The organism is Clostridioides sp. GD02377 (assembly GCF_045899875.1).
Lineage (GTDB): Bacteria > Bacillota > Clostridia > Peptostreptococcales > Peptostreptococcaceae > Clostridioides > Clostridioides difficile_A.
In genome coordinates this window covers 1-57,671 of the sequence record NZ_JBJODA010000021.1, presented here as the reverse complement: position 1 = coordinate 57,671, position 57,671 = coordinate 1, and the positions used below count along the sequence as shown (strand labels likewise).

The window sequence follows — 57,671 nt, the reverse complement described above, 5'->3', positions numbered from 1 at the left end:
CTAGACCAATCAAAGCCCCAATCTTAGAATCTTTTTTAGCCAATACATCTATAGCTGCTCCAGATGCTGCCCCAGTACGAATCTGAGTTACATAAGTTCCATCTAAAGCTGCACTCACTTCTCCAGTTTCACCATCTAATAGTAATACTGTTGCTGGAATTACTGGTTTACCTTTTTGAGCATTTTTAGGAAATACAGATACAATTTTTATTCCCCCACATCCCAGTTCTTCTACATATCCTGGCATAAATAACATACTAGCATCTTGGCTTGGAACTGGTATATTGGTTCTCAAAGGATTTACACTTTTTCCTTCACAATAAATTCTAAAAGCTTCCTTATCAGCCTCAATTGCATCTCTCATTGTAAATACTTTTTTTATGTCGTCTTTTTTTAAAAGTAGCATTTTTATACCCCCAATTTTAATAAATCTCTATGCTAGATATTATAGCATAACATTTAATTTAAATTTCTATTTCAAATTAAATAAATCTACATATTCTGGTTTTAACATATAGCTTATTAATTTTTTGTTTATTGAAAATTCTGGTATTCCTGCTGCATATGGAGTTATATCATATAAATCAAAATACATAACTAAATTCTCATCCTGCAAATAAAAATTTTGATTCTCTTTTATACCTTTAAAATTGTATATTCCGATATTTTCTTTGTCCTTTTTTTCCAGCTCAGTTATTTGTCTTTTAATTTCTTCATCTATAACTTCCTTGTATTTAGTGTTATCTTTAAATAAGTCCATTAGTTCTAAAAATTTTCCCGTTCTCATATCCACGTTGTATGCTATATCTTGATAAAATCCATGTGCACCGCCACTATAAGTATAATATCTTACTTTTATACTAAGAGCAGAGTCAATATTCTTTTTAAGTTCAAAATCTACATTTGCAACAAACTTATTTTCTTCATCAGGATTATCCTTAAGATATTGCTTTGCTTCTGTGTATGATTTATTATAAAATTCAAAGATATCATTTTTTATTTTATCATTTGTAGACCTTTCAACAATCTTATTTGAATTTGTTATTATAGGCATATTTATAGTACTTTCTAGATATTCATCATTTTTCACTATTGTTTTACTTCCTATTGTACTTACTGATAAAGTTTGTTTGCTACTTGTAGTATCCTTTGGTAATGATTGATTATTCATAACACTTACTGCTTCTTTATTTCTATCTAAATTAATCGAAGCATCTTTCCCTAAATTATTATATATATGGTCATGTTTAATTGCTAAAACAGCTATTATAGTCAAGGTTAAAACAAATACATATCTTAAAACTTTAGCTTTCATATCGCCTTTAAAAAATTTCATATTATCATTTTCCTCCTAAATATAAATCTCTCTTATTATATTTGGAGTTTCTAGGGTTTTTTATCCATATAATTTAATAAAAGATTAATTTTTTATTTACAAAAAATCAATCTTTTCGTTTTTAAATATTAAGATGTCTAATCAAACAGTTTGAAATTTCAGCAAGTGGCAATTGTAATACAACAGAACCCCTATCAAAAGCCACCATTGGCATTCCATATACTATGCAAGAGTTTTCATCTTGTCCAATAGTAAATGAACCCTTTTCTCTCATTTTTAAAAGTCCATTTGCACCATCAGAACCCATGCCTGTAAGTATTATGCCTATTGAATTTTTACCTGCTACTTCTGCAACTGAATCAAATAAAACGTCTACTGATGGACAATGACCACTTACTTTTTCACCTTTTTTACAAGTTACATAATACCCATCTTTATTCACATGTAATTTCATCTGATAGCCCCCAGGTGCGATTAACACATTTCCTCGTTCTACTCTATCATTATTTTTAGCTTCTCTTACATTCATAACACACTGCTTGTCAAGCCGTTGTGCATACATATCAGTAAATATAGCCGGCATATGTTGAACTACAACAACTCCTGGTGTCGATTTTGGCAAGTCTTTTATAATTTCAAGTATCGCCTCTGTGCCACCTACAGATGCACCTATAGCAATTACCATATTATTAAAATGTTCCACATTACCGCCTCCACAAAGTCATATATCAGAAATACTCTTTTATTTTTTATAGACAGCAGGTCTTACGTATTTATATTTGGTATTGCTTCTGTTAATTATCTCTGCATGACCTACAAATAAAAAGCTATCTTTTTTAGTTACACTATAAAATTTATTTATGAGTTCTTCTCTAGTTTTTAAATCGAAATAAATCATAACATTTCTACAAAAAATCAAATCAAAATATTGATATGAGAAATCGTTCATTAGATTAAAGGACTTAAAAGTTACGCTTTTTCTAATCTTATCACAAATTTTAAATGTACCATCTTTATTATCTATAAAATACTTCTTCTTCCACAAATCAGGAACATTATTAACATTTAATTCTGTATATGTAGCTCTCTTAGCTTTTTCAAGTGAATTCATTGAAATATCAGTAGCTATAATCTTAATATTCCACAATTTTTTATTATGTCCAAAATAATCATCTAAAGTCATAGCTATTGAATACGCTTCTTCTCCACTAGAACAACCTGCACTCCATATATTTAAGTTTCTTAATTTATTGTTTTCTTCCCAAAAAGGAAGTATATTATCATGTATAAACTCAAAATGTTGAGGTTCTCTCATAAAAAATGTATGATTGGTACTCAATCTATTTATTAAGTTTATAGCCTCATTTCCTGTCTTATCTTTAAATAATATATTCATATACTGACTAAAAGAACTAAGTTTTTTCTCTATCATTGTATTATATAACCGACCTTCAATTAGTGCTCTTTTTTTGCTTAAATCAATACCATATTCTTTTTTTATATGGTTTACAAGAATTATAAATTCTTCATCTGTGAGCTTTATCATGCAAAAAATTCCTCCTGCTAATTTATCAAAACTGACTACATGTTGTTAATCAAAAACTTTCGAATATCTAAAATTAGTATAGAATTATCTCCAACTTTTGCAATTTCCTTTATATCTTTATTCGTATTTATGTTGTTAGAATCAGTTGTCTCTAATAGATTTATCTTTTCTATAGGGATAACATCGACAACTTTATCTACAATAATTCCAACTTGATACTCATCAACCTTTGTAATTATTATACATGTTCTCTCATTATAATCAGTCTCAGGAAGATTGTATTTTATATGCATATTAATAACAGGTATTATCCTTCCACGTAAATTAATAACTCCGATTATATACTCTGGAAGACATGGTACACATGTTATTGATTGAAATCTTATAGTCTCAATCACATTTTCTAATTCTATTCCATAAATAACATCATTAACATAAAATGTTAATACTTGTTTAATAATTTCATCTTTAGACATACTTTTAAATCCCCTAATATATTTCCATAATGTTATCTGCATCTATAATCAAGCTTATACTTCCATCTCCAAGTATTGTACATCCTGATAATCCATTGCTTTTCATATTGAATCTATTAAAATAAACTGGAAATGGCTTTACGACAACCTGTTGATTTCCTATTATTTCATCAACGAAAATGCATGCCGCTTTCTGCTCATTTTCAATAATTATCATATTCCCATGCATTAAGTTAGTTACATCTGTCTGAATATTATATACTTTATGCAACCTTATAATAGGAATACATGCTCCATATATCATAATTAGTTCTCTTATATTACCTTCTGTAACTATTTGGTTTAAATCTGTAAGTTTAAATGTTCTCCTTATTGATGATATTGGTAAAGTAAACAGTGAATCTCCAACTTTAAACTCCATACCTTCTACTATAGAAAGAGTCAGTGGTATTTTCATAGTAAATGTTGTTCCTTCATCTTGTTTGCTTTTTACTTCAATTGAACCTCCAACCTTTTCAATACTTTTTCGGACAATATCCATGCCTACTCCCCTACCAGAAAACTCAGTTATGGATTCTTTTGTAGAAAATCCTGGAGTCATAATCAAAGAATTGACCTCGTCATCAGTATATTCATTACTTGAATGTTTAAGTATACCTTGCTCCTTGGCTTTTGCTAAAATCTTGTCTTTCATAAGACCTCTACCATCATCTGCAATACTTATTACAGCTTCTCCACCTAAGTTTTCAGCAGATAGAACTATCTTTCCCACTTCTTCTTTGCCTTTTGCTATACGCTCTTCAATAGGTTCTATTGCATGGTCCATAGCATTTCTTATAAGGTGCATAAATGGCTCTGCTAAATTATCGATTACATTTTTATCTACTTCTGTTTCTGCACCTATGGTTATTAGCTCTACATTTTTATCTAATTTTTTATTCATATCTCGTACAATTCTATGCATCTTTTGAAATACACCAGAAATTTGAATCATACGCATCGACATTACTATATCCTGTAATTCATCTGTAAGCTTATGCAATTGTCTTGTTGCTTTATTGAAATTGTCTATATCAACACCTGTAGAATTTACACTATTTACAACCATTGATTCCATAATTACAATTTCTCCAACTATATTTTGAAGTAAATCTAATTTTTCTAAATTTACACTCATAATATTCTGTTTATTTATTGGCAAATGCTCATTTTCATCATTTAGATTATATTTTTCTGTATCTATCTTTTCTTTTAAAATACTTTCTTGTAGCTCATCTTCTGTTGTATAAGTATTTTGATATTCTATACCTATTTCCTGATTGTCTTTTAATTTATTTTCTATTTCATCATTATCTTGCGTTCTTTTTACTTCTACATCTTCTTCACTAATATTTATATATTCTTTTACATAGAGATTATCTTGTATAGTTCTATAAACTATACTCTTGTCATCTTTAGCAATAAACTGTATATAAAACCCATCCTTTTTAATATATTCTGCTGCTTCTGTATTTGTTTCCACATCTTTAGGATAAAATTTTATAAATTCACAGTAGTCTCTAAGTTCAAATATAAGCATAAAAGCTCTTACATTTTCCATCATACAATCTTGCTCAAAGATTATTTTTACTATATCAGAATTTTCTTTGTATGAAAAAACTGAATCTATTATTTCTTTATCATCTGTGCTTTCTAAGCTTGTGTTATTTTTTGATTCCATAGAAGTTGATAACTCCAAAGTACCTACATAATCTTTGATTATTTCTATAAAGTTAGAGTAATCAGAAGATATGCAATCTCCTGACTGCAACTTACCTATGTCACATCTTATAAAATCCAAAGCTTGAAAAACCAAGTCAAATAAAAAGTCATTATCTAAAACTTCTATCTTTTCTTCACGTATGACATAAAATAAATCTTCTACACTATGTGCTAAAGCAGCTATGTTGTCTAATCCCATCATAGAAGCTGAACCCTTTATTGTATGCATTATTCTAAATGTTTCATTGATATTGCTATAACTAAACACTTTTTCTTTTTCTATTTGAATCATAATTTCATCTAACTGTTCAAGTAATAGACTTGTCTCAAATATAAACATATCTAACATTGGTCTCATACTCGGCTCAATATAATTCATATTTATCACCTACGGCCTACAAATAATTTTCTATTTTACGTTATAATTTTACACTATCTATAACATCTTATAATTTAAATCCATGATGATTCTTTTATCTCATTTTCCTTTAGATGAAATTTTTCTACTAATTCTTTTAAAATTTGTGCTTGAGCTGACATCTCTTCTGAGGCTGCTGCACTTTCCTCTGCTGTTGCTGAGTTCATTTGGACTACTATAGAAATTTGCTCTATTCCAGATAAAATCTGTGTAATTGCTATTTCTTGGCTATGTACAGATGAAGAAATTCCATTAATATAATCAGTAGTTTTTTCTACACCATTCACCACTAAATCCAAAGCCTTTGCAGTCTCTTTGGCAATTTTAACACCATTTTCTACTGTCTTAATGGCCTCTTCTATAAGAATTGCAGTATTTTGAGCTGCTTTTGCACTTTTACCAGCTAAAGACCTAACCTCATCTGCTACAACTGCGAATCCTCTACCATATTGACCTGCTCTTGCTGCTTCAACAGCTGCATTTAATGCAAGAATATTAGTTTGAAAAGCTATCTCATCTATTGTTTTGATTATTTTTGATATTTCACTGGATTTTTCACTTATTTCACCCATTGAAGTCATCATATCATCCATACATCTGCTTCCAAAACTAACTTGTTGTGCTGATTGGTCAGACACTTCACATGCAAGACTAGCACTATCTGCACACTTCTTAATTCCATCTGATATTTCATTAATTGTAGAAGCTAATTCTTCCACTGAACTGGCTTGTTCTGTAGCCCCTTGTGAAAGAGCTTGAGCACCTGCTGCTACTTGTTCTGATGCACTTGCAACTTGTTCTGCCGATAAATTTATTTCAGAAAAATCACTATTAAAAGAGTTTATTATACTTTCTAATGATGTTTTGATTGATTCAAAATCTCCTATAAATTCTTGGTCTATCTCTACTCTTAAATCTCCTTTTGCAATACTAGTTAATGTACTATCTATAAGGTCTATATAATTTAAAAGCATACTTTGCATCTTTTTAACAGAACCAACCAACATCCCTATTTCAGATTTACTTTCTTCAACATCTATACTTGTTCTTAGGTCTCCAGATGCAATTCTTGAAAAGTGTTTTTCTACTTTATTAATAGGAATTACTATTTTTAATTTTATTACTGTATATTCTATTATTGTCAGTATTATTAGTAGAGAAAGTATAAATATTGTTCTCAATATTAGGCTTTGTAATTCTTTTTTAACTTCTATAATTTCAGCATTTGAACGATTAGCTATATTCTCTTGAAATTCATTTATTAAAGAATCCATTCTTTCTTGAGAGTTTATATATTCACTGCCAAAAATTATACTCTGTGCCAAGCTCTTATCATTATTTTCAACTGCTTTTATAGCACTTTGTTCTGTTGGCACCAAAGAATCAGATATTTCTTTTGCTTCTAAGATTTTATTTGATTCACTTTTTGTAAGACCAATTCTTTCTAATTTATTTAAAGCTGACTCTCTTGTTTTTCCATACAACTCTTTTTCATAAGTATCTTTATCCTTTTTATCGCCTGTAAAGACATATCTTCTTAATACATCACTTACTTCTCTTGTCGTATCTTTTATATACTGGCTTTGAGTTCTCAAATTATTCATATCATTAATGCTTTTTTCCACTTTCTCAAATGCTTTATAAGATGAAATTGAAGAAAAAATCCCTGCTAGAACAGCCATTACTATAATAATCAGCAATACAATTGCTAATTTAGAAAGCTTTACTTCTCTTTTCATACCTCTACTCCTTTATAAAGTAAGTTTATTAAGATATTAATTTATATCCTTTTTAATCCTTTCATTGTACTCACTACACTACAATCTTTTCCTAAGTTTTTGCCCTCATACATCGCTTTATCTGCTAAGGATATGTTTTCTTCTAATGATATATTTGAGTTTACTTCTACTACTCCTAATGTAATAGTACATCTTATTTTGTTTTCTTTATAGTTAAATTCAAAGTCTTTTATTTCTTTGCGAATTCTTTCTGAAAGAATTTTAGCACCTTCCATTGAAGTATTTGTAAGCATTATCAAAAACTCTTCTCCACCCCATCTTGATACAGTATCAACCTGTCTACAATTCTTTTTTATTATACTTGATATTACTGTCAATACAAAATCACCTGCTTCGTGACCATAAGTATCATTAATAACTTTGAAATCATCAATATCGCCTAGAATAAGAGATATTGTAGCCTCATTATACTTATTAATTCTTCTTTGTTCCATAAGTTGATTAATTATATGTCTTCTATTATAAAGACCTGTAAGATAATCTCTTACAACGAGTCTATTCAATTTTTCAAGAGAAGACTCCAGCTCATTATTTATCTTTTTTAATTTATCTTGAGATTTCTTTACTTCAAGGTGAGCCATAATACGAGCTTTTAATTCTGTCATACTAAAAGGCTTCACCATATAATCTATTGCACCTACACCAAATCCCTTTACTATATCCGTATCTGCATTTTTTGAAGTTATAAATATTATAGGTATATCTGCTGTGCGAAAATTAGATTTTACTTCCTTACAAAAATCAAATCCAGAGTTGTCTGGTAAAATTATATCAAGTAAAATAATATCTGGTATATATTCTTCAATAAACTCTTTTGCTTCTATTGCATTAAATGCTTTTTTCACCTTAAAATTATCTTTTGTAAGTGTTTTATCTATTAAATCACACATTAGGACACTATCATCAACGACTAAAATTGTTCCTTGTTGCTTATTTTCCATATACGAACCTCTCTTAAACATAATATATTAAAATTCTAGTAATTTAAAATTCTTATACTTAATAATTATACCACTACATCCCCAAATGTTCCCATTACAATCTCTTTATAATAACATTCTAATTATATCCCTGTGCTACATGATAGTGCAATTATATTTATTAACTACTTCATCTATTAAAATTTCTTCTTTATCTGTCAAAAGTTTCTCTAAATCTAGTAAGGTAATTATTTTACTCTCTATTTCTCCAATACCACTTACAAAATAATCTGAATACTCAAAAGTAACTCTTGGTGGTGGAGAAATTTGACTTTCTTCTAAGCTTATTATCTCATCAACTTTATCAACTATAAATCCTACTGATAAATCCTTTACTTCGACTACTATTATATACATGCAGTTAGCAACTATTAAATCATTTTTTTTAAGTCTCAAACGCATATCTATTATTGGAATAATTTTACCTCTTAAATTTATTATACCTTTAGAATATGTTGGGAGTTCTGGAATAAATATAATTTCTTGATTTCCAACAATTTCTACGACCTTTTCAATCTCAACACCGAAGTCTTGTTCATCTACTTTAAATTTTAGATATTTAATTCCCTCATCAGCTAGCCTATAATCTAAATATGGGTCATCTGGAAATCTCATTTAATTCCTCCCCTCTAAAATCTACTCTCTATAAAATCTACATTATATTTTCTTTTTACCTTTATTTATTGAATCTACAATCAATTCGCCTGTTTCAGTGCAAAAACGTATTGTTCGTCCATAATTCATACCTGTGTCTTCTGCTACTATTGGAATATGTAATCCTAAGAGTGTTTTTTTTACTGCTTCAACATTTCTATGCCCTATGCTTGCAATCGACGAATTGCTGTTTCCTAAAAACATTTGAGCTCCACCAGCTATTTTTGCTTTTATATACATTCTATTTGCACCTATATGTTCCATAGATTTAATAAGCTCATTTATTCCTGTGTCTGCAAATTTGTATTTATTTTCAATGTTAATAGCATCTTTACTATATGGCAACATAACATGTAACATTCCACCAATTCCTGCTATTTTATCTATCAGACATACTCCTACACAAGAACCAAGTGCATATGTAACCAAAACATTTGGTTTATAGGCTATCTTCATATCTGCAATGTTTACTACTATCTCCCTATTCATACTTTTAATCCCAATCTCACCAATATTTCTTTAAGTGAACTCATTTCTGGAATCATCAATATGTGACTAGTAAAATAATTATCACTCATTTTGAACTTATTTTCTATAAATAAAATTTGGTCACCAACATCTGAAAATCTTATCATAGGTACATTTAGGACAGCTCCAACCATATCAATACACATATCTGGAACTGAAATACTTATGGTCATATCTAACATAGAGGCCATAGCATTTACATATGAACTTGCCATAATATTTCCTATTTCTTTAATTGCTGAAATTTCAATACCTTCAATCTCATCTAAAACCGACTCTTCTTTATTAAAAAGAGAATTTAACATAAGTTGGGTGATTGATTCATCCAACAAAAACATAAACATTCCATTAATATCGCCTTTCATATCTAGTAAAATACATACTACTTTATTTTCTGGACCGCCAAGCAAATTTGTTGCTTCATTATATTCAAGTATATTTACCATTGGTATTAATACTTCTATCTTACTATTTATCATGGATGCAAGTGCAGTGATTGCATTCCCAGAGCCTATATTACCAATTTCTCTAAGAGCATCTATATGAGCATCATCAAGTTCTAAATAATTTATAATATAAACCCCTCCCTTTAATTATTTCATTTATGTACCTTTCACTATATCAGTGTGTATTTACATTTTTACTTTAAAGCATTTTGCACAACTTTGATTAATGTATCTGTTTTAAAGGGCTTCACTATAAAGTCTAACGCTCCTAGTTTTATAGCTTCTACAATCATATTTTCTTGTCCTATTGCAGAACACATCACCACCTTAGCATTTGAATCTAACTTTTTTACTTCTTTCAACACCTCTAAACCATCTTTTTTTGGCATTGTAATGTCAAGTAACATCAAATCAGGCTTTTCATCTTTAAATATATTACAAGCTTCTTCTCCATCATTTGCTTCTACTAAATTTCCATAGCCACTTTTACTCAGAGCTTCTTTAATCATCATTCTCATAAAAATAGCATCATCTACTATCAAAATTTTATTTTCCATAAAACTAACTCCTCCATATGTGCAACAATAAATGCTTTTATTTCAAATATTGTCTATACTATCTGACTATTTTTCGCTACATAATAAATACATTTCATTGATAAATAAAAGTAATTATTTATGCCATATTATATTCAACTATATTAACACAATTTGTCAATTAAAAAACTTATATATATATTGTAATATATGTTTGGCATTTTGACGAGTTAATAAAAATATAATTGTACAAAACATAAAAAGTTGTCAGAAGTAATCAAATAAAGATAGAATAACCTTATGTTTTTTTATATTCATATAAAATTTTTTTTTCAGATTTATTAAAATTATTTTTGTAGATTTATTTTTATAATCTTCCAAAGTTGTAATCTATAAAAAACGAAAAACGCTTCTCATGCTACTTAAAATATTAAATTACAGGTTTATTTGCTTCTTTACTATATAATTTCTAACTTGCTTAACATCCAAGAAATGGTTATTTAATTACTTAATTGTATTTCTATATATGTATTATCGATAAAATTGGGTTTAGCTTTATACATTATTTTTCTATAATTTTTTTAATTGTATATTCATAAATTCAAAAATGTTATTATAGTCTGTACTTACAATTTTCCTAACATCATTAGCAACGATTCAAATCAATACTGATATTTTTAAGTACTAAAAAAGCAGTAAATCTTTTATAGATTTACTGCTTATAGTTATTAACAATAAAACTGACTGTAATAAACACATTGATTCTTCAATATATTTATTACAATCAGAAACTTTCAATAAAATATCATGCAAACATCCTAATTTACTCCATGTATCTTTATTCATATAAAGGCACTGATTATTAGAACATTTCGTCTCCACTCTTAAAACCAAAAGCTGGATGGAAATCGAATTTCACTGCACCCACAGCAACGTTTGGTCCAACAACTTTTTTAATTCTGTAAATACCCTCGTTACCAAAACCAGCACATAGTTCAATAGCTGTACATCCCTTTTCTACCATTTCTTTGGCTACAACTTCTGCTTCATCATAATTTTCCACACCAATAACATTCATATTTATTGTATCAGATGGAATAACTGCTCTTTGTTTCTCAGCATTAAGACCTTTAGCAACATAAATAAATGCACATTCAAACATAGGAAAATCCCCCTTTATAGTTCATGTATGAAAACTATAAAATTTTCAAACACTCTATTGTCTTGCCTCTAACATTTACCAATTTATAATACCCCTCCATCTGACATATGTCAATAAAAAATTACATATACTCAATATAATGCAAATCTAGTTTATTCCTATGTAAATATGAATTTCATGTTTATCAGAATCATAGGTATTACCTTGGTATTCTTCAAAATCACTTATATAATTTCTATCAAAATCCATTTGCCAAAATTCAGCCCAGAAATCTCCTATCGCTTTGTGAATATCTCCTACTACAATAAATTTTGCATACTTACCTGCTGGTATAACTTTACTTATAACAATTTCTTCCACAGTATTATTAGTATTTAATTCATCTAAATTGATATCTTTATCAGCATCACTATTTACTTCACAACACGCAACAAAGTTATATGGATTTGTAAAATCGCCTTGATAATCTGTATATAAGCCTATTGTCTTTTCATTCTTTTTACCTTTTATAGAATTATATATACCTTTTCCCATAAATCGCTTCCATGACTCACCTATATCTTTTACTGCTTGTCCATCTTGGTTTGTAGTTTCTTTTGATATTCCTACAACTATTTTCTCACTTATATTTACTATTTCATAATCCATACTTTATACCTCACTTTGTTTTTATTAATCTATTTTAATATTAAATTTATTTAATTAAATTATAACTTATAATATACGACACCTTTATGTCATATTTTTAATATAATTAGACTTAGTGAAATATTTTGCAATTACTGAATTTTAAATGGCTCTTTTAATCCAAGTATTATAATGAGTAAATTTTAGATAACTCTTTCAATCTAATTATTACATTATCTCTAACCTCTTTAGGTTCAAGTATTTCAACACTATCTCCAAAAGATAAAATATAACCATAAATCCACTCACCAATAGGAAATTCAGCGATTACATCATATGTATTATCTTTGTTTTTAGTGATTAAATCTTTATTAAAATCATCAAACACTCTAAAAAGCATCTTCTCTTTAAATCTCAATTTCAGGGTTACAGTATTTTCCTTAATCACCTTAGAATCATCAAAACATACATCTTCTATTATCTTTCTTGAAAACACTTCTTCTTTCACAACTAAGTTTTTTATTCTACTAATTCTAAATATCCTAAAATCGTCCTTTAATCTACAAAATCCATATAAATACCAAGTCTTACTCTTATACATAAGTTTCATAGGTTCGACAGTTCTATTTGTTTGACTTGATAGGCTATTTACATAATTAAAATTTATGGCATTACGCCTTAAAATAGCTTCTTTTATTTTTGTAAACTTGTCATCTTCATTAAAATTACTTCCCCATTCAGTAAAATCTATTTCAATCCAATTTGAAAAGTTCTGCTCTCCAAATATTGAACCAATTTTATTTACTACTGAATTTATTTCTGGATACTTTGTCGCTTGTAAGGTTTTGAGCGCCACTATCAAACTCTCTTTATCTTCATTTGATAATATGGTCTTATCTATAGAGTATTCTTCTATTAAAGATATCCCTCCCCCCTTACCTTTTGTCATATATACTGGTACTCCTGACATAGATAGAGTTTCTATATCTCTATATATAGTTCTTGTAGAAACTTCAAATCTCTCTGCCAACTCTTTGGCAGTTACCAGTTTCTTATTTAAAAGTATTACTATTATTTCTGTTAATCTATTGATTTTCATCTACTACCACCTACTAGAATCATTATTATTTAATCTAAGTTAGTTGTACTAACTTTTAATAGTTACTTTAAGTCTTATATTTATTCAAATCTTAAAATACTTTTATTCATTTTAAAATTTCAATTTACTCTTTCTTAGTTTTATATTATTTATTTTAAAGCTTTTTACCTATTATTCCTACAATATTTAAATAATTTTTTAGGAATGAATAATATTACAATATATTGAAAAATATGCAATATTTTACATTTTTTTCGTTGACAATGTTAAATTTTTGTTTTATCCTTATTTAAGGACATGTTAATGACATTTCTGAAACTTATTTAAAATGGTCTTTTTTATAATATACAGGAAAACGTATTATATCTAAGAAAACGTATTTTTTATTTTAAATAAGTAAAATACTTATTCTTTTGGGGAGGAAATCATGGAAAGTAATAAAAAACATTTTATTCAAGTATTTTTAACTTGCTTAATATTAGTAGTAATATGTGAATTTATAGGGCAAAGAACTATAGCTATTGGAAAAGCTTCTATAGTACTATTTCCTATGCTCTACGCAGTTATAATTGGACTTATAATAACACCAGATTTATTAGGGAAAAAAATTAAAGCACTTAAAAAAGTCATTGGAGAAAAAGAAATAAATATTGCTGGAGAAGTTGTTGGAATTGCACTAGTAATGCTTGGTATAAAGTATGGTACTACAGTTGGTCCAAACATTGATAAGATAATTCAAGCTGGGCCAGCATTCATAGCTCAAGAATTTGGTCATATACTTGCACCAATCGTTGCATTACCTCTTGCATTAATGTTTGGTATGAAAAGAGAAGCTGTTGGAGCTACTGCAAGTATCAGCCGTGAACCTTCTTTAGGAGTTATATCTGAGAAATATGGAATAAATTCTCCAGAAGGTAGTGGTGTACTTGGCACATATTTAATGGGTACAGTTCTTGGTACTATATACTTTAGTGTACTAGGTTCGGTCTCTATTTATAGTGGTCTTCATCCATATGCTTTGGGAATGGCTTGTGGTGTTGGTAGTGGAAGTATGATGACTGCCGCTGCTGGTTCATTATCTACTATGGTTCCACCTGAAATGGCAGATACAATACTTGCCTATGCAGCAACAAGCAATATGATGTCTAGTATAACAGGAATTATATTCTTAGTTTTTGTATCCTTACCATTTACTAATTTTATGTATAAAATTTTAGAACCTAAATTTTCTAGAAACAAAAAAACTAAAGAAATTGAAACAACAGAAGGAGAGTGCTAATAAATGTTTGCTAATTTAAATTTGAAGAAAAGTTCATTTCAATTATTGGTTATGTCTGTCATTGGAGTTATAATTCTTATAGGACAAAGAATTAGCGTGGGTACATCTATAGTTACAGCTCTTCCTGGAATGGTTATGTTAATATTAGCTGCTATGGCTGCTATGATTGTAAAAGATTTATTTCCTAAATCGATATTTCCAGCTTTTGGATTTGCAACTATAATAGGTCTTTTACTTAGTATGCCATATAGCCCAACATCTGAAGTATTCTTAACAAATACTAATAATATTAACTTTATGGCTATAACTACTCCACTACTAGCTTTTGCAGGAATTTCTGTTGGAAATAAAATAGAATCTTTAAAAGAGATGTCATGGAAAATAGTTATAATATCACTTATTGTTTTCACAACTATATTCTTTGCATGTGCGAGTATAGCTCATATAGTTTTAAGTATTCAAGGTAAAATATAGGAGGAATTTATTATGAATAAAGAACAATTAAAATCTCTAGTAATAAAAACTATAGATGAAAATAGAGAAAAAATATTAAAAATAGGTCAAGGAATATATAAAAATCCAGAGTATGGATATAAAGAATTTAAAACTACAGAAGCTGTTTCAAACTTCTTTGAACAAGAATTAAACTTATCTGTAGAAAAAAATATAGCCGTAACAGGATGTAAGGCATATGCAAATACTAATAAAAAAGGCCCTCATATATCTATACTTGGAGAATTGGATGGCATATCATGTAAAGAACATAAAGATGCTAATGAAATAGGTGCTTCTCATACTTGTGGACACAATATTCAAATAGCTGGAATGTTAGGTGCAGCTGTTGGTCTAGTAAAAAGTGGTGTTTTAGAACATCTAGATGGTAAAGTATCTTTTATGGCTACTCCAGCTGAAGAATTTATTGAGTTAGAATATAGAGAACAATTAAAAAAAGAAGGAAAGATAACTTACTTTGGTGGAAAACAAGAGTTAATAAAAAGAGGTTATTTTGATGATATAGACATATCTATGATGTTTCACTCTTCTGACTTAGGGGAAGATAAAGCTTTAGTAGGTCCTGAGAGTAATGGATTTGTTGGAAAAAAAGTTAAATTTATAGGTAAAGAATCTCATGCTGGTTCTGCTCCACATGATGGTATAAATGCTTTAAATGCAGCAATGCTTGCTATAAACAACGTAAACGCACTTAGAGAAACGTTTAAAGAATCTGAAAGAGTTAGATTCCACCCTATCATCACAAAAGGTGGAGATATAGTAAATGTTGTTCCTGCTGATGTCCATATGGAATCATATGTAAGAGCTAGAACTATAAACGGTATGATTGATGCTAATTCAAGGATAAATAAAGCCTTAATGGCTGGTGGAATGGCAGTTGGAGCTGAGGTCGAAATAACTGAAATCCCTGGCTACTTACCAATATTACGATACAAAAATCTTGATAATTTATTTAAAAATAATCTTGAAGATTTAGGTCTAGAGGGAAAAATTGTTGATGGTGGAGACTTTACAGGTTCTTTTGATTTTGGTGATGTATCTCATATAATGCCTACTCTTCATCCTATGATTGGCGGTGTAAAAGGTGCTCTTCATACAAGAGATTTTGAAATGGTTGATGAAGATTTGGCTTACATAATCTCTGCAAAAGCAATGGCACTTACAGTTGTAGACCTTCTTTTTGATAATGCTAAAGATGCTAAAAACATATTAGATGCCTTTACTCCAGTTATGACTAAAGAAGAATATCTAACATTTTTAGAAAAACACGATAAAACTTTATAAGTATATTTTTATAGTACAAAAGATGGTATATGCCTTAAAAGCTATACCATCTTTTCTTACATTTCTCTTTATTTTTAGAATACCTTATTACCAATCTTTTACTTTTCCAATAAAATACATAGCATAAATCACAACCAAAATAAAACATATTATTCTTAGTAAAATCCCTAATATTATTTAGAAAAAATATAACAAAGAGATTGACCCTCACGTATAGTGATAGTATACAGTGGTAGTTAGGGATAGAGTTAATAAGTAAATACTATTTCTTGCAAATATAATATTAGCTAGGTCTCAATTACCAGAGTATGAAAGAAGGTGAATTAAAATGATGACAGTAAAACAGGTTTCTTCGATAACTGGTATTAGTGTACGTACTCTACAGTTTTATGACGAAATTGATTTATTTAAACCCACAGAAATAACGAGCGCTGGATATAGATTATATGATGAAAAAGCATTAGAAGTTTTACAACAAATTCTATTTTTCAAAGAACTTGATTTTACATTAAAAGAAATTAAAGTAATCATGGAAAATCCTAAATTTGATATGATTACTACATTTGAGAATCAACGAGAACTAATTCAAATAAAAAGGGATAGATTAAATGCTCTATTAGAGTTACTTGATAAACTTATAAAAGGAGAAAAATGTATGGATTTTAAAGATTTTAATATGGATGAATATTTTCGTATATTAACTGAGTTCAAAGAAACTCATACTGATGGAATTATCAAGCAATTTGGAAGTGTTGAAAACTTTGATGAAATGATTTCAGAAATGAAGTCTAATGAAAACAAAATAGCTGATATGGCAACTAAACAATATGGAAGTATCGAAAAATACACAAAAGCTATGGAAAGTAATCTTCAAAATTTTATATCTAATGGCTCTACTATTGACCAAGCAGAAGTATTTAACCTTATAAAAAAAAGTGATGATATTACAAAAAAACTTACAGAGAATCTAAGTAAAGATGTTACATCTTTGGATATTCAAGAATTAGTTGGAGAACTAATTTCCTTTACTAATAAAATTAATAATGGTATTGATATGGGAGATAACTATTGGTCTATTACGTCTGAAAATTATATATCAAATCCTACATTTATTGAAATTAATGATAAGAAATATGGAGATGGGGCATCAAAATTTATTGGGCTTGCCCTAAAAGCATATCTTGAAAAGTAACAACTTTACACTATAGTTATTATTTCATCTTATAGGTTGCTAATCCTATAAAGAATTAGTGCTAGCCCTACAAAGCTCACAAAAAGTAGCATCTGTAGATAATATAAATATTTACTGGTGCTACTCACTTTAAAACTTTTAAGACTCTGTTGAAGTATAAATATAAGTATGATATATTCTTTCTAACTATACAAATTTCTATTTTAATTTAAGGTGGTGAAAAAATGTTTGAAAAAATATTTAATGCAGGAAACCTAATTGTAAATAATTGGTTATACCCTATTCAAGACGGTTTTGTCTTGATTGATACTGGATATGAAAATGGTTTTAAACATTTCAAAAAACAAATATTCAAATCCAACATAAAAATCAAAGACATTAGATACATATTTCTAACTCATGCCCATGATGACCATGCAGGTTTTATAAATCAGATTTTAGAAGAATCTCCTAATACAAAAATTGTCATGCATGATAAAGCTTTAAAAGCTCTATATAAAGGGCAAAACTCTTTTATTGGTGGATGCACAAGTCATACCGCTTTTCTCTTTTGTCAAATTATGAAACTGTTTGGAAATGGTGGACATTGTTTTCCTACACTAAAGCAAGAGTTTGAAAAAAGATGTATTCTTATCTCTGACAATAATCTAAAAGAAATTGAAAAAGAATTAAATGGAAAAATCATAGAAACACCTGGGCATACTTCTGATTCAATTTCCCTACTACTTAATAATGGTACTTTATTTTGTGGAGATTCTGCAATGAATGGCTTCCCAAGTATTCATAAAATCACCATATTTGCAGAAAATAAAATGGAATTTGCTCAATCTTGGGAAACAATTATAAATACAAAACCCAAGATGATTTATCCTGGACATGGAAAACCATTTGAATGTAGCAAATTAGAACAGAATCTGCACTATATACATAAGATAACTTTATATCCTCTACACAATTCAAATGATATCCATAGATTTTTTCCACACTTTGAATAGAATATAGTAGAATCTAACTAATTTATACGATAGCATCCTTTTCCAGCTTCCTTTGCTGAATAAAGGGCTTCGTCTGCTTTACTATACAACTCTTCAAAATTGATAATATTTTCATCACAAATAGAGCATCCTAAACTGATATGAAATACATAGTTATCCCTTGATAAATCTTCCATATCATTTAATACTTCAAATAATTTTTCAAATCGTATCCTACACTTCTCTTCATCAGTTAATTCTACAGAATAGATAGCAAACTCATCACCACCTAATCTTAATGCAATACTATCATAAAACACATTTCTTATATTATCAGCTACAGCTTTTAGATAATAGTCTCCTACTATATGACCATAAGAGTCATTAATATATTTAAAATCATCTATATCAATAAGAATAAAAGCACCATATTTTTGTTTAGACATGAGTTTTTCAATCATCTCGACTCCAGAACCTCGATTATATATACCTGTCAATAAATCAATTTCCGATTTTTCTCGATACTTAATATAGTTTTCTACACTTTCAATACGGTCATTTAAAATAAAGAAATTGATACCAACAGATAAAAAATAAAATGTAACTAAATCGACTAGGTCTGCCATAAACATATCTATATCCTTTGCTATAAAACAACAGATACCATAAACTATAGAAATTATTGTTATATAAAGAATGATTCTCCAAGGTTTATCTAATATGAATAGAGGAAGTACACATATGAATACCATGATTGTAATTGAAGGTTCTGTTTTATCTAAAAAAGTTCCCATTAAAATACCCATTATCATAACTGGTGTTAATACTCCATAAAAAATACATGTTATATATTTAGTGTGTTCTTTTAAATAAAATTTACAAAGGATATGAAGAATAAGAAAATATCCAAATATAAGAAAAAATTCTGTATTAAAAGTAACTACTTCTGATAAAGTCAATCCAAATATAAGAACCATAGTTGAAATAGTAAGCCCTACTAGTGATAGGCCATTCAAACTATGGTAATTTCTAATTCTAATTTCAGACTGATACAAATCCATCTTCTTTGCTCTAAAATTTCTTAATAGTGTCTCTAGCATCATATCCTCCTTATGCATCACCTATACTTGCTTATGAATCATTTAATACTTCTATAGTACAAATACAATACTCTTATAAATGAAATCTTCTATTTCTGATTAATTTAAAAAGTGATTTAACTACAGTATTTTTTATAGTTTAAAGGATTTTTCTAAGAATTTATAATTATAAATGGTTTATATTCCCATTAGACTTTCTATAAAAAGATGCTAATATTAACATATATTTTAGATAAACCTACAAATATCTTAATTTTAATTTAATATTCCTTTACTTATTACTCGGATATATTATATCATTTCAATATATAAAAGTCATTAAAAAGCACCACTCTAGAAAGATATACATACATCTCTAAAAATTTATATTACTAATTTACATAAATTATCGGTATAGATAATTTTTATATTATATATATATTATAAAAAACTAATAATTGATTTTTTCTTTTCGATTTTGAATCAAATCTACACTCTAAGCATTCTAAAAGCTTAACATTTTATTAGATTATTACTTTAATAACTTAATCTTCCACTAGCTTTTTCTAAAATTTTATTTTAAAATTAAATTTAAAGTGTATATGTTATTCAAATACATTAGATATAATTCGTCATTAATTTACTTAAATCATATTTAATTAACACTACTCATACAGAAAATTCAGAAAATTACATTGATATAGTTAAAAGTTTATTTTATACTTTTTTTAGGACATATTGTGGACACGTCTTAAATCGACAATCATAATTTTAATTATAAATTTGACCACAATACTTATTTTTTAATTATTAGGGAGGGATATTATGAATGATAACGTAGTTAAGAAGAAAAATTTTTTTGACAGAACATTAAACAGAATAGAAACTGTTGGTAATAAACTACCAGACCCAGTTACAATATTTTTAGGACTATGTGTACTTTTACTTATACTATCTAGTATAGTTGGCTCTATGGGTATATCAGTAGTTCATCCTGGTACAGGAGAAACCATAAAAGCTGTAAATCTATTGACTGTAGAACAGCTTCAAATTCTTCTAGGAAATATAGTTAGTAATTTTCAAGGATTTGCTCCTTTAGGACTAGTTCTAGTAACTATGATAGGTGCTGGTGTATGTGATAAAACTGGACTTATGACAGCAACAATCAAAGCATCAGTAAGCAAGATTCCTGAAACAAAAGTAACTCTTGTTGTAATGACTATAGGTATGCTTGCCAATATTGCATCAGATGCAGGTACAATACTATTTCCACCACTAGCTGCACTTGTATACCTTGGTGTTGGTAGACATCCTCTTATAGGTTTATTTTCTGGGTATGCAGCAGTCTGTCTAGGATTTGCTGCAAATATTATGATAAGTGTCAATGATATACTTGCTGCAAGTTTTACAGTTCCAGCAGCCCAAATGATTGACTCTGGATTTCAAGCTAATGCAACAATGAACTTATTCTTTATGATAGCATCAACTTTTGTTTTAATACTGTTAGCAACATGGGTAACGGAAAAGATTGTAGCGCCTAGATTTGGTAAGTATGAAGGAAATGCAGAATTAGATGTTGATGGTAGTCTTAATGATGCAGAAAAAAAAGGTCTTAAAAGGGCTGGTATAAGTATATTAATATATGCAGCAATCATAATAGCTCTTAGTGTAATTGGTAAAAAACCATTCTTAGCTGACCCAGAAACAGGAGACTTACTATCAAACAATGCTCCTCTTATGAAAGGTATGGTACCTATAATAGCATTAGCATTTTTTATACCTGGTGTTGTATATGGAAAAACTATAGGTAAGATAAAAAAGGACAAGGATGTTGTCTCTATAATGGCTGGTGCAATGAGTGATATGGGTGGATATATAATACTAGCATTTGCAGCTTCACAATTTTTACAGTTGTTTACAAATAGTAATTTAGGTTTAATACTAGCTGTAAAAGGTGGAGAATTTTTAAAATCAGCAGGAATAAATGGACCTTTATTATTGATAGGATTTATTATCTTATCTTGTTTTATAAATTTATTTATAGGTAGTGCATCTGCAAAATGGGCTATCCTTGCACCTATATTTGTACCAATGTTTATGATGGTTGGATACAATCCAGCACTTACTCAAATGGCTTATCGTATAGGTGATTGTATAACAAATCCACTTAGTCCATTATTCCCATACTTCCCTATTATATTAGCATTTACGAGAAAATATGATAAAGATGCTGGTATGGGTACTGTAATCGCTAACATGTTACCATACTCAATCTCATTCTTAATAGTATGGACTATATTATTGATATTATTTATGGTATTTAATATTCCATTAGGACCTGGAATACTACCTTCATATAGTATGTAATTTAATTAAATCTTTCTAAAAGGAGAAAAATTTATGTTAGATAAAAATAGACTTATAAATAATTTTATGGATATGGTTAAAATTGATAGTCCCTCTAATCAAGAATTAGAAATGTCTAAATGGCTTGTAAACTACTTAAAAGAAAGAAATATAGATGCCATTATAGATGATGCTGGTGAAAAATATGGTGGTAATACAGGAAATGTTATTGCCTATATAAAAGGTGAAGAAGGAAGTAGACCTCTTTGTTTATGTGCACATATGGACCAAGTTCAACCTTGTTTAGGTGTAAAGCCTGTACTAGATGGTAACATAGTTAGAAGTGATGGTACTACTACACTTGGTGCAGATGATAAGGCTGGAATAGCTGCTATACTTGAAGCATTAGAACATGTTATTACAGAAAAAATCCCACATAGAGATATTTATCTTTGTTTTACAATCTGTGAGGAAGCTGGTATGCATGGTGTTAAAAACTTTAATCCTGACAACTTACCTTGTAAAGATATGGTGATTTTAGATTCTGGTGGAGCTATTGGTTCGATAGCATATAAAGCTCCTGCTCAGCAATCTATAAAAATCTCTTTTTATGGTAAGAAAGCACATGCTGGTATAGAACCTGAAAAAGGCATAAATGCTATATTGGTAGCTTCTCATGCAATAAGTAATATGCATATAGGCAGAATAGATTCATTAACTACTTCAAACATAGGTAAGATAGAAGGTGGTGGAGCTACAAATATAGTAACTGACAAGGTTACATTGACTGCTGAAATTAGGTCTCATATACCTGAAACTTTAGAATATGAACTTAATCATATGGAGAAGTGTTGCAAAGATGCTGCATCTAAATTTAATACTACTTATACTTTTGAGCATAATATGTCTTATCCTAGTTTTGAACTTAGTAGAGATAGTCATGTATTCAAATTGAGTGAAGAAGCAATAAGACAAGTTGGTGTTGTTCCAAATCCAATGGTAATTGGTGGTGGAAGTGATGCAAATATATTAGCTAATCTTGGATACAACTGTGCTATATTGAGTCTAGGTATGTATGATGTTCACACAGTTAATGAATACGTAAATATCGATGAATTGTATGATACTGCTAAAATAGTTTATCATATGATTAAATTATAAATATTACAACAGATATCTTAAAATTATAAAACTAAAAACCTATGTATTTTCAACTTTATAAGTTATATCTTAAAAGCTTGTTTTACATAGGTTTTAGTATTTTATATAATAATTTATTGCAGTAGTTGATGCAGTTTTTTAAAATAATATTTCAGTAATATTTTTAGGTCTTCCTCCACCAATGCTAGTTTCTTTTGCACATATCCTACCTAGGTCTGCACTCACTATTTTATTTAATATACGCCTTGCACTTCTTTCACTTACATTTAAATATTCTGCTAATTCTTTTGAATCATAAATCTTACTTTGCCTATTCTCACTTATAGCAATAATTTTTGCAACTGATTCACAACTCATTCCAGTCTTTTTAGATATATCTATTACTTTTTCATCAGACAACATTAAGGAATAATTTAATTCATTTTCTGAGGCTAAAGGACCTCTTATATTTTCATCTTCATCTACTAAATATATGCCAATTTCTTTTGAATCTATAGAGCGTCTTAATGCTTTATGTGCATTATTCTCAGCTTGATATGCAGTTACTCCAGTACCAATTCCTATACTAAGAGAAAATCCCATATCTTTTATATCTCTCTTCAGTTTAAATAACTTATCGTAGTTATACTCATTATCAGCTACTCCTTTATGAACAAATACAACATAATCATTTCTTCCAAATAAAAATAGGGAGCCTTGAATACTTCTCACATAGTTTACTACAAGCTTATCCATATCTGATTTTTTTATCATATCAGAATAATAGTTGTCTATCTTCTCTTTATAATCTATTATACTCAAGATTTCAACAGCAATTTGAGAAAATCTAGCCTTACTTAGAGCATATTCACTCTTTACTTTCTCATAACTTTCTTTGATTAATTGTATAGTAGCTTGTAGACGAAATACTGGATAACCTCTTTCTTTTAATTCATTATATACTGCTCCAAAACCAGTTAACATTATATCTGTCTTATTTTCTTCAAATAATTTTATATGCCATTCTACAAGCTCAGATTCTCCTACTTCCAAAGAAAACGGATTACAAAACACACTTGTAGCTTTTATATCAAATTCTTTAAGTGCATCTTCTACAACATATCTATCTACTACATCTATACTGAATTTATCTAACTTTATATCCTCACTTTTTATTGCCCAAAATGCCTTCATTATGCTTGTACCACTTCTTGGTACAAATGAATGTGGTTTGCTTATCTCATACTTAGATTTTATAAACTCATAAACTGCGCATCCTGTAAATATAATAGCATCACATTCATCTTCACATTTAGAAATAACTTCTATTGTATCTACCACTTTTTCTCTTACATATATTTTAGTTTCTAAATCACTGTCTATCTGTTTTAAATCATCCTTTATCTTAAACCCAGAGTCTGAAGGGCCTATAATACCCACTATCATAAACTTCGCTCCTAATCCATCAATTTTATACTTTCTAAAAATTATATCCTCATTACTTTCTATTTTTATTTAATTTATTATCTCACATTCTATATTTATGGTAAAGAACTTCTATACAAACATCTATAGTATTATATAGATAATTTTTCTACAAAAGGTAATGTCTATAGGAAATTAATCCTCAATTTAAAGCATATATTATTTCATGAAAAAATATATTTTAAAATACAAAAATAACTATGTAGATTTAAGATTAGATAAATTGATTTTATATCTATTCATTATAAAATATACATAGCTATTTCTATTCTGTTTAAAATATTCATATTTATTAGAATAGCAGATAATTTTTATCTAATTAATATTATCTTAATTTCATAACTATTCATCTGCCATACGATAGCCTACTCCAACTTCAGTCAAAATATACTCTGGTTGAGCAGGGTTTTTTTCTATTTTTCTCCTTATACTTGCCATAAATACTCTAAGGGACTGGTTTTCACTTTCATAGTAATTTCCCCAGACCTTATCTATTATAAATTTATGAGTTAAAACTCTTCCTGAATACTTAGACATTAATTCAATAATCTTATATTCAATTGGAGTTAAATGTATTTCTTTATCATTAATTAAAACAGTATGAATTTCATAATCTATCTTTAGATTTTTAACTTCAAAAACCTTTGGAGTATCATTGTTTATATTGCCTTGTTGAGCCTTATTTCTAAGAGCTACACGCACTCTAGCTAGAAGCTCTGTTACACTAAAAGGTTTAGTCAAATAATCGTCAGCTCCTCCATCCAAAGCCTCAACTTTATCTCTTTCATGTTCTCTTGCTGAAACAACGATTATTTTGTTATTTTTAGCACATGCTCTAACTCGTCCTATTACCTCAATTCCATCAATATCTGGTAGCCCTAAATCTAAAATTATTAAGTCTGGGTCAAGAGAATGTATAAGTGATATGGCGGTTCCTCCATTATCAGTCTCTACACACCTATAATTTTGAGTTTCAAGAGACACTTTTATAAATTTACAAATTGGCTTATCATCTTCTACAATTAGAACTAATGGCTTTATTTCCACTCGCCTTTCGCCTCCTCTTCACATATAGGTATACTAAATCTAAATGTAGCTCCTCCAGAAGAATTATTAAAAGCTATAATTTCTCCTCCATGAGCTTCTACTATAGACTTACATATCTCTAATCCAAGACCAATCCCTCTTCTTTCAAGATTTCTAGATTTATTCTTAGTATAAAATCTATTAAATATATTATCAATATCTTCATTTGGTATTCCTTTTCCATTATCTGAAACTGCAAATAGAACTTGATTTGACTCTTTATTTACAGTTAATTCTATTTTGGAATCTTTAGGTGTATGTCTTATAGCATTATCGATTAAGTTTACTAAAACTTGTTCTATTAATAATACATCTACATGAACTACTATTATTTCTTCTGGAATATTAGTTTGTATATCCCTATTATTAGCAAACTTTTTCACTCTTAGTATGGATTCTGCTATTATTTCATCAACAACCTCTGGTCGTTTTTCAATATCCAATTTGCCTTCATCTATTCTAGTCATACTAAGTATGTTCTCAACAGAATGAGTCAGCCAACTTGTATCTTCATATATATTTTTTACTAATTCTACTCTAGTTTCTTTGTCTATCATATCATCATTTTCAAGTATTGTTGAAGATGAACCTAATATGCTTGTAAGTGGAGTTCTTAAATCATGAGAGATTGATCTAAGTAAATTGCCTCTTAATCTCTCTCTTTCTGCCTCAAGATTAGCTTTTTTATTCTTTTCAAATAAATTTTCTCTATCGATTGCCAATGCAACCTGTGTCGAAACAGCTTCTAACAATATCTTTTCATTTTCTGTAATAATATCTATTTTAAAACATGCAATACCTATAACACCAAGTACATTCGATTCTTGACCTTTTATAGGAAAATAGTATGCACTACTCTTTTTACAATATTTTGTTCCGATTCCAACTGGTTCGCCTGTCCTAAAAGCTTCTTTTATAGCTTCCTTTTCTAATACTGAATGGAATATGTTCTCACTCCCATCATTGTTACAAATATAGATACTTGGCTTACCTAAATTATTATCGCCATCTGAAATGGTTACTATAACAGTTCTATTTAACATGTTTACCAAATTAGTCCCACAAAACTCAATAATTTGATTCTTATTTTTTGCTTTAAGTAATGTTTTATTGTTCTCATAAAGCAATCTTATCATTTTTTCTCTTTTATGAGAAAGTCTCACTTCTCTTTTTATTCTAGAAGTTAGAGTACTTGTTATAATGGCTGCCATCAGCATAATACAAAATGTCATAGGATAATCTTTCCTATAAGCTAAAAAAGTATATAATGGGTGTGTAAAGAAAAAGTTAAATGATAGCACTCCTATTACTGAAGAAAGTATTCCAAAAAAATACCCATAGGTTATACTTGTAGCAAACAGCACACCTAATATGTATACCAATATAATATTAGATTCATTAAAACCTACCTTTTCAAAAACTACTGATATTCCAGTAGCAATCATCATAACCAATATAGTTTTTATGAAGTCCTTAATAATCACCTTTCTACTGAGATAATCATCTTCATCATAGTCATACTCTTTTAAGTCTTCATGATGTAGTCGTTCCTTTTTCATCTACTACAATTCCTCCTTATTGTTACTGTTTAAATTGGCTCTATTGTATATAATACAATTTTATCATAATAAATTCAATCAATACATTTAATTAGTTTATTTAAATTACTAAAAGGTGCTGTCTTAAAATGAAAGTAAATCTCTATTTCAAAACAGCACCTCTATATATTTAAATTACTAATTTTATTTTATACTTAAATCATTAGTTTATTCAACTTTATAAATTATAATATCTTAATATTTGATTTCTAGAACATTTTTATCCAACGAGCATAAATATAAAGTGGGCACATATACCTGCACATAAACCACCTATTGTATGTGAAAGTATTGCTTTACCAGCTAATGGTCTTGCTTCTAAAGCATCCATCATACCTATGTGTGTACTTAGGTATCCACTCCAACACATACCCATAGCTGTAAATACTGCTATATCATTAGGAGTTATAGCACCTGATTTTATAAATTCTGGTACTAAAGATATCGCTGCTCCAACAGCTCCTAATGCAGTTACAGGGAATGCAATTGCTTCTGGTGATGTGAATCCAAATAATGGTTCTATTATGAAGCTAATTTTATCACCAATAGCAGGTAATAATTTTATACCTTCATATGCAGCTCCTGTGTAAACAGCCTGACCTGTAGCAGGGTCTGTAGATGGTCCAAAAGTTAATAACATAACTAATGTACAAACTACTAAAACTCCTGGTATTATAGCCATACCCATTTCAACACCTAGCTTACCACCTTCAAGTATAGCATCCAATCCTCTTTGGAATACATTACCATCTCTTATTTCTCTAAACTCTTCAATTTTTGTACCTTTTTCATTTACTTGTTTTTCAGTATCGCTTTTAGGGTCATAATTATAATACTTTTTAGTAAAAGTCAACATAATTCTAACACTAATAATACTACCTATTATTGCCCCAACATTACCTATTATAGCTGGTAGTACATATTCTTTACCTTGAGCTATCATGAAAGTTGTTACAATAAGCCCCATACCAAAGGCTGTTCCTAAGTTACATAAAGCAGGTATCTGATACTTCTTAAAATATTGTGTAAATGTTTTGTCTTTAGCAAATGGTATAATAGCTGGATTATCAGATAAATATGTTGCAACTACTCCTGCTATACTAGCACCAGGTAAGCCCCATATAGGTCTCATAAGACCCTTAAATATCTTATTAACTAAAGATATTACTCCGAATTCTGAAAGCAATGCACTAAGTGCACCTGCAAGAACTGCCATCGCCATTATTAAAAATACTGTATCTAATAAAAGCGCATGTGCTGTACTCATTATTACTTTAAACATCATACCTGCACCCATGATGCTTCCTACATATCCAAATCCTACCGCCAATAGTACAATAAATACGAAGGTTTCCATACTTACTGCCTTGACTCTTCTCTTATCCGACAGCTTTTCCATCTTGAAATCTTCCCCCTTTTCAATTTAAATTAAGGTTTCTAGCATTGGTACAAATTTTTTGGTACAAACTGAACACTAAAACTTACATCTGTAATGCAAGTTGTCAGTTTTTTGAAATAAAAAAAAACTATTTCTATAGAATAAGAATATCTTTTCTAATTTAGATATTCTTATTCTATTTTATGTTATTATATTATCATCCTTTTACCTAAAAGTCAATTTTTTCTATTTTTGTGGCTTAATTTTATTTATACCCTTCTTATATTTTTCATTTTCTTTTATTTTGGTAAACATTCCATATAAATTTACTTTTCTAAATACTGTAGTTATAAATACCAGCCCCAACGCAATTGAACTTGCACAGGATAATGTACTTACACCATACTCTACTGCTTTGATATAATTATTTGTCAAAACAGAATACATAGTATTATATATTCCATAACCTGGTACTAATATTATTAGACAACATACACTTAATGTGGTCGCTGGAGTCATATAAATTCTAGCACATAACTCACAATATATTGCAAAACATACTGTAGCTATAAAGAAACATAAGTTTTCTGTCACACCCATATTCAAACAAAATTTATATGAAAACCAAGCGATACTTCCACCTATACCAGATAGTATCAAATTCTTTCCTTTCATATTAAATAGCACTCCAAAGCTTAAGGCTGTAAAAAAAGCTGCTATTACCTCTATAAACAAATGCATTTATATCCCCCCTAACTTGAAGTACAATCCAAGTACCAAAAACATTCCTACCGCTATAGATACACCTATAAAAAATACTTCTGCTAACTTTGCAAGACCAGAAATCAATTGTCCATCTAATAAATCTCTTAAAGCATTAGTCAGTGCTAGACCAGGTACTAATAACATTATCGCTCCTGCTATCAGATGGTCTATTGTCTTTATAAACCCAAGCTTCAAGATTATAATAGAACAAAGAGCTATAATAACTGCTCCGATTGCATTTACAAAGAAGTCATTTAATGATGATTTATTTAAGTACATAGTAACAAACTTAGTCAAAATCCCCACAGTAAATGCGGCTATAAACTCCTCTATATTTCCTCCAAATAGTATCGAAAACGTCGCTGCTGCAATGCCTGCAAAAAATATTGTTATTAAATCTGAATAGTAATTATCTTCACTTATCTCATCTAAAATTTTTTCACATAATTCAATATCTAAATTATTTATACTTATTGCCCTTGATAATGAGTTAACCTCATGAACCAAGTTTAGGTCTACCCTTCTTGAGCTTATTCTTTTAATTGCTGAATGTAATTTTCCATCTACAAACACAGACGCCATTACAGCTGTTGGGGTCGCAAATACATCTACATGGTCTATTCCAAAAGATTGACATATTCTAGCTATCGTTTCTTCAACTCTATAAGTTTCTCCTCCACTTTGCAACATAGCTTTACCTGCGTTTGAGGAAAAGTTTAAAATTCTATCTATATCCACAAAACATATCTCCCATTCTTTTATAGTATTATTCATATTTTATTACAAGATATTATTTATTTAAACTATTTTAAATAAACAATATCCAATATTTACATTTTATGAAAAAACTTGTTTTTTATGCTTGTCAAAACTAAATTTTAAAGTTGTTTACAGCATAAAATGGCTGAATTAATATATAACAAGCACTTTCAACCATTGATATAATCTTTTAAATTGTATAGTATTCTCTTCAATAAAACTATGTACTTTCTAATTTTTTGTTTTTTAACTTTCACGAGTTTTACTTTAATTTGATAGTTATATATTGAAATGTATTTAAAACTTATATTTATTTATATAACAACATAATATCCTAACTAAATCCATAAAAATCTATATCTAGTATAATGCAACTCTTATTTTAACACCATCCATTACACAAAACAACATATTAAAAAGTAAAATACAAAATATCCACTATAAACCTTATTTTAATACCAAATATATATTATAATATATTTAATATAACTTAAGTATAACTTAAATATAAAGAAAGGAGGCAATATATGCTAAGAAAAGATAAGGTTCTATTATCACTACATAAATTATGTGAAAATATAACTTTAAAAGACCTTCAATCAGAGAAAGCAGGATTTACTACAATAGAAGTTGCTAATAATTCATCTCTTGATAGAAGTAATACCAGTAAAGAATTAAATAACCTATTTAATGAAAAGAAAGTTATAAAGATACCTGGCAAACCCATTTTGTTTTTACATGCTGGTATTATTGAAAATTTAATTGGTCATACTTTAGACAACTCTGAGTTTTCCATAAGTAATTGTAATGAGCTACTTAAATCAAGTAAAAATGATTCAGAAGATATTTTTTCAACATTACTTGGACATGATTCTAGTCTTAAACTAGCTATAGAAAAAGCTAAATCTGCCATACTCTACCCTCCAAAAGGTCTTAACACATTACTCATAGGACCTACTGGTGTTGGAAAAAGCACATTTGCTGAAACAATGTATAAATATGCTGTAGAAAGTAAAGTCTTTTCTTCTGAAAGTAAATTTGTTGTATTTAACTGTGCTGAATATGCAGAGAATGCTAACTTACTCTTAAGTAATTTATTTGGTTATGTTAAAGGCTCTTTTACTGGTGCTAATAAGGATAAATTCGGGATAGTCGCACAGGCTGATGGAGGTATATTATTCTTAGATGAAATACATAGATTACCCCCAGAAGGTCAAGAGATGCTTTTTCTTTTGATGGACAAAGGCATATACAGACGATTAGGAGAATCCGACATCGTACATAAAGCCACTGTTTTTATTGTGTGTGCCACAACAGAAGATATACATTCTTCACTACTTGGGACTTTTTTAAGAAGAATCCCAGTTACAATTAACCTACCTGCTTTACAGGATAGGTCCTTAAAAGAAAGATTATCTCTTATTAAATACTTCTTTATTATAGAATCCAAATATACCAATGCAACTATAAGAGTTCACAAAGATGTCATTAAATCTTTACTTCTTTATGATTGTTTTGGTAATATAGGTCAACTTAAATCTGATATACAACTTATGAGTGCAAGAGCCTTTTTAAATTATAAGACTGGTCTAAAAGAAAATATAGAAATAGATTTGTCTCTTGTTCCTGATTATATATACACTGGTCTTTTAAAATTGAATGAAAATCGCAGTAATCTAAATAAATTATCAGAACTTGATTACATGCTTTTTTATGAATTTAATGGTAACAATTTGGAGGTTGAGTATACAAAAGAACTCTCTAAATACAATATAGATACACAAAACAATGGGTTTAAATATTCTACAGAGATTCCTTATCTAGAAAATGACATAAGGAGTATGTTTATAAATTACATGGAAAAATACTCTACAAAGTTACTTTCAATATCTTCAGTAACTCATTCTGATTATACAAGTAATGAAATTTTCAAGGTAATTAATCCAAAGATTTACTATGCTGTTGAACACTCTTTAAAAGAAGCTGAAAAAATATCGAGAAACAAATATACAAAACAAACTTATATTGCTCTTTCAATGCATATAAGTGCACTTATAGAAAATATAAATCAAGACACATATAACCCTAAATACAATCTATATAATGATAAAATTTTCTCAGATAAAGATTTAAATCTAGCTAAAATAGTTTTAAGTATAATCGAAAATGATTTACAAACATCACTACCTAAAGATGAAGTAAAATTTATATCTATGTTTCTAAATAGCACATACCTTGAACCAAATAATCAATCTGAAAGTATAGGTGTTATAATACTTGCTCATGGAAATTCAACAGCAAGTAGTATGTGTGATGTAGCAAATTCATTACTTGGTACAAACCACTGTAATGCAATTGATATGCCTCTTGATGTAAAGGTAAGTACTATACTTGATAAAGCTATAGAATTGGTAAAAGAATGCGATGAAGGTAAGGGAGTACTTCTTTTAACAGATATGGGTTCTCTCATAGCTTTTGGAGAACTTATTTCAGAAAAAACAAAAATTAAAACACGCTCTATTGAGATGGTATCTACTCCAATAGTTTTAGAGGCAGTAAGAAAAAGTACACTACCAGAAATGACTTTGGATGAATTGGCTAATTCTTTAAGCTCTTTAAATCCATATATTGGGCGAGCTGCAATTGATTCAACAGAAATAAATTATCCTGAGAAGTCAAGAGAGTATGCCATAATAACGACTTGTATAACGGGTTATGGTTCAGCTATGAAGATAGCAGATTTTATAAACTCTTCACTAAAAAGTATTAATAAATACAGTATTAATTTAGTTCCTCATAATATAGAGAGTTTTAAAATGTATAGGAATAAATTTAGTAACACTAAAATTTTGGCAGTTGTTGGCAGTGTAGATTTTAATGTGGCTAATACCCCATTTATTCATATAGAAGAACTCCTAAATGGGTATGGTCTAGATATGTTGAACAAAATAATAGAAGGTACATTTAATGCCAATAGCATTACTAACATAAAAGAAACAAATTTATCATATAACAGCCTAATAATAAACTTTATGTCTCAAAACTTAGAGCTTTTAGACTCTGTTAAATTATTCAATTACGTCAATTCATCATTATTTTCAATAATAGAATTGATAGATGAAGGTCTAAAAAGCAAGTTTAAGTTAGGATATATACTTCATTGTTCTTTTATGATAGAAAGATGTTTTAAAAATACAACTTTTCCATATAATAACATCACTGAGTTAATCAGCGAAAATTATGAACTGTATAATTTAATACATGAGGCCTTTAAGCCAACAGAAGCTTACTTTAATGTCTTGATACCAGATGAAGAAATTGCTTATATAATAGATATGATTAATGAGTATCTAAATAAATAAAACTTACAGCACCTACTTTGTGCATGTTAATTAATATATGAAATGGAGGATGAGATTTTGAAAGAAAAAATAAAACAGTTAACAATACTTGCATTAATTTGTATATTTATAACTCCTGGATTTGCATCTGCAGATGCTCCACCAGTACCAAACTCTTCAAGAGCTGCACTACTTATAGACCAGAAAACTAAAAGAATATTATTTGAAAAAAATAGCGATGAAAAAATGCCTCTAGCAAGTTTAAGTAAAATGATGACCTTTTTACTTGCAATAGAAGCAGTCAATAAGAATCAGGTAAAGGAAACTGATATGGTAAAGATAGACAAGTCTACAGCTTCAGTAGGTGGTTCTACTTGTAAACTTAAAGATGGTGATGAAATATCTTTAGGAGAGCTTATGCAAGGTCTTATGCTTGTATCCGGAAATGATGCTGCTATGGCTATAGCTAAACATGTTGGTAAAACTGAGAAGAATTTTGTAAATATGATGAATAAGAAAGCTGAAGAAATAGGAATGCTTGATACGTATTATTTTAATCCAAACGGACTTCCTATATATACTGACCCAGAGCATAAGGAGCCACCTATTGAAAATATATCAACAGCTCACGATATAGTTGCACTTGGAAAGTATATGTATGACCATTATGAAAGTCAAGTTACTAGAATAACTACTATGCAAGTATATAATGATACGAAGAAAGATTTTACACACTATAACACAAATCCCCTATTAGTTTCAGTACCTGGTGTTGATGGAATAAAGACAGGCTATACAGATAATGCTGGTTATTGCCTTGCATTTTCTATGATGGTACCTAAGGATGATAAAAATGAAAGAAATCATAGATTAATAGGAGTTGTTCTTGGTGATGGTAATAAGAAGAATAGAATTTCTTCTTCTGCTACTTTATTAAAGTATGGTAAAGACAATTTCCATTCTAAGAAGATAGCTCATAAGGGGGACATTATAGAGACTCCTTGTGTTGATGGTGTTGATGATTTTAAGATAACTGTTAAAGTTGATAAAGATTTGTATGGGGTTGTTTCCGATAATGAGAATATACACCCTAAGATAGTGTTTAAAAATATGAGTTATCCTATTCATAAGGGAGATATTGTTGGTGTTGCAAAGTATTACAATGATTCTGGCAAGTTTGTTGGAAGTGTTGATGTTAAAAGTGAAAGCAATATAGGATGTATTCCTTTGAAGGATAAGATTAAGATTAAGGTTGCTAAGATAAATAGAAAGCTTGAGGTTAAAAATTCTGTTTGTTTTAAGGCTTAGGTTAGATGAGATTTATGAGAGACTCCACTTTATGGTGGGGTTTTTTGTTTTATACAAAAAATTAAAATAGTGGCAACAATTGAGGATGTGAGGGAGAGTTGCCACTATTTATATAGGGTATTATATTATGTTTTTAAGCTAGTTTTACTATCTTCTATGTTTATATAATAACTCTTGTGTGTGAATTTAATAGATAATTCATATGAAAATTATGTGAAGTTTTAGTTATAATTTTTTAGTCTTATCTAAAATTAATTAAAATAAAAACTTTTTTTTAGTTAAATTAAACCTATTTTATTTTTTATTGTATCATCAATAATATCTTTTATATTAATATATCTTCTTAATTTAGTATTTTACAATAAAAAATATTACTGGAATTAAAAATTTCCAGTAATATTTAATAATCAAAAACCTATTTGTAAAAATATATCATTTAGTAATGAGATATTAAAACTATTTAACAAAATTTGCGAACTTAGCTATTAATCTCCCAATTGTTGATATAGCACTTGAACTTGAATCTTCTTCTACTTTATATGTCTTTCCATTTTCTAATCCTGTTATTGATGTTCCTGTTAATTCTGCTTTCTCTGATTCTTCTCCCAGTGTTCCATCTGCTTTAGTATACTTCTCAACTCCATCTACTGTTACTTTGTATATCTTTCCTGATGTTAATCCTGTTATTTCCTTATCTCCTGCTGTTGCTCCTGCTACTGAACCTTCTCCTATTACTACTTTCTCTGCAACTGGTGCTACATATTCCTCTACTTTATATGTCTTTCCATTTTCTAATCCTGTTATTGATGTTCCTGTTAATTCTGCTTTCTCTGATTCTTCTCCCAGTGTTCCATCTGCTTTAGTATACTTCTCAACTCCATCTACTGTTACTTTGTATATCTTTCCTGATGTTAATCCTGTTATTTCCTTATCTCCTGCTGTTGCTCCTGCTACTGAACCTTCTCCTATTACTACTTTCTCTGCAACTGGTGCTACATATTCCTCTACTTTATATGTCTTTCCATTTTCTAATCCTGTTATTGATGTTCCTGTTAATTCTGCTTTCTCTGATTCTTCTCCCAGTGTTCCATCTGCTTTAGTATACTTCTCAACTCCATCTACTGTTACTTTGTATATCTTTCCTGATGTTAATCCTGTTATTTCCTTATCTCCTGCTGTTGCTCCTGCTACTGAACCTTCTCCTATTACTACTTTCTCTGCAACTGGTGCTACATATTCCTCTACTTTATATGTCTTTCCATTTTCTAATCCTGTTATTGATGTTCCTGTTAATTCTGCTTTCTCTGATTCTTCTCCCAGTGTTCCATCTGCTTTAGTATACTTCTCAACTCCATCTACTGTTACTTTGTATATCTTTCCTGATGTTAATCCTGTTATTTCCTTATCTCCTGCTGTTGCTCCTGCTACTGAGCCTTCTCCTATTACTACTTCTGTTGATTTTGCTGGCACTACCACATCTATCTCTGCTGTATCTGCTGTTTTACCACTTGATATATGTGTTACTGTAAACACTATTTTTACTGTTTCTTCTGCATCTGGTGGTATTATTGTTCCATCTTTCTTTATTACAGACTCATCACCTGCTGATTTTATTTCTATTTTATATCCACTTGCTACTGTTGGCATAGTTAATTTAGTCGCATCTTTTACTGGTGTAGTTACACTTGTTACTTTTGCTGCCTCATTATTTACTGCTGTCTGTAATTCTTCATCAGTTGATTTAGCTGGTACTATTACAGAAATTTCCTTTGTATCTGCTGTCTTTCCACTTGATGTATGCGTTACTGTGAACACTAATTTTACTGATGTTGCTGTATTTGGTGGTAATATTGTTCCATCTTTTTTTATAACACTCTCATCACTTGATGATTTTATCTTTATTGTGTATCCACTCGATACTGATGGCATAGTCAGTTTAGTTGCATCTTTTGCTGGTGTAGTTACACTTGTTATTTTTGCTGCCTCATTATTTACTGATGTTTGATTAGAAGAACTTCCTCCTGAAGATGAACCTCCTCCATGTGAACCTCCTCCACTTGATGAACTTCCTCCTGATGAATTAGAACTTGGACTATTTCCACTTATTGTTGGAGAATTATCTCCCTTAACACTACTTATTGAGCCCTTATTATCTATAGTAGTTCCTTTAGAATTATTTGTAACTGTAGTTATCTTTCCACCATTAGTCACTTTTACTTGGCTTGCTCCAGATGCTACTGTTAAACTACCAATCTCACCTTTAGAATTATTCTCTATCTTAGCTCCATTTTTATCATTAACCTTTAAGTTAGTTATTTTTCCATAGTTAATGAAAGTTCCATCTTTTACATCATCTATAACTGCATCATCTACTTTTGCATAGTTGTTTACATCCCCATTAGGCATGTTTATAGTTACAGTCTTTGTATATGTACCATTTAAGTTTACTGTTACTGCTTTATCAGTTTGTATTGTAAATGCTTCTTTAACCTCACTGGTTGGTTTAAAGTTTATAACATCATTTGCAGTAGCTTTATCTACAGCTGATTTTAACTCAGAAATTGTCTTAGCTTCAATTGTACTTACTTCTTGTAATGACTTCATTTCATTGAATGCTGTCTCATTACCATTTCCACCGACTTTAGTTATTTTATCAAAACTCTTAGAGTTAACTACAGATTTTTGTGAAGCTGATAAATTTTTTCCAACTAAAACTACTGGTGATTGATTCTTAGCACCTAATACACCTACTGCTAATGCATCTATAAGTTGGTCCTGTTTATTCATACCATCTTTAGTCACATAAGCATTTTTTAAATCTGTATTCTTATAGAATTCTTTTACTACCTTTGCATTCGTATCATTTCTATCTGTTCCACCTAATCTTGTACTATTTGGTAGTTTATTTTTAATAGCCTCAGAAACCGAACTCTCTCCACCTACTACATAAGATTGAGTTATCCCTGCATCCTTTATAAATTTATCTGCTACTGCTGTTCCATTTTTAGAATCAGCAAGTATTACTGGCATATTGTTTTGTGCAGCTGGTGCTCCCACACTTACTGCATCTGCAAGCCCTTTTTCACCATTAACTACAGCTATTTTCTTAACATCACTTATAGCATCTAATCTCTTAGCTAATTCTAAAGATGTTTGGTATCTTTCAGCTCCAGAGATTCTCTCAAAAGATATTTTTAAATCTTTTATTTGTTTTTCTATATTTGTACTTAATACAGAAGTTCCACCTATCAAGTATACTTTTTTAGCTTTTAATCTTTGTATTTCTGCTTTTGTCTTATCATTTAATTTATCTTTACCTGTTAAAAGTATTGGAGCATTTTTTGCCTTTGCAAATGGTGTTGCAGATAACGCATCTGCTATAGATGAGTCATTTACTATTACTACCTCATCTGCATTTTTCCATCCATCTTGACTTATTTTAACAGCAGTCTCATATCTTTCTTGTCCCGTTAAATTTGTTGCTACAGTTTGTGCACTAGCTATACCTGCTGTTGAACTTCCAGCTATCATTGTAACTGTAAGCATGGCAGCAATCTTCTTTGGTATTTTCATTGTATTTTTCCCCCTTGTCCATTTGATAACATTTAAATTTTTTAATTCTGTTCCCGTTCTAATTCTAAGGGATACTTAATGCTTGATTTTAAAGAGGTTTTCTAACTATAATGATTTTATAATTAATATATAATTTATTTACTATTTTTTTACATTATAGTTATTATAAGGAAATAAAGAAGTTTTCTAATTAATTGAAAAATTAGTAAATTTAGACTTTAACGTAGATTTAATTTTTTTGTTAATGAATTGTAGTAAAAGAGAGGATTTTACATAAAAAAAGTAGCCCTTAGAATTAAAAGTGCTACTTTTTTTACAAATAAATTTTATTATTTATACTTGTAATTATATCTTATAAAACCATTTTTTTCCATATGAAAAATAAATAATTATGATATTTTTTTAATTATTCTTTATATTTATATTTTAATTTAAATTACTTTTATAAAGATAATATAAAATTCTATCATTCCTTCACAAATTTCAACCCTGTATTCAAAATTATTTTCTTCAAGTATAGTTCTTACTATAGTAAGACCAAGACCTGTGCCAGAAAGTTCTTTACTTCTCGACTTCTCTAAAACATAAAAAGGCTTCCAGATATTCTCTATATCATCTTCCATATCATAATCTATACCATTTTTTATAGATAATACAACATTCTCATTCTCTTCAAAAAGATTAATCTCTATTTCATTATTACTAGTATACTTTATCGCATTACTAATCAAATTATTAAATACTATATCTATACTATCTTTATCTGAACTTATTACAAAGTCTCTATCTTCTATACTACACTTAACACTTATACTACCTTTATCAATCAAAAGTTCATAGTTGTTTAAACTTTTATATAATCTTTCCTTTAAATCTACTGGATGCAAATTAACTTCTCTCTTCTCATATTTTGCCCAGTACAAAAGAGTATTTATTGTATTAGCCATATTTTCTGCCTGTTCAATTATTGTATCAGTATAAGTACCATCATCTAGCCCATCTTTCATACCTATAGCATATGCTTTTATGAGTGCTATTGGAGTTTTCATTTCATGAGATGCATCTGATATAAAAGATTTTAGATTCTTATTTCTCTTATTCAATTCATTATGTGCTTTCTCAAGCTTTACACTCATTATATTTATGCTATAGGCTAATTCTTCTATTTCATCATTAGTTTTTATAGATTCAGTTCTAAAATTCAATTCAGATATATCTTTAGATAGAAGTTTTAGCTTTTCCATAGGTCTTATGATTCTATTTGATAATATAAATATAAGTATAGTTATTATGATTACTGAAAAAATACCCATAATTATATTAAATCTATTTACAATACTAATAGTTTCTTCAGAATGTTCTATAGGTATAGATATAGCAAACAAGTAATTATCTTTCTTCATAAATTTTACAAGTAAACTATATTTGGTTTTACCCTGATTATATATTTTATTTATACTTTTATTATCAATGTTTTTTAAGCTATCTTCTTCAATCCAAAATTTATTTAAACTTAGACCTTTCTTCCAAAATGCATTTAATAAATCATTATTTATTTTATCTATATTGCCCTTATCTTTGTAATCTTCATTTAATTCTATATATACTATATCTGTATTATTTTTTTCTTCAATAGAATCAATATCTGACTTTAATCTGTTTATGTCTTTATGTTTGATTTCATCTGCAATATTATCCAATATATTTCTTTTTTCATGTAAATAATATCTATGAATAAACATACTATTTATAGCTATCGACATCACATATACAACCACAACTACTATGGATATGCTTATGGACAGTTTTTTGTTTAGTTTAGTCATTAAAGTCCTCCAAACTATACCCTAATCCTCTATAAGTTTTTATTATATCTTCTCCTATCTTCGCTCTTAATCTCCTTACATGTGTGTCTACTGTTCTAAAATCTCCATCATAATCCAAGCCCCACACTAAATCTAAAAGTTTTTCTCTAGATAAAACAATCCCCTTATTATTGATTAGGCAGTGCATTAATTCTAATTCTTTTTTAGTCAATGGTAGTTCATTGCCACTTTTAAAAACTTTATTTGAACTAAAATCTATTTTTAAATCTTTAATATTGATTGTATTCTTATAATTTACTAGTTTCTTCGCTCTTATTATTAAAACTCTAGGGTCAAATGGTTTTTTTATGTATTCATCTGCTCCTATATTAAGTGCCTCTATCTCATCTTCACTTTGACTTTTGGCAGTCAACATAAGCACTTTTGTGTTACTGTTTTCCTTTATTTCTTTGCAAACCTCTATTCCATCAATTACTGGCATCATCCAGTCTAATATCGCTAAATCTATCTTATTCTCATAAAAAATATCTAAAGCTTCTTCCCCATTTTTTGCAGTAAGTACATTGAAATTTTCTTTTTTGAAATATGCACAAAGTATCTTAAGCATACTAATTTCATCATCAGCAATTAATATATTCATCTATTCACATCCCTAAAATTTATTATCATATTACATATTATATCCATTGCTTCAATTATATAAAATATATGTTACAAGAAGTTTACAATTATTTATAATATATTAATTACATGTAATTGCTATCTTTTTAAATCAACTTAAATTTTCATGTACAAATAAAAAAGTACCTCATCTAGATTAAAAATCTTTCTGAGGTACTTTTTAAAAGATTATATACTCTGTATAATGTGTATAATCTTAAAAATTACTCTATTATGAATTTAATTTACCCTAATTACTATACCTTTTATTACTACTTCTATTATAAATTTAATCAATCTATTTATAATCCTCTTTGACACATACAGTATATACATTTATTTAAAATAATCCCACAATACCTGTAATAGCTCCCACTACTATTAATATAAACATTATTTTTATTGGAGAAAGTCCTTTCTTTAAGGCAAAAAGTACTAATAATGTAAGTACCAAAGGAATTAATCCTGGAAATATCTTATCAAGTAAATCAGTTTGAAGACTAAATTTAAAATCTCCACTAGTATAACTTATTGGTGTGGATAAATTAATAAATCTACCTACAAGTCCTCCCATAACTAAAGTCCCTAGTATAGAAGCTCCCTCTATAACCTTATTTACTATCCCACCTTGAAGTATGCTTTCAACAGCTTTTTTACCGTACTTATATCCATTTGTCCACATTCCATAAGAAATTGAAGTCATTATTACATATTGAGCTATTACAAATAATATAGGTCCTGCAATTGATGCTCCTCCCTCAGTTAAACCAATACAAACAGCTAACACTATTGGTGTTATAACTCCCTGAGTTAAAGTATCACCAATACCTGCTAATGGACCCATCAAGCCTGTTTTTATTGCATTCATACCATCTCCACTTATCTCATCTGCACCATTAGCCTTTTCTTCCTCCATTGCTATTGTTATTCCATGTATAACACATCCACATATAGGCTCTGTATTAAAAAATGCCAAATGAGTTTCAACTTCTTGTTTTAACTCTTCTTTATCTGGATATAGTTTTTTAAGTACTGGTAACATTGAATGTGAAAATGCTGTTGATTGTAATCTTTCATAATTATAATTAGACTGCGCAAAGAAAAACCATCTTAACCATGATTTTATTACATCCTTCTTGCTTAACGTTTTCTTAGACACTTCACTTTTTATATCTGACATAATATTTTCCCCCTCTCATGTATTTAAGATGTAGCACTATCTTTTCCGTACTTGATTGAAGTAATTGTAAGAGCAAGTATTACCCCAATAACAGATATTACTATTATATCTACTTTAAAATAAACAGCCATTAATATCCCTAATATGAAAAAAGGCATAGTAAATTTATTACCAATCAATTTTAAATTCATAGCAATTCCAAGCGCTGGTAACATAGCTCCAATTACATTAAATACATGAAGTACATTATCATTCATTACTTCCAACATCCCATCTATGGCATTTGGTCCAAAATAAACAACTAATAATGCAGGTATAAAACTCATTGCAAATAATAGTATTTGTGGAGGTACTATGTTTATAAATGCTACTTTATCAACATTTCCCTTTTGAACCTCCTTATCAGCCCAATGTGCAAAAAAAGAATTTACTGTCATCTTTCCAATCCAAAGAACCGTTGCAACAGTACCTAATGGAACTGCTATTGCCATTGCAGTACTTACATCTAGCTTAGATGCTATAGCTAAAGCAGTCCCCACATATCCTGCAAAAGCTGGGTCTCCCATTTGAGCCCCCCCTGCTGATATAAATCCCAAATATATCATATTTATACCTGCTCCTATAATTGCACCTTGAACAGGGTCTCCTAATATAATTCCTGTTACAAATCCAGCTAACAAAGGTCTATTCCATGTAAAAAATCCAACATAAGTCAACCATGGACTCCAAGAAAGATAATAAAAAATTGCTATTAATACTGCCTGAATTAATGAAATTTGCATAGACTTCCTCCTTATCTACTCCTAAAGATTCACAAGATAGTATTTTTATAATAACGTTCCTACATCAATTTTTTTTGCATCTGGTACTATTTGTATAAAACACTTAATATTCTTTGATATTAGTTCTTTAAATATTTCTTTTTCTTCATCTGATACAGATATATTTTTATAAAAACTTCTTCTTCCAAGTCCAGCTCCCATACCTCCAACATTTAACTCTTTTAAATCTACTCCATTATTTACTAGACCCAAAATAGTTTTAGGGTATTTAACTAAGACTATTAAATTTTCATCCCCATTATATGATTTTAATACCTCAGCACCTGATTCTACATCATGTACCTCAACCTTAACAGTTGATGGTGCTGCCATTTGTAAAACTTGAACTATGAATGGGTCTTTTACAACCAAATCGTCTACTATTATTATCCTTTTTGCTGATGTAATCTTACACCAAGCAGTAATAACCTGACCATGTATTAATCTATCATCAATTCTTGTTAATGCTATATTACTCATAATAATTCCTCCAGATTTTTATTTTATATATTTAAAACTGCTTTTACATCTTTAATTCCTGATATACCAACTTCTTCACATAAATTTTTTAACTCTTTTAGTTTCATATTTTCTCTATTTAAAAATAATTCTAAAAGCATAGGTAAATTTACACCTGTTAAACATTCTAATTCACATACTTTAGCAAATTTATTTATTACAATAGCAGATGTATTAAATGGAGTTCCACCATAAAAATCAAGCAATAATAAAACACCTTCATCTTTATATTTTTCAATTCCATTTTCTAATCTTTTACTAAAATCATCTATACTGTCACCATGGTTTAATCCTAAAGTTTCCACTTTTTCCTGTTTGCCTACTATTAATTCGGCACTTTCCAACATTGCCTTAGCCATATTTCCATGTGCAGCTATAACTATTCCTGCCATATGAATCATACCTTTCTTAACTAAACTTTTTATATAAATTTAAATTATTACTTTAATACTATAATCTAATTAGCTACATTAACCATTATCTTACCAAAGAAAATATCTCTTTTGTATATTTTTTCAAAATAAGATGGCACTTCCTCCAAGTTTATTCTATGTGTTACTAATTTTTCAACATTCATATCCCCTTTCTTCATATGATATAACCCAGCACTCCATTCTTTTCCTGGGAATGGGAATGAATTTCCAAACCAAGTTCCTTTTACAGTCAATTCACTTCGTACTATCTTCTCAAATTGTTCTCTAGTTAAAGCTACATCTCCATATGGTACTCCTGCATACAACACTGTCCCCCCCTTTTTAGCTAACAACAACACTTGACCACATGTCATTGGAGTTCCTGCTGATTCAATAACAACATCTGCACCAGCATCATTAGTTAATTTTTTTACTTCCTCTATAAGATTCTTGTCTTTTGCATTTATACATATATCTGCCCCTAACTCTTTTGCTAGTTCTAATTTTTCATCAAACACATCCACAGCTATTATTTTCGTAGAGCCAAATATCTTTGCCCATTGTATTGAAAATAATCCTATTGGTCCTGTTCCAAGTACTACAACAGTATCTCCAACTTTAGTCTCTGACCTAAAAAGACCATGTCCTGCTATACATACTGGTTCCAATGCAGCAGCTGTCTCATAGCTTATTTCATCTGGTATTTTTATTAAATTTCTTTCTTTTAACTTTGTATACTCAGCAAAGCATCCTCCAAGCTCTTTATTTCCTATTATTGATACATTATTGCATCTTGAATATAGTCCTTTTTTACATTCATCACACTCAAAGCATGGCATAGCTGGGCAAACAGCAACTCTATCTCCTATTTTGAAATTTTTTACTTCTGAACCAATTTGAGCTACCTCTCCAGAAAATTCATGACCCAAAATTTCTCCCACCATATGTGGACCTGTCTTTGAATATTTTGATATATCAGAGCCACATATTCCAGCTACTTTTACTTTTACTATCACATCGTCGTTTTCTAATATTTTTGGTACCTCTACATCCTCAACTCTTGTATCTCTTATACCATAGAATCTAACTGACTTCACTACCATTCACCCCTATTGTTTATTTTATTTAAATATACATTCATGTTCTATACGTTAAATATATTAAGCAACTTCCATGCCAATATATGTAAATACTGTTTTCATGCGATTTATCAGATTATCATTAAATGTGTGTCAAAGTGTGTCAATTTTTTTTTATATGAAGCCTTATGTGTGTCAATATAAATGACACTCACCTTCTGTGATATGTCTTATATCATAAAATCTATAAAATGTACTTTTTTTATTATTTTTACAAAAATGTTCGGAAATTTTACTACTATTTGTGATATAATATTAAATATAAGGTATCAACATAAATCTTCATGCGAATATCAGAACTTTTTTGACACTAATGCCTTATTCAATATAATAATTTAACTTTTTGGAGGTTGTTTATGAAAAAAGTGTATCAAGGAAAAACTAAAGATGTTTTCGAACTAGATAATGGAAATTACTTATTAAAATTTAAGGACGATGTAACTGGTAAAGATGGTGTATTTGATCCAGGTGAAAATAGTGTAGGCCTAAGTATAGATGGAATTGGTAGAGCTAATTTAGAAACATCTGTTAAATTCTTTGAAATTCTAAACAATGCTGGAATTAAAACTCATTATGTAGGTGCTAATTTAGAAGAAGCAACTATGGAAGTTCTACCAGCAAAAGTTTTTGGTAATGGATTAGAAGTTATTTGTCGTTATAGAGCTGTTGGTAGTTTCTTACGTCGTTATGGTTCATGTGTTGAAGAAGGAGCTAAACTAGATTGTTATGTAGAAGCAACTTTAAAAGATGATGACCGTTGTGACCCACTTATAACATCTGAAGGTCTAGAAGCTTTAAATATTATGACTCAAGCTCAATTTGATTCAATGAAAAGTATGACTCAAAAAATTTCTAATATAGTTCGTGATACTATAGCTGAAAAAGGACTTGAACTTTATGATATCAAATTTGAATTTGGATTCTACAATGATGAAGTAATATTAATAGATGAAATAGCATCTGGAAATATGCGTGTTTATAAAGATGGTGTAATAGTTGACCCTATGGATTTAACTGCTCTTTTATTAGCAAAATAATACATAGTATATACATCTAATTTTCAAATATAATAAACTTGTAAAAAAGAAAAGCTATGAAGTAAAGAATTTTTAAATGTAATTATCTTAAGACATTTAGAAAATCTTTACTTTCATAGCTTATTTAAATTAAGTTATTCTAATTAGTAGACAACAACTTTAGACCTACAATCCCCACAACAATAAGACCTATACATGCAATTCTAGCTATACTGATAGGCTCATTTAATATAGCAATTCCTACAATAGCTGTACCAACTGTACCAATGCCAGTCCATATGGCATATGAAGTTCCAAGTGGAAGATGTTTAAGTGCTAATGATAAAAAGTAAAAACTGACAATCATTCCAACAACAGTAAGTATGCTTGGAGTTAATTTAGAAAATCCATGAGAATTTTTTAGTTGAAAAGCCCAAAAAACTTCAAACAAACCTGCAATAAATAAAAATAACCATTTCATAAAATCATCCCTCTTTTCAAATATCTCTTTTTTTACCAATAAAATAACCTGAGAAATATTCTAAAATATCTCCCAGGTTTTTATCCTTCCGTGTTCACAACAAAACTATGTTGTGGGTTTTATCTCGGACCAGACCAATCCTTAATAATTGCGGAACCCTATAAAACTCTATTAATTATTCTATTGTATTTATAATACTATCAACATATATAAGAAAAGTCAATATATGGATATAGCCCATAATCATAATAATATCTACATATTTTTTTAGATACACTTATTTATTTTATTTACCTATTTATAAGAATCTAAGAATATCTAATTTTTATTTAATATGTTATAATAACATAAAAATATTGAAAGGAGTAATTTCTATGAATTCCTATAAAATTGCAGTATGTCAGATGATGACTACAGAAAATAAAATTGAAAATATCAATCATGCTGTAGAAATGGTAACAGAAGCTGCCGTCAATGGAGCTAAAATTGTGATTCTGCCAGAAATGTTTAACTGTCCATATGAAAATAAATACTTTCCTAAATTTGCTGAAGAATATCCAGGTGAAACGACAACTATATTGAGTGAATTAGCTGAAAAGCATGGAATTTATCTAGTGTCTGGTAGTATACCTGAATTAGAGGATGGAAAAATCTATAATACTTGCTATGTATTTGATAAAAGTGGAACTCTAATTGGAAAACATCGTAAAATGCACTTATTTGATATTGAAGTTACAGGAAAGGTTAGTTTTAAAGAATCAGATACTCTTACAGCAGGAAATGATGTTACTGTAATAGATACTGAATATGGAAAAGTTGGTATAGCTATTTGTTATGATATTCGATTCCCTGAGTTATCACGTTTAATGGCTCTTAAAGGTGCTGAAATCGTTATTTTGCCTGCTGCATTTAATATGACTACTGGCCCTGCTCATTGGGAGTTATCTGTAAGAATGCGTGCTTTAGATAATCAGATATTCTATGTTGGTGCTGCACCTGCTAGAAATAAAGATGCTTCCTACATAGCTTTTGGCAATTCAAGAATTTCAGACCCTTGGGGAAAAATTATCGCTCAAGCAGACGAAAAGGAATGTATTATTTATGCTGATATTGATAGAGATTTAATTCCTGAAATAAGACAACAGTTACCTTTGCTTAAACATAGAAGAACAGACTTATATGAACTTAATACTTTGAAATAATAAACATAAGAGATGAGGCTATTGCATGAGCAAATTAAATCTGCTCTGCAATAGCTCTCTCTAGTTGTACTCTAACAAACACTACTATTTTCACCATATTTCATAGTTTTGACTTAGCAAATAAATCATTATTTTACTATTAACTCTATTTACTTGATGATATTTCTATTGATTTGGAGATATACACTTTTTAGGACATATAAGTTGACAAGCTCCACAGTCAACACATACAGATTCATTAATTATTCTTTTTTCTTCTAATTTTGTTATACATCCAACCTTACATACTTTCTCACAAGACCCACAACCTATACAATTAGATTTATTAATTCTTCTTGGCATAATTTTCTCCTCAAATTTAAAATATACTTTATAAAGTTTGTTTACAAGACTCAACTGTAATTTCTAATACTCTTGTTAAAAAAGGAAATTTCTCTACCATCAGTTTAAAATCACTTCCTTCTTTTAAGAATCTAGCTTTTCCCTCAAGTAAAAATCCTGTTCCCATGTATCTATATCCCATTACTTCATGACTACCAATAGTTAATTTAACTTTGGAGTTGATATTAATATTTTCCTCTGTTTTAATCATTGCAGCTGCTGGAATTAAGATTTTATTTTCGTCAGCAAGAACTATATAACTATTCCAAGTGTTAGATACATGAGCCTCACTATTATTATAAGTTACTATAGAAACTACACCTTCATTATTTAATACTTCAAAAAATTTTTCTGTAAACATTTTATATTTCCTCCTGTATATTAAGAATCATTCTTAAATTGATAAATATTTAAAAAATATATCAAAGATATTTATTATCGTCGATATTAATTATCCTTAATTATACTATAATAGTTTTTACACTATGTCAATGATAAAAATTATATTATTTTATAAAATTTGATATTAAGGTAATGGGTTGAATGATAATTAATAATAATGTATTATTAAAGATATTATTTTAGAGAAGGAGTTTTGTTGTAATGAAGTTTTCAATAGGAGTAGAATATGCACTACATTGTTTATTATATATGGTGAATTTAGAAGAAGGTAAATCTGTTGGAATTAGAGATTTGGCAACATTTCAAGGAATATCAGAAACTTATCTATCAAAAATATATGCTAAATTAAGTAAATCAGGAATAGTAAAATCTGTTCCAGGAGTAAAAGGTGGATATGCATTAGCTCGTGATGCAAAAGATATAACATTTTGGGATGTTATTGAAGCAGTAGAAGGAAAAGAATCATTCTTCCAATGTGCAGAAATTAGACAAAATAACATATTATTAGATAAAGAAAATTTACCAGACACGCATACTAAATGTCCTTGTTTAATAAAAGTAGTAATGCTAGAAGCTGAGAATGAAATGAAAAAATACTTGAATAATAAGACTTTATCATGGTTATATAATCAAGTATATAATAACATACTTCCTAAAGATATGGAAAAAGCTACAATAGAATGGTTTAAAAATACTAAAAAATAATTTATTGAAGAAGTTACACACTATAAAATAACACCATGTCTTTTTATAATATGTAACTTCTCTCTTAATTACTAATCTATCCACTAATAAATATATATCTTTTCTTATCAAATATCCTTAATAGTTTCCTTCATCATATCCTCCAACTTTACATTTGGATTATGGTATCTCTTTCTATCTTTAGTTACATCTTTCCATTAAATTGCTTGTTTAGGACACCAATGCACGCATGCCAAACAATGTTCACAATTATGTAAAAATCTTGGTCTACCCTCTTCAATGTCAATATTATTTACAGGGCATACTTTTGAACAAATACCACATTCTATACAACTATCTTCAACAGAAAAATATCTATCTTGATTTGCACAAGATGAAATATATTTTTTATATAACTTTTTATATATAAAATTTGTTTTACCAATTTTATTGCTTTTCTTATTTAAAATCTCCTTTGACACTTTGTTAGCCTTAAGTTCTGCTTTACTAAGTAAATTACTAATTTTTTTATCATCCTTAATGCTGTACTCACAAATATAATTAGAAACCATTTGTATACCTGAACCTAACTTTAATTCATACCCCTTCTCTTTTAACAAAACATCAACATCGAGATTTCTCTATTTATTTAATAACTATCTAAAATAAAATTAGTTGGTATATCAATTATATTTTAATCAAATATAAAAAACAACAGTAAGTGATATATCAACTGATTAATGTATATTAATTCATTTTTATAATTTATCTGATGTTTAATTGATATAAAATATGTCTTCAATTAAAATTACCAACAATCATATGCTTGATTTATTTAATGCCTCAAAATATACTAACTTTAATGATTAAGTTTTGATATACACATAGAAATTTGATAATTTATTGAGATTTTTATACTAGAATAAGCATACTTTAAAGACTTTTATTTAGAAAGGAGAATTTTTATGAACAATAAAATACTTGTTGTAGATGATGAAGAAGGGATAATAACACTCTTAAAAGATTACTTTGAAATGAACGATTATGAGGTCTTCACTGCTCAAAGTGGAAAAGATGCATTAGAAAAAATATCCATGAACCCAGATATTATTTTACTTGATATAAATATGCCCGAAATAGATGGGATTGAGGTTTGTAATAGAGTTAGAGATTATGTATCATGCCCTATTCTATTTCTTACTGCTAAGATTGAAAATACTGATAAAATAAATGGCTTTCGTGCTGGTGCTGATGATTCTATTGTAAAACCTTTCGACTTAGATGAACTTGAAGCTAGAGTGTCTGCTCATTTAAGACGAGAACAAAGAAAGTCTAAACAAACCAAAATTAAATTTTATAATAATTTAGTAATAGATTATGAAAAAAGGTCAATTTCTATAGATAACAATCAAGTCTCACTTTCGAAAAAAGAATTTGATATAGTAGAGCTTCTCTCCATGAATCCTGGTCAAGTATTTGATAGAGAAAGAATTTATGATAGAATCTGGGGATACAATAGTAATGGCAATAGCGATGTTATAATGGAGCATATTAGAAAAATAAGAATCAAATTATCAAAATATACTCTTGAAAATTACATAGAAACAGTATGGGGAGTTGGTTACAAATGGATAAAATAAATAATATGTCACTAAAAAAGTCTTTCTTTTTTCTTACTTTATCTTCACTAATTATAGCATCAGTACTTACAGCTCTATCGTACATTTTACTTAATAATATATATAACTCTATACAAAATAAGTATTTAGGTACACCTCTACATACAGGAACTATAACTATACTACAAAATAATATTAACCAGTTTAGTGATTATGATAAAACATTACTTAATGCAATTAGCACACTTCAACTTGTGCTTCCACTTGTATTTTTTATAGGATTTTTATTACTGGCTGATATAATTTTTTATAAGATAAAATTGAAAACACCTATTGAAATACTCAACAAAGGTGCAATTGAAATATCTAAAAATAACTTAGACTTTTGCTTAGAATATAAAAATAATGATGAATTAGGTAATCTCTGCAATGCTTTTGATAAAATGAGGTCAGAACTAAAGAAAAATAATATAAAAATGTGGACTATGATTAATGATAGGAAACAGCTCAATACTGCTTTTTCCCATGATTTAAGAAATCCTCTAACCGTTCTAAAAGGTTACTCAAATTATTTAATAAAATACATACCAACAGGAAAACTTAGTGATGAAAAGATTTTATCAACTACACAACTTATGTCTGAGCATATTAATAGAATTGAATGTTATGTAGAGAATATGAGTAGTTCTCAAAGATTGGAAGATTTAGTTGTTTCAAAAGCTCTCTTGAATATAGACAAGTTTATAAAAAAATTAGATAGAAATCTATCTATCATTGCTAAACAAGAAGAAAAATCTTTTACACTTAAAAGTAATCTAAATAATATAAATCTATTGTTTGATGAAAATATTATTTTCAGAGTTATTGAAAATATAGTATCAAATGCTTTTAGATATGCGAAAGATAATGTATCTATACTCATATATTTTGAACAAGAACTTCTTACATTTGTAATTGAAGATGATGGGATAGGATTTAGTGAAGAATCTCTAAAATCAGCCTTAAAACCTTTTTATAGAGATAAGGCTTCAAATAACAACAACATACATTTTGGTATGGGTCTTTATATATCTAAGATATTATGTGAAAAACATGGTGGCTCTATTTCTGTTGAAAATAACGTATCCAATAGTGCTAAAATTACAGCTAAATTCTCAACAAAAAATTAAAGCAATTTTACAATCCCCACTGCTCTTCTATAAGTTTTTGTTAATTTATAATTTATAGACTATATCTTTTTGAAATAAATTTTTAAGTAAATAAAATTGAGAAACTGAGAAAAAATTGAGTTTTAAAACTTACACTCTTCTTATATAGAAAAGGAGAGTGTTTTTTATGATTATAAAAGCAAAACAATTATCAAAAATATATGGTTCTGACAACAATAAAGTTATTGCACTTAATAATGTCAATTTAGAAATAAACTCAGGAGAATTTGTTTCTATAATTGGTCCTTCTGGAAGTGGAAAAAGTACGCTTTTACATATCTTAAGTGGTTTGGACAACCCTACATCTGGACAGGTGTTTCTGGATGATAAAGATATATATAAATATAGTGAAAAGGAATTATCTGCTCTTAGAAGAAAGTCCTTTGGATTTGTTTTTCAACAGTTTAATCTTTTACCTGTTCTTACAGCATCAGAAAATATTTTAATGCCTGTACTTCTAGATAAAAAACAACCTGATAAAAAATACTTAAATGAAATCTCATCATTACTTGGAATCACAGACAGACTTCACCATCTTCCTCATGAACTTTCAGGTGGTCAGCAACAAAGAGTTGCAATTGCAAGAGCACTTATTGCAAAACCAGATATAGTATTTGCTGATGAGCCTACAGGAAACTTAGATAGTAAAAGTGGTAGCGAAGTTATGAATCTTCTTATCAAAACCTCAAAACAGTTTGGTAAGACTTTAGTTGTAATCACTCATGATGATAGAATTGCAAAACTTGCTGATAGAAGACTTTCAATTATTGATGGCGCACTTATGGAGGTGGAATAATAATGAAGAGTTATCTTTCACTTTCAATAAAAGAATTAAAAAGCCAAAAACTTATGACTGCGCTTATTATTATCGCAATAGTACTATCAACCATTATGACGACTGTGATTGGACAGTCAATTGCTATACTTCAAAATTTAAGAATTGAACAAGCTCGCTCTTTTAATGGGGATAGGCATGTATCCTTTCATCAACTTACCAAAAATCAAGTTGATAAAATAAAGAAAGATAATAGAATTTATCAAGCTGGTACTTCAATAGCTCTTGGTACTAGTAAAATAAAGGATTCTGGTATCTCTGTACTTGTAAAAGAGTATGATAAAATAGGACTTTCCAACTATCCAAAGTTAACAAAATTAAAGTCTGGAAATCTTCCTAAAAATGATAATGAAATAGCCTTAGATGAAAATACGCTAAAACTTATGGGTATAAAACCAAAACTAGGTATAACAGTACCTATGAATTTGGATATTTCACTTTTAAAAGATACTATACCAGCATATAATTACACAGCCAACTTTAAATTGAGTGGTATTTTAGAAGATGATTATACAGGATATGCAAGTGGCATAGTAAATGGTATTGTAGGCAAAGGCACATCAGAAAATTTTCTGCCTAAGAGATATGCCTTATCTTCATTAGATTTTAAAGTAAAACAACAAGACGAATTTCAAGAAATAGTGAATCAATTAGCTAAAAATATAGGTCTTCCTCACGATTCAATTCAGTATAATTGGATTTATTTAAATGCACTTGGGATACAGTTTGAAAAAGATAATTCTAATGATGATAGTATATCTATTATTATATTGGTATCTTTATTCGTTGCTTTATTAGTTTTATTGGCTTCAGGACTTGTAATCTATAATATTTTAAAAATATCTGTTACAAAGAAGATTAAAGAATATGGATGTCTAAGAGCAATAGGTGCTGAACCAAAGCAACTATATAAGCTTATTATTTTACAAGTTTTAATCTTATGTGCTATTGCTATACCTATTGGAGTTATAGTTGGAATTATATCTTCTGAAAGCATAACTACAATGGTAACTAATATCTTAAACCCAAATATACTTCTAGCAAATAATAATACAGAAATAACTGAGATTATACATAAGAACTCAAATGCTTATCTATTCCCATTATTAGTAAGTTCTAGTATGTCGTTGATTTTTTCACTTATTTCGGCATTACCATCAGCAATATACGCTTCACATGTATCTCCAAAAACTGCTATGGCTGGTACTACTACTAAAATCAAAAGAAAGATTAGAAAAGAAAAAACAATAAAAAACTTTGAAAGACATCTTGCATGGTTAAACTTAAAAAGAAATAAAGGAAGAACTATAATAACTATACTCTCTTTATTTATGAGTATAACAGTATTCGTTGCACTGAGTGAGTTTTCTAATGTATTAGATGTATCTAAATCAGTAAGTAGTTTAAAAGAAGGAGATTTCTCCTTAACAAACGAAATAACTGGTTTTGATAAATCCACTCTAGATAAAATAAACAGCATGAAAGATATCAATCGTACTTCTTTTATAAAATACTCAGAATACAAACAAGAGGAAATAGATACAAATATCAATTTTGAAAATAGTGGTGAGATGTTAAAAATCATTGGAATCGATGAGCAAACCTTAAAAGATTGTATGCCTTCTATTACAGATTCTACACTAGAAGATTTCAAAAATGGTTCTATTTGTTTTATAAAAAATCCAGTTGCGATTTCTACTCCAGGTATAAAAACTAAATATACAAGCCTAAAGCCAAAGGACAGTATTACAATAAATAAAAAGCAACTAGAAATATATAATACAATAGATAAAATGTTTATTTTACAAGGTAAGGGTTGGCTAAATGGTGTTGATATTCTTGTATATGACTCTGTTTATGATACTTTGACAAACAAGGACAAGTTCAATCAAATAAACATTTATGCTAAAGATAAGTCAGATTTAGAACAAATAAGATTATCTATAGAACAGATTTGTAAAAACAACCCAGGTTCTCATTGGATATCATATATCGAATCAGACAAGCAACTCAAAGAGAGTTTTAAACAAATAGAATTTCTAGCATGGGCAGTAATCCTGTTTGTGGGCTTGATTGGTACTTTAAACATAATTAACACAACTAATACAAATATAAATACTAGAATTAATGAGATTGGGGTTAAAAGAGCTATTGGTATGAGTAATAGTAGCCTCTATAAGATGTTTTTATGGGAAGGTGCTTACTATGGAATTTTCGCAGCCATATTTGGTTCTATTGCTGGATATGCCAGTGCCATTATCATAAACATGGCAACTATAGAAAAACTTGATTTTGCTAATATACCAATTCTTTCAATCTCACAAGCTACTCTTGTTTCTATACTTGCATGTATAATAGCCACTCTTATTCCATTAAGAAAAGTAAAAAAGATGAATATAATTGACTGCATAGATATTAATTGAAATTTAAGAAAGAGGAGGCATAATATCACTCCTCTTTTGATTTAAAATATATAAGTTAAATTTATAAAGCTTTTAAGTAATTAAGAGACATGCCAAAATATAACACATGCCCCACCTGATTTTGAATTTTCTATTTTGACAGAACCTCCAAGCTGTTCCACTAATTGCTTAACAATATAAAGTCCAAGACCAGAATGACCACCTTTAGTCTGTCTAGCCTCATCACCTCTATAAAACTTATCAAGAGCCTTTTTCAAATCTTTAGAACTAAACCCACTACCAGAATCACAAATCTTATAATAGATATAGTTTTTTTCAGCTTCTACGATGATGTTAATACTACCACCTACTGGAGTGTATTCTAGACTATTGGATATAATATTATCAAAAATTCGTGTCAATCTATCAACATCTATTTGAACTGGAGATTGTATATTACCCTGTATTTTTAAAACAAGCTTGATTTCTTTTTGATGAGCCTGTAATTCATAGCCCTGTACCTTTTGTTCCAAAAACTCAGGTAAATTTACAGGGACGAGGTTCAATTGTATATTTGATTTTTCCAAATCAGAAGTGTATTGCATTTTCTGAACAAGAGATGCACTTTTTTCTGTATTTTCTCTTATAACTGTAAGATACCTGTGTAATTTTTCGTTACCCTCTAAATTATTGTCAATAAGTGCATCTGTATATCCCAAAATAATAGAAAGAGGAGACTTCAAGTCATGTGCTAGAGCCTCTACCATCTCAACACGTTCCTGTTCCATTTTCCACTGTACAGATAAAGATTTCTTTAATTCATCTTTCATTTCAGAAAAAGCACTACAAAGTTCTCCAAGTTCATTATCTGAGTAGTAGTCGATTTCAAAATCAAGGTTCTTTTCTCTTATCTTCTTGGATGCATCGATTAAGAGATGTACTGGTTTATTGATATTTTTTACAAAATCTTTAGAAAACCATATAGTAAACCCAATAATATATAGGAATGGAGAGAATAAACCAGTTGCAATAATTACACCTATAAATTTCCCCCTATTATTTGCAAATGTAACTTTTACTACATAGGATAGAATAACAGCTCCCTCAACCTTCCCATTGTCATCTTTGATAGGAATAGTATAGATATAACTTCCTTTATGAGAAGTTTTTTTGCTAAAATTGCTAAACAATTCTTCTTTTGTCTTGAATGGTTTTTGTGGATTAGTACTATACAAGACATTGTCATTATCATCCACAACTTGATATAAAATCCCATTCCCATGAATAACACTTTTTAATTCGTCTTCATTCGATTGAGATAACAAGTCTATGTTTTTTTCATTAACGTATGCCTCAATTCCAGAAACTTGCCTCTCATAATAATTTGCTGGATAAATGTCTTTATTTAATGAATATATAAACAAGTAAATAGCAAACACATAAGTAATTACTGTGGAGACTATACTAGCCACTATAATCAAAAGAAAGGTGCGCCTGAATTGTGTTATAAGTGATTGATTTTTCATTTAATATTTTCTCCTTCCTTACATTTTATTCCACTTATATCCAATTCCCCAAACTGTAGAAATGTATTCTTTTTCTGGCATCACAGCGGCAAACTTAGCTCGTATTTTTTTAATTCGTTCAACAACAGTTGAAGAATCACCCTCAGAATCGCATCCCCATACTTTTTCATAGACTTGTTCTCTAGAAAAAACTTGTCCTGCATGGAGTGCTAGTAGTTCAACAATATCATACTCTATTTTAGTTAAATCAATCTCCTTACCATCAATTTTAACTGTACGTTCCCTCATACATAGACATAACTTTCCAAAGTACAATGTAGAGCGTTTGTTCTCTTCATTGATATACTGTGACCGTTTTTCCCTACGCAAATTGGCTTCAATTCTTGCCATAAGTTCACGTAGTCCAAAAGGTTTTGTTATATAATCATCCCCTCCAAAGGTCAAGCCCTTGATTTTGTCAGTTTCTGACTGCTTTGCACTCAAAAATATAATTGGACACAAGACATCATCCCTAATTGCCTGACATACTTCAAAACCATCCATTTTAGGCATCATAATATCTAGTATGATAAGGTCAGGCTGCTTTTTTGATAACTCTATACCAGTCTGTCCATCATAAGCTATCGATACTTCATGCCCTTTTCCCTTTAACTCGTCTTCAAGTAACATTACTAAGTCTACTTCATCATCAATAATCAATATTTTACTCAATATAACACCACCTTTCTTTTAATAGGAAGGTAAGTATTAAAGTAATATATATCTACTCGCAATTTTTCCTTCCTTCCCATATTTTAAACCAAGTAACCCCTCCTCTGAACCTCCCATGACTAAAGTCACAGGGTTCCTGTTTCATAGAATTTCGCATACTAAAATATGTCTTACCAAT

52 protein-coding genes, 1 pseudogene and 1 riboswitch (1 of these 54 running past the window's edge) are annotated in these 57,671 nt (G+C 29.0%); of the genes and pseudogenes, 16 read left to right on the top strand and 37 right to left on the bottom strand.

The genetic code is table 11. The features are described 5' to 3' along the window. The 16 genes from Q3304_RS17190 to Q3304_RS17115 all read right to left on the bottom strand — a co-directional run. Positions 1 to 406: the 5' end (the start) of an ornithine cyclodeaminase family protein gene (locus Q3304_RS17190; protein ID WP_227832225.1), read on the bottom strand. 584 nt of this gene lie to the left of the window's left edge; 406 of the gene's 990 nt are visible here — the first part of the coding sequence; the start codon lies at positions 404 to 406; its stop codon lies off the left edge, out of view. Positions 407 to 472: 66 nt separating this feature from the next. Beyond that, positions 473 to 1,336: a DUF3298 and DUF4163 domain-containing protein gene (locus tag Q3304_RS17185; RefSeq protein WP_054275830.1), complete on the bottom strand. Its 864-nt coding sequence runs from the start codon at positions 1,334 to 1,336 to the stop codon at positions 473 to 475. A gap of 121 nt (positions 1,337 to 1,457) precedes the next feature. After that, positions 1,458 to 2,039 carry a CheB methylesterase domain-containing protein gene (locus tag Q3304_RS17180; protein WP_407814722.1) on the bottom strand — a complete coding sequence of 194 codons (582 nt, stop codon included), beginning with the start codon at positions 2,037 to 2,039 and terminating at the stop codon, positions 1,458 to 1,460. A gap of 39 nt (positions 2,040 to 2,078) precedes the next feature. Continuing rightward, on the bottom strand, positions 2,079 to 2,882 hold the full coding sequence (locus tag Q3304_RS17175; protein ID WP_407814723.1) for a CheR family methyltransferase: 804 nt from the start codon (positions 2,880 to 2,882) through the stop codon (positions 2,079 to 2,081). 35 nt (positions 2,883 to 2,917) lie between these two features. After that, entirely contained in the window at positions 2,918 to 3,358 is a 441-nt protein-coding gene (locus Q3304_RS17170; protein ID WP_054275828.1) for a chemotaxis protein CheW, read from the bottom strand. A gap of 13 nt (positions 3,359 to 3,371) precedes the next feature. Further along, complete coding sequence (locus Q3304_RS17165) at positions 3,372 to 5,498, bottom strand: chemotaxis protein CheW (RefSeq protein ID WP_407814724.1); 2,127 nt, start codon at positions 5,496 to 5,498, stop codon at positions 3,372 to 3,374. A gap of 74 nt (positions 5,499 to 5,572) precedes the next feature. After that, the gene (locus Q3304_RS17160) at positions 5,573 to 7,276 is read right to left on the bottom strand and encodes a methyl-accepting chemotaxis protein (protein WP_167639723.1); all 1,704 of its coding nucleotides are present in this window, start codon (positions 7,274 to 7,276) and stop codon (positions 5,573 to 5,575) included. Between the two features lie 41 nt (positions 7,277 to 7,317). Next, positions 7,318 to 8,277, bottom strand: coding sequence for a diguanylate cyclase (locus Q3304_RS17155; RefSeq protein ID WP_054269059.1), 960 nt, complete (start codon positions 8,275 to 8,277; stop codon positions 7,318 to 7,320). Between the two features lie 135 nt (positions 8,278 to 8,412). Then, entirely contained in the window at positions 8,413 to 8,931 is a 519-nt protein-coding gene (locus Q3304_RS17150) for a chemotaxis protein CheW (RefSeq protein ID WP_054269058.1), read from the bottom strand. A gap of 42 nt (positions 8,932 to 8,973) precedes the next feature. Beyond that, entirely contained in the window at positions 8,974 to 9,459 is a 486-nt protein-coding gene (locus Q3304_RS17145; protein WP_231301179.1) for a chemotaxis protein CheD, read from the bottom strand. Next, positions 9,456 to 10,040 (bottom strand): chemotaxis protein CheC, encoded by a 585-nt coding sequence (locus Q3304_RS17140; protein ID WP_407815453.1) that lies wholly within the window; start codon positions 10,038 to 10,040, stop codon positions 9,456 to 9,458. Before Q3304_RS17140 ends, Q3304_RS17145 begins: the two co-directional genes overlap by 4 nt. A gap of 98 nt (positions 10,041 to 10,138) precedes the next feature. After that, positions 10,139 to 10,501: a response regulator gene (locus Q3304_RS17135; protein ID WP_054269055.1), complete on the bottom strand. Its 363-nt coding sequence runs from the start codon at positions 10,499 to 10,501 to the stop codon at positions 10,139 to 10,141. A 663-nt stretch (positions 10,502 to 11,164) separates the two neighbouring features. Beyond that, positions 11,165 to 11,326 (bottom strand): hypothetical protein, encoded by a 162-nt coding sequence (locus Q3304_RS17130; RefSeq protein WP_407814725.1) that lies wholly within the window; start codon positions 11,324 to 11,326, stop codon positions 11,165 to 11,167. Positions 11,327 to 11,342: 16 nt separating this feature from the next. Continuing rightward, a complete protein-coding gene (locus Q3304_RS17125) occupies positions 11,343 to 11,642 on the bottom strand; it encodes a DUF6506 family protein (protein WP_054269053.1) in 300 nt (99 codons plus the stop codon). A 147-nt stretch (positions 11,643 to 11,789) separates the two neighbouring features. After that, positions 11,790 to 12,290 (bottom strand): GyrI-like domain-containing protein, encoded by a 501-nt coding sequence (locus tag Q3304_RS17120; protein ID WP_054269052.1) that lies wholly within the window; start codon positions 12,288 to 12,290, stop codon positions 11,790 to 11,792. Positions 12,291 to 12,456: 166 nt separating this feature from the next. Beyond that, entirely contained in the window at positions 12,457 to 13,368 is a 912-nt protein-coding gene (locus tag Q3304_RS17115; protein WP_407814726.1) for a helix-turn-helix transcriptional regulator, read from the bottom strand. A 427-nt stretch (positions 13,369 to 13,795) separates the two neighbouring features. On the opposite strand from Q3304_RS17115, the gene Q3304_RS17110 reads away from it, so the two are divergent. From Q3304_RS17110 to Q3304_RS17090, 5 genes are all read left to right on the top strand, one after another. Continuing rightward, positions 13,796 to 14,647 carry a DUF3100 domain-containing protein gene (locus Q3304_RS17110; RefSeq protein ID WP_054275822.1) on the top strand — a complete coding sequence of 284 codons (852 nt, stop codon included), beginning with the start codon at positions 13,796 to 13,798 and terminating at the stop codon, positions 14,645 to 14,647. Positions 14,648 to 14,650: 3 nt separating this feature from the next. After that, positions 14,651 to 15,121: a hypothetical protein gene (locus Q3304_RS17105; protein WP_074180019.1), complete on the top strand. Its 471-nt coding sequence runs from the start codon at positions 14,651 to 14,653 to the stop codon at positions 15,119 to 15,121. 12 nt (positions 15,122 to 15,133) lie between these two features. After that, entirely contained in the window at positions 15,134 to 16,444 is a 1,311-nt protein-coding gene (locus Q3304_RS17100) for a M20 family metallopeptidase (protein ID WP_407814727.1), read from the top strand. A 328-nt stretch (positions 16,445 to 16,772) separates the two neighbouring features. Continuing rightward, the gene (locus tag Q3304_RS17095) at positions 16,773 to 17,636 is read left to right on the top strand and encodes a MerR family transcriptional regulator (protein ID WP_243194202.1); all 864 of its coding nucleotides are present in this window, start codon (positions 16,773 to 16,775) and stop codon (positions 17,634 to 17,636) included. A gap of 224 nt (positions 17,637 to 17,860) precedes the next feature. Beyond that, entirely contained in the window at positions 17,861 to 18,631 is a 771-nt protein-coding gene (locus tag Q3304_RS17090; protein ID WP_407814728.1) for an MBL fold metallo-hydrolase, read from the top strand. 17 nt (positions 18,632 to 18,648) lie between these two features. On the opposite strand, the gene Q3304_RS17085 is transcribed toward Q3304_RS17090, so the two are convergent. Then, positions 18,649 to 19,710 (bottom strand): GGDEF domain-containing protein, encoded by a 1,062-nt coding sequence (locus Q3304_RS17085; RefSeq protein WP_407814729.1) that lies wholly within the window; start codon positions 19,708 to 19,710, stop codon positions 18,649 to 18,651. A gap of 804 nt (positions 19,711 to 20,514) precedes the next feature. On the opposite strand from Q3304_RS17085, the gene Q3304_RS17080 reads away from it, so the two are divergent. Together Q3304_RS17080 and Q3304_RS17075 are read left to right on the top strand one after the other, a co-directional pair. Continuing rightward, on the top strand, positions 20,515 to 22,056 hold the full coding sequence (locus tag Q3304_RS17080; protein ID WP_054269046.1) for an AbgT family transporter: 1,542 nt from the start codon (positions 20,515 to 20,517) through the stop codon (positions 22,054 to 22,056). 33 nt (positions 22,057 to 22,089) lie between these two features. Continuing rightward, positions 22,090 to 23,196: a M20/M25/M40 family metallo-hydrolase gene (locus Q3304_RS17075; RefSeq protein ID WP_054269045.1), complete on the top strand. Its 1,107-nt coding sequence runs from the start codon at positions 22,090 to 22,092 to the stop codon at positions 23,194 to 23,196. 138 nt (positions 23,197 to 23,334) lie between these two features. Here the strand turns inward: Q3304_RS17075 and Q3304_RS17070 are convergent, their stop codons facing one another. The 6 genes from Q3304_RS17070 to Q3304_RS17045 form a co-directional block, all read right to left on the bottom strand. Further along, a complete protein-coding gene (locus Q3304_RS17070) occupies positions 23,335 to 24,621 on the bottom strand; it encodes a hypothetical protein (protein ID WP_054269044.1) in 1,287 nt (428 codons plus the stop codon). 381 nt (positions 24,622 to 25,002) lie between these two features. Continuing rightward, positions 25,003 to 25,707, bottom strand: coding sequence for a response regulator (locus Q3304_RS17065; RefSeq protein ID WP_243194208.1), 705 nt, complete (start codon positions 25,705 to 25,707; stop codon positions 25,003 to 25,005). After that, positions 25,698 to 27,305: a DUF4118 domain-containing protein gene (locus Q3304_RS17060; protein ID WP_054275815.1), complete on the bottom strand. Its 1,608-nt coding sequence runs from the start codon at positions 27,303 to 27,305 to the stop codon at positions 25,698 to 25,700. The genes Q3304_RS17065 and Q3304_RS17060 overlap by 10 nt, the downstream gene beginning before the upstream one ends. Positions 27,306 to 27,564: 259 nt before the next feature. Beyond that, on the bottom strand, positions 27,565 to 28,743 hold the full coding sequence (locus Q3304_RS17055; protein ID WP_021383178.1) for a hypothetical protein: 1,179 nt from the start codon (positions 28,741 to 28,743) through the stop codon (positions 27,565 to 27,567). A gap of 225 nt (positions 28,744 to 28,968) precedes the next feature. Continuing rightward, positions 28,969 to 29,463 (bottom strand): threonine/serine exporter family protein, encoded by a 495-nt coding sequence (locus Q3304_RS17050; RefSeq protein ID WP_054269041.1) that lies wholly within the window; start codon positions 29,461 to 29,463, stop codon positions 28,969 to 28,971. Beyond that, entirely contained in the window at positions 29,464 to 30,225 is a 762-nt protein-coding gene (locus tag Q3304_RS17045; protein ID WP_065388354.1) for a threonine/serine exporter family protein, read from the bottom strand. It lies immediately after the preceding gene. Positions 30,226 to 30,773: 548 nt separating this feature from the next. Here Q3304_RS17045 and Q3304_RS17040 point away from each other — a divergent pair. Both Q3304_RS17040 and Q3304_RS17035 read left to right on the top strand, forming a co-directional pair. Then, positions 30,774 to 33,608 (top strand): sigma 54-interacting transcriptional regulator, encoded by a 2,835-nt coding sequence (locus Q3304_RS17040; protein ID WP_407814730.1) that lies wholly within the window; start codon positions 30,774 to 30,776, stop codon positions 33,606 to 33,608. A 42-nt stretch (positions 33,609 to 33,650) separates the two neighbouring features. Further along, complete coding sequence (locus Q3304_RS17035; RefSeq protein ID WP_176702552.1) at positions 33,651 to 34,895, top strand: D-alanyl-D-alanine carboxypeptidase family protein; 1,245 nt, start codon at positions 33,651 to 33,653, stop codon at positions 34,893 to 34,895. Positions 34,896 to 36,899: 2,004 nt separating this feature from the next. On the opposite strand, the pseudogene Q3304_RS17030 reads toward Q3304_RS17035, so the two are convergent. From Q3304_RS17030 to Q3304_RS16995, 8 genes and pseudogenes are all read right to left on the bottom strand, one after another. Then, positions 36,900 to 38,468, bottom strand: a pseudogene (locus tag Q3304_RS17030) (cell wall-binding protein CwpV); the annotation flags it as partial. A 431-nt stretch (positions 38,469 to 38,899) separates the two neighbouring features. Next, complete coding sequence (locus Q3304_RS17025; protein WP_407815042.1) at positions 38,900 to 40,294, bottom strand: ATP-binding protein; 1,395 nt, start codon at positions 40,292 to 40,294, stop codon at positions 38,900 to 38,902. Beyond that, positions 40,287 to 40,934 carry a response regulator transcription factor gene (locus tag Q3304_RS17020; RefSeq protein ID WP_054269036.1) on the bottom strand — a complete coding sequence of 216 codons (648 nt, stop codon included), beginning with the start codon at positions 40,932 to 40,934 and terminating at the stop codon, positions 40,287 to 40,289. Before Q3304_RS17020 ends, Q3304_RS17025 begins: the two co-directional genes overlap by 8 nt. Positions 40,935 to 41,294: 360 nt before the next feature. Then, positions 41,295 to 42,134 (bottom strand): PTS system mannose/fructose/sorbose family transporter subunit IID, encoded by an 840-nt coding sequence (locus Q3304_RS17015; protein ID WP_054269035.1) that lies wholly within the window; start codon positions 42,132 to 42,134, stop codon positions 41,295 to 41,297. Positions 42,135 to 42,157: 23 nt separating this feature from the next. Further along, positions 42,158 to 42,916 (bottom strand): PTS sugar transporter subunit IIC, encoded by a 759-nt coding sequence (locus Q3304_RS17010; protein WP_054269034.1) that lies wholly within the window; start codon positions 42,914 to 42,916, stop codon positions 42,158 to 42,160. Positions 42,917 to 42,961: 45 nt separating this feature from the next. Then, on the bottom strand, positions 42,962 to 43,435 hold the full coding sequence (locus tag Q3304_RS17005; protein ID WP_054269033.1) for a PTS sugar transporter subunit IIB: 474 nt from the start codon (positions 43,433 to 43,435) through the stop codon (positions 42,962 to 42,964). A gap of 23 nt (positions 43,436 to 43,458) precedes the next feature. After that, positions 43,459 to 43,875, bottom strand: coding sequence for a PTS sugar transporter subunit IIA (locus Q3304_RS17000; protein WP_161803362.1), 417 nt, complete (start codon positions 43,873 to 43,875; stop codon positions 43,459 to 43,461). 56 nt (positions 43,876 to 43,931) lie between these two features. After that, the gene (locus tag Q3304_RS16995; RefSeq protein WP_223152973.1) at positions 43,932 to 44,990 is read right to left on the bottom strand and encodes a galactitol-1-phosphate 5-dehydrogenase; all 1,059 of its coding nucleotides are present in this window, start codon (positions 44,988 to 44,990) and stop codon (positions 43,932 to 43,934) included. A gap of 392 nt (positions 44,991 to 45,382) precedes the next feature. Here Q3304_RS16995 and Q3304_RS16990 point away from each other — a divergent pair, with 392 nt between their 5' ends. After that, positions 45,383 to 46,063 carry a phosphoribosylaminoimidazolesuccinocarboxamide synthase gene (locus Q3304_RS16990; RefSeq protein ID WP_021382918.1) on the top strand — a complete coding sequence of 227 codons (681 nt, stop codon included), beginning with the start codon at positions 45,383 to 45,385 and terminating at the stop codon, positions 46,061 to 46,063. Positions 46,064 to 46,202: 139 nt separating this feature from the next. Here Q3304_RS16990 and sugE read toward each other — a convergent pair whose 3' ends face one another. After that, entirely contained in the window at positions 46,203 to 46,523 is a 321-nt protein-coding gene (gene sugE / locus Q3304_RS16985) for a quaternary ammonium compound efflux SMR transporter SugE (protein WP_054269030.1), read from the bottom strand. Between the two features lie 67 nt (positions 46,524 to 46,590). Further along, positions 46,591 to 46,696: riboswitch (guanidine-I (ykkC/yxkD leader) on the bottom strand. Between the two features lie 201 nt (positions 46,697 to 46,897). Between sugE and Q3304_RS16980 the strand changes: the two genes are divergently transcribed. Continuing rightward, on the top strand, positions 46,898 to 47,725 hold the full coding sequence (locus Q3304_RS16980; RefSeq protein WP_219673717.1) for a carbon-nitrogen hydrolase family protein: 828 nt from the start codon (positions 46,898 to 46,900) through the stop codon (positions 47,723 to 47,725). A 165-nt stretch (positions 47,726 to 47,890) separates the two neighbouring features. Here the strand turns inward: Q3304_RS16980 and Q3304_RS16975 are convergent, their stop codons facing one another. After that, positions 47,891 to 48,067 carry a 4Fe-4S binding protein gene (locus Q3304_RS16975; protein WP_054269028.1) on the bottom strand — a complete coding sequence of 59 codons (177 nt, stop codon included), beginning with the start codon at positions 48,065 to 48,067 and terminating at the stop codon, positions 47,891 to 47,893. A 28-nt stretch (positions 48,068 to 48,095) separates the two neighbouring features. Continuing rightward, positions 48,096 to 48,467 carry a pyridoxamine 5'-phosphate oxidase family protein gene (locus Q3304_RS16970; protein ID WP_054269027.1) on the bottom strand — a complete coding sequence of 124 codons (372 nt, stop codon included), beginning with the start codon at positions 48,465 to 48,467 and terminating at the stop codon, positions 48,096 to 48,098. Between the two features lie 242 nt (positions 48,468 to 48,709). On the opposite strand from Q3304_RS16970, the gene Q3304_RS16965 reads away from it, so the two are divergent. Further along, positions 48,710 to 49,213 carry an Rrf2 family transcriptional regulator gene (locus Q3304_RS16965; RefSeq protein ID WP_054269026.1) on the top strand — a complete coding sequence of 168 codons (504 nt, stop codon included), beginning with the start codon at positions 48,710 to 48,712 and terminating at the stop codon, positions 49,211 to 49,213. A 197-nt stretch (positions 49,214 to 49,410) separates the two neighbouring features. Here the strand turns inward: Q3304_RS16965 and Q3304_RS16960 are convergent, their stop codons facing one another. Beyond that, positions 49,411 to 49,812, bottom strand: a complete 402-nt coding sequence (locus Q3304_RS16960) for an EFR1 family ferrodoxin (protein WP_407815043.1) — start codon at positions 49,810 to 49,812, stop codon at positions 49,411 to 49,413. A gap of 345 nt (positions 49,813 to 50,157) precedes the next feature. Here Q3304_RS16960 and Q3304_RS16955 point away from each other — a divergent pair, with 345 nt between their 5' ends. The 4 genes from Q3304_RS16955 to Q3304_RS16940 all read left to right on the top strand — a co-directional run bounded on the left by Q3304_RS16955 (position 50,158) and on the right by Q3304_RS16940 (position 55,277). Next, positions 50,158 to 50,832: a response regulator transcription factor gene (locus tag Q3304_RS16955; protein WP_407815044.1), complete on the top strand. Its 675-nt coding sequence runs from the start codon at positions 50,158 to 50,160 to the stop codon at positions 50,830 to 50,832. Beyond that, the gene (locus Q3304_RS16950; RefSeq protein ID WP_231301611.1) at positions 50,820 to 51,980 is read left to right on the top strand and encodes a sensor histidine kinase; all 1,161 of its coding nucleotides are present in this window, start codon (positions 50,820 to 50,822) and stop codon (positions 51,978 to 51,980) included. Before Q3304_RS16955 ends, Q3304_RS16950 begins: the two co-directional genes overlap by 13 nt. A gap of 166 nt (positions 51,981 to 52,146) precedes the next feature. Continuing rightward, the gene (locus Q3304_RS16945; RefSeq protein ID WP_407815045.1) at positions 52,147 to 52,815 is read left to right on the top strand and encodes an ABC transporter ATP-binding protein; all 669 of its coding nucleotides are present in this window, start codon (positions 52,147 to 52,149) and stop codon (positions 52,813 to 52,815) included. Between the two features lie 2 nt (positions 52,816 to 52,817). Then, a complete protein-coding gene (locus Q3304_RS16940; RefSeq protein WP_407815046.1) occupies positions 52,818 to 55,277 on the top strand; it encodes an FtsX-like permease family protein in 2,460 nt (819 codons plus the stop codon). An 80-nt stretch (positions 55,278 to 55,357) separates the two neighbouring features. Here Q3304_RS16940 and Q3304_RS16935 read toward each other — a convergent pair whose 3' ends face one another. Beyond that, complete coding sequence (locus Q3304_RS16935; protein ID WP_407815047.1) at positions 55,358 to 56,782, bottom strand: ATP-binding protein; 1,425 nt, start codon at positions 56,780 to 56,782, stop codon at positions 55,358 to 55,360. An 18-nt stretch (positions 56,783 to 56,800) separates the two neighbouring features. Continuing rightward, on the bottom strand, positions 56,801 to 57,493 hold the full coding sequence (locus Q3304_RS16930; protein ID WP_407815048.1) for a response regulator transcription factor: 693 nt from the start codon (positions 57,491 to 57,493) through the stop codon (positions 56,801 to 56,803). Positions 57,494 to 57,671 lie beyond the last annotated feature (178 nt).

What these genes read in the sequence shown, in the direction of transcription:
- Q3304_RS17185 (WP_054275830.1), bottom strand. Translation starts at nt 1,336, where the DNA reads ATGAAATTTTTTAAAGGCGATATGAAAGCTAAAGTTTTAAGATATGTA.
- Q3304_RS17175 (WP_407814723.1), bottom strand. Translation starts at nt 2,882, where the DNA reads ATGATAAAGCTCACAGATGAAGAATTTATAATTCTTGTAAACCATATA.
- Q3304_RS17170 (WP_054275828.1), bottom strand. Translation starts at nt 3,358, where the DNA reads ATGTCTAAAGATGAAATTATTAAACAAGTATTAACATTTTATGTTAAT.
- Q3304_RS17165 (WP_407814724.1), bottom strand. Translation starts at nt 5,498, where the DNA reads ATGAATTATATTGAGCCGAGTATGAGACCAATGTTAGATATGTTTATA.
- Q3304_RS17160 (WP_167639723.1), bottom strand. Translation starts at nt 7,276, where the DNA reads ATGAAAAGAGAAGTAAAGCTTTCTAAATTAGCAATTGTATTGCTGATT.
- Q3304_RS17155 (WP_054269059.1), bottom strand. Translation starts at nt 8,277, where the DNA reads ATGGAAAATAAGCAACAAGGAACAATTTTAGTCGTTGATGATAGTGTC.
- Q3304_RS17150 (WP_054269058.1), bottom strand. Translation starts at nt 8,931, where the DNA reads ATGAGATTTCCAGATGACCCATATTTAGATTATAGGCTAGCTGATGAG.
- Q3304_RS17145 (WP_231301179.1), bottom strand. Translation starts at nt 9,459, where the DNA reads ATGAATAGGGAGATAGTAGTAAACATTGCAGATATGAAGATAGCCTAT.
- Q3304_RS17135 (WP_054269055.1), bottom strand. Translation starts at nt 10,501, where the DNA reads ATGGAAAATAAAATTTTGATAGTAGATGATGCTATTTTTATGAGAATG.
- Q3304_RS17130 (WP_407814725.1), bottom strand. Translation starts at nt 11,326, where the DNA reads ATGAATAAAGATACATGGAGTAAATTAGGATGTTTGCATGATATTTTA.
- Q3304_RS17125 (WP_054269053.1), bottom strand. Translation starts at nt 11,642, where the DNA reads ATGTTTGAATGTGCATTTATTTATGTTGCTAAAGGTCTTAATGCTGAG.
- Q3304_RS17120 (WP_054269052.1), bottom strand. Translation starts at nt 12,290, where the DNA reads ATGGATTATGAAATAGTAAATATAAGTGAGAAAATAGTTGTAGGAATA.
- Q3304_RS17115 (WP_407814726.1), bottom strand. Translation starts at nt 13,368, where the DNA reads ATGAAAATCAATAGATTAACAGAAATAATAGTAATACTTTTAAATAAG.
- Q3304_RS17110 (WP_054275822.1), top strand. Translation starts at nt 13,796, where the DNA reads ATGGAAAGTAATAAAAAACATTTTATTCAAGTATTTTTAACTTGCTTA.
- Q3304_RS17105 (WP_074180019.1), top strand. Translation starts at nt 14,651, where the DNA reads ATGTTTGCTAATTTAAATTTGAAGAAAAGTTCATTTCAATTATTGGTT.
- Q3304_RS17100 (WP_407814727.1), top strand. Translation starts at nt 15,134, where the DNA reads ATGAATAAAGAACAATTAAAATCTCTAGTAATAAAAACTATAGATGAA.
- Q3304_RS17095 (WP_243194202.1), top strand. Translation starts at nt 16,773, where the DNA reads ATGATGACAGTAAAACAGGTTTCTTCGATAACTGGTATTAGTGTACGT.
- Q3304_RS17090 (WP_407814728.1), top strand. Translation starts at nt 17,861, where the DNA reads ATGTTTGAAAAAATATTTAATGCAGGAAACCTAATTGTAAATAATTGG.
- Q3304_RS17085 (WP_407814729.1), bottom strand. Translation starts at nt 19,710, where the DNA reads ATGCTAGAGACACTATTAAGAAATTTTAGAGCAAAGAAGATGGATTTG.
- Q3304_RS17080 (WP_054269046.1), top strand. Translation starts at nt 20,515, where the DNA reads ATGAATGATAACGTAGTTAAGAAGAAAAATTTTTTTGACAGAACATTA.
- Q3304_RS17075 (WP_054269045.1), top strand. Translation starts at nt 22,090, where the DNA reads ATGTTAGATAAAAATAGACTTATAAATAATTTTATGGATATGGTTAAA.
- Q3304_RS17070 (WP_054269044.1), bottom strand. Translation starts at nt 24,621, where the DNA reads ATGATAGTGGGTATTATAGGCCCTTCAGACTCTGGGTTTAAGATAAAG.
- Q3304_RS17060 (WP_054275815.1), bottom strand. Translation starts at nt 27,305, where the DNA reads ATGAAAAAGGAACGACTACATCATGAAGACTTAAAAGAGTATGACTAT.
- Q3304_RS17055 (WP_021383178.1), bottom strand. Translation starts at nt 28,743, where the DNA reads ATGGAAAAGCTGTCGGATAAGAGAAGAGTCAAGGCAGTAAGTATGGAA.
- Q3304_RS17050 (WP_054269041.1), bottom strand. Translation starts at nt 29,463, where the DNA reads ATGCATTTGTTTATAGAGGTAATAGCAGCTTTTTTTACAGCCTTAAGC.
- Q3304_RS17040 (WP_407814730.1), top strand. Translation starts at nt 30,774, where the DNA reads ATGCTAAGAAAAGATAAGGTTCTATTATCACTACATAAATTATGTGAA.
- Q3304_RS17035 (WP_176702552.1), top strand. Translation starts at nt 33,651, where the DNA reads ATGGAGGATGAGATTTTGAAAGAAAAAATAAAACAGTTAACAATACTT.
- Q3304_RS17025 (WP_407815042.1), bottom strand. Translation starts at nt 40,294, where the DNA reads ATGACTAAACTAAACAAAAAACTGTCCATAAGCATATCCATAGTAGTT.
- Q3304_RS17020 (WP_054269036.1), bottom strand. Translation starts at nt 40,934, where the DNA reads ATGAATATATTAATTGCTGATGATGAAATTAGTATGCTTAAGATACTT.
- Q3304_RS17015 (WP_054269035.1), bottom strand. Translation starts at nt 42,134, where the DNA reads ATGTCAGATATAAAAAGTGAAGTGTCTAAGAAAACGTTAAGCAAGAAG.
- Q3304_RS17010 (WP_054269034.1), bottom strand. Translation starts at nt 42,916, where the DNA reads ATGCAAATTTCATTAATTCAGGCAGTATTAATAGCAATTTTTTATTAT.
- Q3304_RS17005 (WP_054269033.1), bottom strand. Translation starts at nt 43,435, where the DNA reads ATGAGTAATATAGCATTAACAAGAATTGATGATAGATTAATACATGGT.
- Q3304_RS17000 (WP_161803362.1), bottom strand. Translation starts at nt 43,875, where the DNA reads ATGATTCATATGGCAGGAATAGTTATAGCTGCACATGGAAATATGGCT.
- Q3304_RS16995 (WP_223152973.1), bottom strand. Translation starts at nt 44,990, where the DNA reads ATGGTAGTGAAGTCAGTTAGATTCTATGGTATAAGAGATACAAGAGTT.
- Q3304_RS16990 (WP_021382918.1), top strand. Translation starts at nt 45,383, where the DNA reads ATGAAAAAAGTGTATCAAGGAAAAACTAAAGATGTTTTCGAACTAGAT.
- sugE (WP_054269030.1), bottom strand. Translation starts at nt 46,523, where the DNA reads ATGAAATGGTTATTTTTATTTATTGCAGGTTTGTTTGAAGTTTTTTGG.
- Q3304_RS16980 (WP_219673717.1), top strand. Translation starts at nt 46,898, where the DNA reads ATGAATTCCTATAAAATTGCAGTATGTCAGATGATGACTACAGAAAAT.
- Q3304_RS16975 (WP_054269028.1), bottom strand. Translation starts at nt 48,067, where the DNA reads ATGCCAAGAAGAATTAATAAATCTAATTGTATAGGTTGTGGGTCTTGT.
- Q3304_RS16970 (WP_054269027.1), bottom strand. Translation starts at nt 48,467, where the DNA reads ATGTTTACAGAAAAATTTTTTGAAGTATTAAATAATGAAGGTGTAGTT.
- Q3304_RS16965 (WP_054269026.1), top strand. Translation starts at nt 48,710, where the DNA reads ATGAAGTTTTCAATAGGAGTAGAATATGCACTACATTGTTTATTATAT.
- Q3304_RS16955 (WP_407815044.1), top strand. Translation starts at nt 50,158, where the DNA reads ATGAACAATAAAATACTTGTTGTAGATGATGAAGAAGGGATAATAACA.
- Q3304_RS16950 (WP_231301611.1), top strand. Translation starts at nt 50,820, where the DNA reads ATGGATAAAATAAATAATATGTCACTAAAAAAGTCTTTCTTTTTTCTT.
- Q3304_RS16945 (WP_407815045.1), top strand. Translation starts at nt 52,147, where the DNA reads ATGATTATAAAAGCAAAACAATTATCAAAAATATATGGTTCTGACAAC.
- Q3304_RS16940 (WP_407815046.1), top strand. Translation starts at nt 52,818, where the DNA reads ATGAAGAGTTATCTTTCACTTTCAATAAAAGAATTAAAAAGCCAAAAA.
- Q3304_RS16935 (WP_407815047.1), bottom strand. Translation starts at nt 56,782, where the DNA reads ATGAAAAATCAATCACTTATAACACAATTCAGGCGCACCTTTCTTTTG.